General features: G+C 69.1%; 55 protein-coding genes and 1 rRNA gene (1 of these 56 running past the window's edge). 24 read left to right on the top strand and 32 right to left on the bottom strand.

Translation table 11 applies throughout. The annotated features are described in order from the left end of the window. Window positions 1-207, bottom strand: a 16S ribosomal RNA gene (locus ACE3TA_RS16860); the annotation flags it as partial. Window positions 208-1089: 882 nt separating this feature from the next. Then, window positions 1090-1371 (bottom strand): hypothetical protein, encoded by a 282-nt coding sequence (locus ACE3TA_RS16865; RefSeq protein ID WP_374575472.1) that lies wholly within the window; start codon window positions 1369-1371, stop codon window positions 1090-1092. On the opposite strand from ACE3TA_RS16865, the gene ACE3TA_RS16870 reads away from it, so the two are divergent. Then, window positions 1370-1654 (top strand): hypothetical protein, encoded by a 285-nt coding sequence (locus ACE3TA_RS16870; RefSeq protein ID WP_374575473.1) that lies wholly within the window; start codon window positions 1370-1372, stop codon window positions 1652-1654. The genes ACE3TA_RS16865 and ACE3TA_RS16870 overlap by 2 nt on opposite strands. A gap of 334 nt (window positions 1655-1988) precedes the next feature. On the opposite strand, the gene ACE3TA_RS16875 is transcribed toward ACE3TA_RS16870, so the two are convergent. Both ACE3TA_RS16875 and ACE3TA_RS16880 read right to left on the bottom strand, forming a co-directional pair. Further along, window positions 1989-2417, bottom strand: a complete 429-nt coding sequence (locus tag ACE3TA_RS16875) for a CBS domain-containing protein (protein ID WP_374575474.1) — start codon at window positions 2415-2417, stop codon at window positions 1989-1991. Between the two features lie 73 nt (window positions 2418-2490). Further along, entirely contained in the window at window positions 2491-3120 is a 630-nt protein-coding gene (locus ACE3TA_RS16880; protein ID WP_374575475.1) for a rhomboid family intramembrane serine protease, read from the bottom strand. Between the two features lie 167 nt (window positions 3121-3287). On the opposite strand from ACE3TA_RS16880, the gene hfaA reads away from it, so the two are divergent. The 4 genes from hfaA to ACE3TA_RS16900 all read left to right on the top strand — a co-directional run bounded on the left by hfaA (window position 3288) and on the right by ACE3TA_RS16900 (window position 8880). Continuing rightward, entirely contained in the window at window positions 3288-3719 is a 432-nt protein-coding gene (gene hfaA / locus ACE3TA_RS16885) for a holdfast anchoring protein HfaA (RefSeq protein WP_374575476.1), read from the top strand. Beyond that, window positions 3709-4713, top strand: a complete 1005-nt coding sequence (gene hfaB, locus ACE3TA_RS16890) for a holdfast anchoring protein HfaB (protein WP_374575477.1) — start codon at window positions 3709-3711, stop codon at window positions 4711-4713. Before hfaA ends, hfaB begins: the two co-directional genes overlap by 11 nt. Continuing rightward, a complete protein-coding gene (gene hfaD / locus ACE3TA_RS16895) occupies window positions 4643-5878 on the top strand; it encodes a holdfast anchor protein HfaD (protein ID WP_374575478.1) in 1236 nt (411 codons plus the stop codon). Before hfaB ends, hfaD begins: the two co-directional genes overlap by 71 nt. Window positions 5879-5982: 104 nt before the next feature. Beyond that, a complete protein-coding gene (locus ACE3TA_RS16900; protein WP_374575479.1) occupies window positions 5983-8880 on the top strand; it encodes a M16 family metallopeptidase in 2898 nt (965 codons plus the stop codon). Between the two features lie 28 nt (window positions 8881-8908). Here ACE3TA_RS16900 and ACE3TA_RS16905 read toward each other — a convergent pair whose 3' ends face one another. Next, window positions 8909-9754: a hypothetical protein gene (locus ACE3TA_RS16905; protein ID WP_374575480.1), complete on the bottom strand. Its 846-nt coding sequence runs from the start codon at window positions 9752-9754 to the stop codon at window positions 8909-8911. A gap of 181 nt (window positions 9755-9935) precedes the next feature. Here ACE3TA_RS16905 and ACE3TA_RS16910 point away from each other — a divergent pair, with 181 nt between their 5' ends. After that, entirely contained in the window at window positions 9936-10481 is a 546-nt protein-coding gene (locus ACE3TA_RS16910) for a PAS domain-containing protein (RefSeq protein WP_374575481.1), read from the top strand. A 6-nt stretch (window positions 10482-10487) separates the two neighbouring features. Here the strand turns inward: ACE3TA_RS16910 and ACE3TA_RS16915 are convergent, their stop codons facing one another. From ACE3TA_RS16915 to ACE3TA_RS16925, 3 genes are all read right to left on the bottom strand, one after another. After that, complete coding sequence (locus tag ACE3TA_RS16915; protein ID WP_374575482.1) at window positions 10488-11450, bottom strand: aldo/keto reductase; 963 nt, start codon at window positions 11448-11450, stop codon at window positions 10488-10490. Between the two features lie 128 nt (window positions 11451-11578). Next, a complete protein-coding gene (locus tag ACE3TA_RS16920) occupies window positions 11579-13234 on the bottom strand; it encodes a choline dehydrogenase (protein ID WP_374575483.1) in 1656 nt (551 codons plus the stop codon). A gap of 108 nt (window positions 13235-13342) precedes the next feature. Beyond that, window positions 13343-14125 (bottom strand): enoyl-CoA hydratase-related protein, encoded by a 783-nt coding sequence (locus ACE3TA_RS16925; RefSeq protein ID WP_374575484.1) that lies wholly within the window; start codon window positions 14123-14125, stop codon window positions 13343-13345. A gap of 147 nt (window positions 14126-14272) precedes the next feature. Between ACE3TA_RS16925 and ACE3TA_RS16930 the strand changes: the two genes are divergently transcribed. Continuing rightward, window positions 14273-14623 (top strand): hypothetical protein, encoded by a 351-nt coding sequence (locus ACE3TA_RS16930; protein WP_374575485.1) that lies wholly within the window; start codon window positions 14273-14275, stop codon window positions 14621-14623. A 2-nt stretch (window positions 14624-14625) separates the two neighbouring features. Here the strand turns inward: ACE3TA_RS16930 and ACE3TA_RS16935 are convergent, their stop codons facing one another. Further along, on the bottom strand, window positions 14626-15153 hold the full coding sequence (locus ACE3TA_RS16935; RefSeq protein ID WP_374575486.1) for a gamma carbonic anhydrase family protein: 528 nt from the start codon (window positions 15151-15153) through the stop codon (window positions 14626-14628). 302 nt (window positions 15154-15455) lie between these two features. On the opposite strand from ACE3TA_RS16935, the gene ACE3TA_RS16940 reads away from it, so the two are divergent. After that, on the top strand, window positions 15456-16235 hold the full coding sequence (locus ACE3TA_RS16940; protein ID WP_374575487.1) for a PhoH family protein: 780 nt from the start codon (window positions 15456-15458) through the stop codon (window positions 16233-16235). 39 nt (window positions 16236-16274) lie between these two features. On the opposite strand, the gene ACE3TA_RS16945 is transcribed toward ACE3TA_RS16940, so the two are convergent. The 6 genes from ACE3TA_RS16945 to ACE3TA_RS16970 form a co-directional block, all read right to left on the bottom strand. Continuing rightward, the gene (locus ACE3TA_RS16945) at window positions 16275-16589 is read right to left on the bottom strand and encodes a hypothetical protein (RefSeq protein WP_374575488.1); all 315 of its coding nucleotides are present in this window, start codon (window positions 16587-16589) and stop codon (window positions 16275-16277) included. A gap of 3 nt (window positions 16590-16592) precedes the next feature. After that, window positions 16593-17468, bottom strand: coding sequence for a phytanoyl-CoA dioxygenase family protein (locus ACE3TA_RS16950; protein ID WP_374575489.1), 876 nt, complete (start codon window positions 17466-17468; stop codon window positions 16593-16595). Further along, window positions 17468-18088 (bottom strand): acyl-homoserine-lactone synthase, encoded by a 621-nt coding sequence (locus ACE3TA_RS16955; protein WP_374575490.1) that lies wholly within the window; start codon window positions 18086-18088, stop codon window positions 17468-17470. Before ACE3TA_RS16955 ends, ACE3TA_RS16950 begins: the two co-directional genes overlap by 1 nt. 66 nt (window positions 18089-18154) lie before the next feature. Continuing rightward, a complete protein-coding gene (locus tag ACE3TA_RS16960; protein ID WP_374575491.1) occupies window positions 18155-18922 on the bottom strand; it encodes a LuxR family transcriptional regulator in 768 nt (255 codons plus the stop codon). Next, a complete protein-coding gene (locus ACE3TA_RS16965) occupies window positions 18906-19349 on the bottom strand; it encodes a helix-turn-helix domain-containing protein (protein WP_374575944.1) in 444 nt (147 codons plus the stop codon). The genes ACE3TA_RS16960 and ACE3TA_RS16965 overlap by 17 nt, the downstream gene beginning before the upstream one ends. 91 nt (window positions 19350-19440) lie before the next feature. After that, window positions 19441-19647 carry a DUF3126 family protein gene (locus tag ACE3TA_RS16970; RefSeq protein ID WP_374575492.1) on the bottom strand — a complete coding sequence of 69 codons (207 nt, stop codon included), beginning with the start codon at window positions 19645-19647 and terminating at the stop codon, window positions 19441-19443. Between the two features lie 162 nt (window positions 19648-19809). Between ACE3TA_RS16970 and ACE3TA_RS16975 the strand changes: the two genes are divergently transcribed. Genes ACE3TA_RS16975 through ACE3TA_RS16995 form a run of 5 tightly spaced genes read left to right on the top strand, consistent with a single transcriptional unit; the run spans window position 19810 to window position 24811 of the window. Then, a complete protein-coding gene (locus ACE3TA_RS16975; protein WP_374575493.1) occupies window positions 19810-20268 on the top strand; it encodes a MarR family winged helix-turn-helix transcriptional regulator in 459 nt (152 codons plus the stop codon). Between the two features lie 23 nt (window positions 20269-20291). After that, window positions 20292-22289, top strand: coding sequence for an FUSC family protein (locus ACE3TA_RS16980; RefSeq protein WP_374575494.1), 1998 nt, complete (start codon window positions 20292-20294; stop codon window positions 22287-22289). Further along, complete coding sequence (locus ACE3TA_RS16985; protein ID WP_374575495.1) at window positions 22286-22510, top strand: DUF1656 domain-containing protein; 225 nt, start codon at window positions 22286-22288, stop codon at window positions 22508-22510. Before ACE3TA_RS16980 ends, ACE3TA_RS16985 begins: the two co-directional genes overlap by 4 nt. After that, window positions 22503-23402, top strand: coding sequence for an efflux RND transporter periplasmic adaptor subunit (locus ACE3TA_RS16990; protein WP_374575496.1), 900 nt, complete (start codon window positions 22503-22505; stop codon window positions 23400-23402). Before ACE3TA_RS16985 ends, ACE3TA_RS16990 begins: the two co-directional genes overlap by 8 nt. Beyond that, window positions 23399-24811: an efflux transporter outer membrane subunit gene (locus tag ACE3TA_RS16995; protein WP_374575497.1), complete on the top strand. Its 1413-nt coding sequence runs from the start codon at window positions 23399-23401 to the stop codon at window positions 24809-24811. Before ACE3TA_RS16990 ends, ACE3TA_RS16995 begins: the two co-directional genes overlap by 4 nt. 10 nt (window positions 24812-24821) lie before the next feature. Here ACE3TA_RS16995 and cysE read toward each other — a convergent pair whose 3' ends face one another. After that, entirely contained in the window at window positions 24822-25652 is an 831-nt protein-coding gene (gene cysE, locus ACE3TA_RS17000) for a serine O-acetyltransferase (protein ID WP_374575498.1), read from the bottom strand. A 27-nt stretch (window positions 25653-25679) separates the two neighbouring features. Next, a complete protein-coding gene (locus ACE3TA_RS17005; protein WP_374575499.1) occupies window positions 25680-26288 on the bottom strand; it encodes an NUDIX domain-containing protein in 609 nt (202 codons plus the stop codon). A gap of 79 nt (window positions 26289-26367) precedes the next feature. Between ACE3TA_RS17005 and ACE3TA_RS17010 the strand changes: the two genes are divergently transcribed. Beyond that, on the top strand, window positions 26368-26979 hold the full coding sequence (locus tag ACE3TA_RS17010; RefSeq protein WP_374575500.1) for a nitroreductase: 612 nt from the start codon (window positions 26368-26370) through the stop codon (window positions 26977-26979). A 364-nt stretch (window positions 26980-27343) separates the two neighbouring features. Here the strand turns inward: ACE3TA_RS17010 and queF are convergent, their stop codons facing one another. After that, window positions 27344-27799, bottom strand: coding sequence for a preQ(1) synthase (gene queF / locus ACE3TA_RS17015; protein ID WP_374575501.1), 456 nt, complete (start codon window positions 27797-27799; stop codon window positions 27344-27346). A gap of 98 nt (window positions 27800-27897) precedes the next feature. On the opposite strand from queF, the gene ACE3TA_RS17020 reads away from it, so the two are divergent. From ACE3TA_RS17020 to ACE3TA_RS17035, 4 genes are all read left to right on the top strand, one after another. Beyond that, window positions 27898-28701 carry an SDR family NAD(P)-dependent oxidoreductase gene (locus tag ACE3TA_RS17020; protein ID WP_374575502.1) on the top strand — a complete coding sequence of 268 codons (804 nt, stop codon included), beginning with the start codon at window positions 27898-27900 and terminating at the stop codon, window positions 28699-28701. A gap of 191 nt (window positions 28702-28892) precedes the next feature. Next, window positions 28893-29585 (top strand): TorF family putative porin, encoded by a 693-nt coding sequence (locus ACE3TA_RS17025; protein ID WP_374575503.1) that lies wholly within the window; start codon window positions 28893-28895, stop codon window positions 29583-29585. 230 nt (window positions 29586-29815) lie between these two features. Beyond that, window positions 29816-31747 (top strand): polysaccharide biosynthesis protein, encoded by a 1932-nt coding sequence (locus tag ACE3TA_RS17030; protein WP_374575504.1) that lies wholly within the window; start codon window positions 29816-29818, stop codon window positions 31745-31747. A 237-nt stretch (window positions 31748-31984) separates the two neighbouring features. Next, window positions 31985-32146, top strand: a complete 162-nt coding sequence (locus ACE3TA_RS17035) for a hypothetical protein (protein WP_374575505.1) — start codon at window positions 31985-31987, stop codon at window positions 32144-32146. Between the two features lie 16 nt (window positions 32147-32162). On the opposite strand, the gene ACE3TA_RS17040 is transcribed toward ACE3TA_RS17035, so the two are convergent. From ACE3TA_RS17040 to ACE3TA_RS17055, 4 genes are all read right to left on the bottom strand, one after another. Continuing rightward, a complete protein-coding gene (locus ACE3TA_RS17040; protein WP_374575506.1) occupies window positions 32163-34010 on the bottom strand; it encodes a phosphoenolpyruvate carboxykinase (GTP) in 1848 nt (615 codons plus the stop codon). A gap of 226 nt (window positions 34011-34236) precedes the next feature. Next, window positions 34237-35229: a UDP-glucose 4-epimerase GalE gene (galE, locus tag ACE3TA_RS17045; RefSeq protein ID WP_374575507.1), complete on the bottom strand. Its 993-nt coding sequence runs from the start codon at window positions 35227-35229 to the stop codon at window positions 34237-34239. A gap of 106 nt (window positions 35230-35335) precedes the next feature. After that, window positions 35336-35500: a hypothetical protein gene (locus ACE3TA_RS17050; protein WP_374575508.1), complete on the bottom strand. Its 165-nt coding sequence runs from the start codon at window positions 35498-35500 to the stop codon at window positions 35336-35338. Between the two features lie 199 nt (window positions 35501-35699). Then, window positions 35700-37709: a methyl-accepting chemotaxis protein gene (locus ACE3TA_RS17055; protein WP_374575945.1), complete on the bottom strand. Its 2010-nt coding sequence runs from the start codon at window positions 37707-37709 to the stop codon at window positions 35700-35702. 333 nt (window positions 37710-38042) lie between these two features. Between ACE3TA_RS17055 and ACE3TA_RS17060 the strand changes: the two genes are divergently transcribed. Beyond that, entirely contained in the window at window positions 38043-38264 is a 222-nt protein-coding gene (locus ACE3TA_RS17060) for a hypothetical protein (protein ID WP_374575509.1), read from the top strand. Between the two features lie 87 nt (window positions 38265-38351). Here the strand turns inward: ACE3TA_RS17060 and ACE3TA_RS17065 are convergent, their stop codons facing one another. Next, window positions 38352-39485, bottom strand: a complete 1134-nt coding sequence (locus ACE3TA_RS17065) for a hypothetical protein (RefSeq protein ID WP_374575510.1) — start codon at window positions 39483-39485, stop codon at window positions 38352-38354. Window positions 39486-39942: 457 nt separating this feature from the next. Further along, complete coding sequence (locus ACE3TA_RS17070) at window positions 39943-41040, bottom strand: acyltransferase family protein (protein ID WP_374575511.1); 1098 nt, start codon at window positions 41038-41040, stop codon at window positions 39943-39945. 315 nt (window positions 41041-41355) lie between these two features. Between ACE3TA_RS17070 and ACE3TA_RS17075 the strand changes: the two genes are divergently transcribed. Genes ACE3TA_RS17075 through ACE3TA_RS17085 form a run of 3 tightly spaced genes read left to right on the top strand, consistent with a single transcriptional unit; the run spans window position 41356 to window position 44104 of the window. Then, window positions 41356-42162, top strand: a complete 807-nt coding sequence (locus ACE3TA_RS17075) for a polysaccharide deacetylase family protein (protein ID WP_374575512.1) — start codon at window positions 41356-41358, stop codon at window positions 42160-42162. Then, window positions 42159-43151 (top strand): glycosyltransferase family 2 protein, encoded by a 993-nt coding sequence (locus ACE3TA_RS17080; RefSeq protein WP_374575513.1) that lies wholly within the window; start codon window positions 42159-42161, stop codon window positions 43149-43151. Before ACE3TA_RS17075 ends, ACE3TA_RS17080 begins: the two co-directional genes overlap by 4 nt. Continuing rightward, window positions 43148-44104: a glycosyltransferase family 8 protein gene (locus ACE3TA_RS17085; RefSeq protein WP_374575514.1), complete on the top strand. Its 957-nt coding sequence runs from the start codon at window positions 43148-43150 to the stop codon at window positions 44102-44104. Before ACE3TA_RS17080 ends, ACE3TA_RS17085 begins: the two co-directional genes overlap by 4 nt. A gap of 19 nt (window positions 44105-44123) precedes the next feature. Here ACE3TA_RS17085 and ACE3TA_RS17090 read toward each other — a convergent pair whose 3' ends face one another. From ACE3TA_RS17090 to ACE3TA_RS17125, 8 genes are all read right to left on the bottom strand, one after another. Then, window positions 44124-45800 carry a hypothetical protein gene (locus ACE3TA_RS17090; RefSeq protein WP_374575515.1) on the bottom strand — a complete coding sequence of 559 codons (1677 nt, stop codon included), beginning with the start codon at window positions 45798-45800 and terminating at the stop codon, window positions 44124-44126. 102 nt (window positions 45801-45902) lie between these two features. Further along, on the bottom strand, window positions 45903-47150 hold the full coding sequence (locus tag ACE3TA_RS17095; RefSeq protein WP_374575516.1) for an ABC transporter ATP-binding protein: 1248 nt from the start codon (window positions 47148-47150) through the stop codon (window positions 45903-45905). Further along, window positions 47147-48022 (bottom strand): ABC transporter permease, encoded by an 876-nt coding sequence (locus ACE3TA_RS17100; protein ID WP_374575517.1) that lies wholly within the window; start codon window positions 48020-48022, stop codon window positions 47147-47149. The genes ACE3TA_RS17095 and ACE3TA_RS17100 overlap by 4 nt, the downstream gene beginning before the upstream one ends. After that, window positions 48019-49158: a DegT/DnrJ/EryC1/StrS family aminotransferase gene (locus ACE3TA_RS17105; RefSeq protein ID WP_374575518.1), complete on the bottom strand. Its 1140-nt coding sequence runs from the start codon at window positions 49156-49158 to the stop codon at window positions 48019-48021. Before ACE3TA_RS17105 ends, ACE3TA_RS17100 begins: the two co-directional genes overlap by 4 nt. Beyond that, window positions 49155-50126, bottom strand: a complete 972-nt coding sequence (locus tag ACE3TA_RS17110; protein ID WP_374575519.1) for an NAD-dependent epimerase/dehydratase family protein — start codon at window positions 50124-50126, stop codon at window positions 49155-49157. Before ACE3TA_RS17110 ends, ACE3TA_RS17105 begins: the two co-directional genes overlap by 4 nt. A 72-nt stretch (window positions 50127-50198) precedes the next feature. Further along, complete coding sequence (locus ACE3TA_RS17115; RefSeq protein ID WP_374575520.1) at window positions 50199-51308, bottom strand: DegT/DnrJ/EryC1/StrS family aminotransferase; 1110 nt, start codon at window positions 51306-51308, stop codon at window positions 50199-50201. After that, window positions 51308-52333, bottom strand: a complete 1026-nt coding sequence (locus ACE3TA_RS17120; RefSeq protein WP_374575521.1) for a Gfo/Idh/MocA family protein — start codon at window positions 52331-52333, stop codon at window positions 51308-51310. The genes ACE3TA_RS17115 and ACE3TA_RS17120 overlap by 1 nt, the downstream gene beginning before the upstream one ends. Before the next feature lie 108 nt (window positions 52334-52441). Further along, the gene (locus ACE3TA_RS17125) at window positions 52442-52927 is read right to left on the bottom strand and encodes an acyltransferase (protein WP_374575522.1); all 486 of its coding nucleotides are present in this window, start codon (window positions 52925-52927) and stop codon (window positions 52442-52444) included. Between the two features lie 807 nt (window positions 52928-53734). Between ACE3TA_RS17125 and ACE3TA_RS17130 the strand changes: the two genes are divergently transcribed. Beyond that, entirely contained in the window at window positions 53735-54160 is a 426-nt protein-coding gene (locus tag ACE3TA_RS17130) for a curli assembly protein CsgF (protein ID WP_374575523.1), read from the top strand. 10 nt (window positions 54161-54170) lie between these two features. Beyond that, window positions 54171-54752, top strand: partial view of a CsgG/HfaB family protein gene (locus ACE3TA_RS17135; RefSeq protein WP_374575524.1) — the 5' portion only. The gene runs 492 nt beyond the window's last position; 582 of the gene's 1074 nt are visible here — the first part of the coding sequence; it begins with the start codon at window positions 54171-54173; the stop codon falls past the right edge of the window.

The raw sequence follows: 54752 nt of genomic DNA on the forward strand, positions 1-54752 counted from the left end.
CAACGCGGGCCGCTCCAATGGCGATAAATCTTTCCCCCGAAGGGCACATACGGTATTAGCTGAAGTTTCCCTCAGTTGTTCCGTACCAAAGGGCACGTTCCCACGCGTTACTCACCCGTCCGCCACTCACCCGAAGGTGCGTTCGACTTGCATGTATTAGGCCTGCCGCCAGCGTTCGCTCTGAGCCAGGATCAAACTCTCAGGTTGAGTTGACATTCTGACCCAACGTTTCGCGGTCCCGAAGGACCACTTGGCATTGGTCTACGTAGTTCTTGACGAGTTCCCATTCACATCGGCCTTCGGGCGAACCCGAAGACCCATATTCATGGTGTCTTTCAAGAGACCGCAGATTAGTCAGCGTCGAGATGGTCTGGTTAGGACCATCGCCAGGACGCCGCCGCCTGCGTTTCTCTTTCCAAATCAACGATGTCAAAGACCGTGACCGGCTTCCGCCGACCCCGCCGATAACGCCCGGCGGCGGCGAGGAGCGGCTATCTAGTCGCCGGCTCCCGGGGTGTCAATCGGCCCTTTCGGACTTTTTTGCACCCCCCATTTCTGGGATTTGGGCGCAAAAATCGCTGTGGGCCGCCGAGGGGCTTCCCTCATTCAGTCCGTAGCGATTCGATTGAGGCTCGGGAATTTAGCGTCAGTGGCGAGAAAATCAAGGAATTTTTCAACTCCGTGACTTCCTCCCCTCTGGGCTTCCGCCCCGAGCGAGGAGCGGCGTATCTAGTCGCCTCACCTCTGGGAGTCAATCGCCTGTTTCCAGCTTTTTCGCCGCGCCCCGGAAACCGGGGCCTGGCGGAAAAGGATCTCCGTGAACGCCAGTTCCAGGCCGAGGCCCGAACCGCGCCGCGAAGATGCGACCGCCCGCCTTCCCGGTTCGGCTTTCTGAAGGATTTTCAAGGCCTTATGGCCAGGTGCTTCGCTTCAGTGGCCGCCCGTTCCGGCGAGGGGCGCTATTTCGTTCAGGCGGCCCGCCGAGTCAACAGCCGTTTTTCGACGACCTGCGCGAGGCTGTGGATGAAATGGGGGCGACGCCGCCAGGCGCCTGACCGAATGATCGCGCGCCCTATGAGCGCGGCTTGCCTATGAACGCGACCTGGAGGTCGGCGTGATCGTGAGCGTTCCGCCCCGTTCAACCCGGCCGGCGGCGGCGATCCCCATGTCCTCGTCGGGCAGCTCAAGCTGGATGGAGAATTCCGGACTGATCGTCGCCGTTCGCGGCGGCGCATTGAGGCCGCGCCGCTCGAAATTGGTCTTCCACAGGCCCCACAACGATCCGCACTCGTAGTCGCAACCGCCTGACGTGAGTTGAAGCACGTCATCCGGACGACTTGCGAAAAGAGCCTTGGGACGGCGCGCTCCCATGGAGACGCCCCGGTCACGTCACTCGCCAGCCGGCCTTCCCCTCACGAAAACCTCGGCGTCCGTTGTGTTCGTCACACGGATCCTTGGAAACGAGTCGCACCCCGCCAATCCCGAGGCGATCGCCGCCGACATCGACGCCGCCCCCAGCCGCCGGCGCATCATCGCCCCCGCCCCGCCCAGGGGATTGTTGATGAACCGGATCGCGTCGTCGCCGACCCCGATCGCGGGCCTGGCCGCCTCCCGCTTGTCCTCGCCAATTTGCATCGGCATTCCAAGTCTATAGCTGGCCAGGCCATAGCCGAGCCCCAGGGCCGTGTTCGGCGCGTTCCAGATCTTGCCCGCGATGTTTGCAGGCGATCTTCCAAGGTCTTCTGGGGCTCCTGAAGGGAGGACGCAGCCCCGCCGTCGGCTCCAGCTCCGCCTCCGGACCTGGCGTCAGGACGGCCGCTTCGCCGTGAGACCTCGAAGACCATTGCATGCTCCCGGGGAACGCGACCGCGACACGCCGCCGCCAGGCGGCGCGCGTTCAACCCTGAGCCAGGGCCGCTCGAACGTCAAGAACAAATAAAGAACATTGGCCCAGCGACGCGCCTTCGCCGGCGACGGACGCCCCGCCCTCACCCGGTGGCGATATAGGCCTTCAGGTTGTCCGCCTCGGCCTCGACCTCGGAGATCTTCCACTTCACCAGGTCGCCGATGGAGACGATGCCCAGGAGCCGTTCGTCCTTGCAGACCGGCAGGTGGCGGATGCGCCGGTCGGTCATGCGCGTCAGCAAGGAATCGAGGGTCTCGCCCGGCTCGGCGTAGAACACCTCGCGCGTCATGCAGGCCGACACCGGCCGCGTCAGGCTCTCGGCGCCGCCCTCGGCGATGATCCGCACGATGTCGCGCTCGGAGACGATTCCGGCCACGCGGTCGCCCTCGAGCACGATCAACGCGCCCACGCGCCTGGAATGGAGCAGGGCCGCGACAGCCGCGACCGTATCGCCAGGGGCGGCCGTGAACACGAGGTCGCCTTTGGTCTTAAGGATCTGGGACACCAGCATATTTCGTTTCCTCCCTTATCCCCGCCGAGCAGCGTTACGCGGAATTGGAGGGAAATCAATGCAACAGCTCGTGTCAGCTCCGGCGCAGCGCCCAGGCGAACGGGCCGACAAGCAGCAGGCCGGCGGCGTAGCCCGTCAGGTGCGCCTCCCAGGCCACCGGCGTCTGGCCCATCCCCGGCGTGAGGCCGAGCACGGCCACCAGCAGGTTGATGATCACCCAGGCCGCGGCCATGCCGATCACCGGCGCGCTCAGGAACGGCCCCAGCCGGCCGCGCCCGGCCAGCAGCCGCGAGACCGCCCCCATCAGGCCGGACACCGCCCCCGAGGCGCCCACCAGGATGATCTGCGCGCCCGGGTGGATCAGGGCGTAGCTCCAGATCGAGATCACCCCGCATATTAGATAGAAGGCGAAGAAGGCCGCGACGCCCGCCACGCGCAGGCCGAACAGGCGCGCCACCGGCGCGCCGAACGCCAGCGCGCCGGCCGCATTCATCAGCGCATGCGCCCAGCCCCCATGTATGAAGAGCGCGGTGACCACGCTCGCCCGCTCGCCGGCGGCGAATCCGGCGGGCGAGAAACCATATCGGGCGATGATCGGGTCCTGGGGAAACAGGCTCTGCAGGGCGTAGCCGCCGACGATCGCGGCCACGATCGCCAAGGCGGGCCAAGGGGCGTTGAAGATCGGTTCGCGCTGTGCGCTCAAAGCGGGCTCCTGGATCGGGGTCGGTGAAGAATGGTCGCAGGCGGCGCGGCCTTAACCAAATCGCGAGGGTTGCAAGCGCCTAATTAGGCGTTGTCCGGCCTTGGCGCGACGCCGCCAAGCGTCAGGCGGCGGCATTTCGTCCGTCCATCGCGGAGTACTCAAGTCCGATGATCCCCGTCAGCTCCGATATGGCGCGCCGCATTTGTCTGGGCGCGGGCGCCGCTCTCCTGCTGGCGACCCAAGCGGCCGCCCAGACCATGTCAGCCAACTCGGCGTCCTACAACGCCGGCTACGGCCGCACCGCCGGACAAGAGAACCAGCCGGTGGACGTGTCCACCCGCGACGCCAACGGCAACCGGGTGATCGTCGACGGCCTGATCCTGACCGGCAAGGACCAGTCGAGCTTCACCAGCGCGTGGGGGGCGGGCGACGCCTATGCCGGCGTCGGCGCCGTGGGCGGCGCCAGCGCCATCGGCAACAACCTGGTGGTCGTGACCCAGGGCAGCAACAACACCGTCATCGTCAACTCGACGCAGACCAACAACGGGAACGTGACGGCGACCTCAAACCTGAATTCGGGGGTTGGCAATGGTCAGTAATCGCTTGGGCCGGACGGCCGCGCTGGTCAGCGCCGCCGCCATGGCGCTGGCCGGGTGCGCATCGCCCTCAGCCGGCCCCAACGGCAACTACGCGCGCCCGGCCGGCAACGCGCCGGTCACGGCCAATCCCACCCCCTACTCCGCCGCCCTGGTGTGCGAGGCGACCTACGCGCGGGCCAACCACATCTCGGCCCCGCGCATCGCGGTCGGGCGGATAGCCGACTACACCGGCAAGTACGAATCCGACGGCAGCGGCCGCAAGATCACCCAGGGCGCCTCGCTGATGGCCATGTCGGCCTTCGCCAAGGCCGGGGTGCCGCTGGTGGAGCGCTACGACACCAGCGTCTCGGAGCTGGAGCTGAAGTACGCCAACAACAAGCTGATCTCCGACCATCCCAATCCGGCGCCGAACATGCCGGCCGAGTACCGCCGCATCCTGGCCGGCCAGGTGCCGGGCTCCGACTTCTACGTGGCCGGGGGCATCACCGAGCTGAACTTCAACATCCGCTCGTCCGGCTTCGACCTGGCCGGGGGCGATCCCGACGCCACCGACTTCAAGGGCACGGCCACCGGCCGCCTCTTCGTGATGAACGTGGGCCTGGACCTGCGGCTGGTGAACACCCGCACGCTCGAGGTGGTCGACGTCATCTCCTACCAGAAGCAGATCGTCGGCCATGAAGTCGGGCTGGGGATGTTCGACTTCCTGAACGGCAACGTCTTCGACCTGTCCGCCGGCGAAGGCGCGCTGGAGCCCATCCAGTTGGCCGTGCGCTCGCTGGTGGAGCGCGCGATCGTGGAGATGACCGCCAACCTCTACGGCATGCCCGGACCGCAGGCCTGCCTGAAGACCGACCCGCTGGAGACGAGCACCGTGGGCCTCACCGGCGCCTACGTGCCCGCCTACAACAACGTGGACACCAACAATGCGCACACCCGCGAAGATCCTTCTCGCTGGAACGCTCGTCGCGATCCTGCCGTCCGGGGTCGCTATTAGTCAGGAAGACCCTGACTTCGTCCTGAACGACCAGGTCCAGGTCGGCTCCGTCACGGCCAACCAGACGCTCGACGTGGTCGAGGTCGAGCAATCGACCACGGCCACGACGACGGCGACCGCCAACAGCTACACCGGCTCGTCCGACGGCCGGAACGTCGACATCCGCTCGAACCAGACGACGATGGGCGACGTGAACGCCGACACCCGGCTGAACGTGGCCTCCTACGGCGGGCCGTCCACAACCCTGAGCACCGCGGCGACGGGCAACACCGGCGATTCCTCCATCGCCGGCGGCGCGACCATGACCGGCGTCTTCACCCAGAACACCGATCCCGTCTCGATCTACGGCCACAGCCATATCGAGGCGCCCGACGCGGAGATGGGCGACGTGAGCGCCTCGGTCCAGGCGGTGGGCAACAGCCAGGGCCTGGGGCAGAGCTACGCCGCCTCCGGCGTGCGCGTGAACCAGACCAACAACGCCCAGGTGGAGTCCGACGGCGGCGGCGTGATCGGCCACACCACCGGCACCTCGGTGTTCGCGGCCACCACCACGGCCAACAACGTCACCAGCACCGGCAGCTACAGCGCCGCCGAGCGGATGATCATCACCCAGCGCAACTACGCCGGCGTGACCCAGGCGGCCCAGTTCACCGCCTTCGGCAACTCCTACCTGGCCACCACCGCGGCCACGGCCAGCGGCAACAACGTGACCGCCACCAACGACGGCCCGCTGCTGGACGTGACCAACGACCAATACAACCAGTCCTACATGCGGGCCCAGGCCGAGAACTCCAGCTACCTGTTCAGCGACACCAACGTCAGCGCGCTCAGCGTCGGCAACTCGATGCTGGCCGGCGACCTGAACGGCCAGCTCGTGCTGGACAACGCCCAGGTGAACGACGGCGGCGGCGTGGAGGCGGTGGCCAGCTTCACCGGCTACCAGGGCTACGACGCCACCTCCTCGGCCACCGCCATGGGCAACTCGGCCACCGGCTACGCCTGCAGCACCTGCTACGGCATGAGCGTGGAAAGCCGCCAGACCAACAACGTGGACGTGGGCGCCACCAACACCGTGACCGTCAACGGCTACGCCCGCTCGGTGAACGGCGTGGCCACCGCCGTGGGCAACAGCGCCACCTACTATATGAGCAAGTCCGGCTCCTAAGGCCCGTGCTTCCGGCCTGAAACCTTCGCCACCATGCGGCCTTGCGATAGCCACGCCGCGCGGCGATGGTGCGCGACCTTGTCGGAAACACCCAGGACTCCTCGATGAATCGTTCCCTGCGCGCGGCGGCCGGTCTCGCCGCCGCCGCGCTCATGGCCGCGTGCGCCGCGGCCGGCGCCGCCGAGGGCGCGCCGCGCCTGCCCAAGCTGTCCCTGCCGACGTTCGGCGCAGAACAGCACGAGCGGATCAAGCTCAAGCCCGGCCAGTGGCCGCAGGCGGTTTCCGACCTCGCCGCCGATCCCGACATCCGCTTCGGCGCCCTGCCCAACGGCATGCGCTACGCCATCCGCCGCCAGACCACGCCGCCGGGGCAGGCGGCGATCCGCCTGCGCATCGACGCCGGCTCGCTGATGGAGACCGACGACCAGCAGGGCCTGGCCCACTTCCTGGAGCACATGGCGTTCAACGGCTCCAAGGCCGTCCCCGAGGGCGACATGGTGAAGATCCTGGAGCGGCTGGGGCTGGCCTTCGGGGCGGACACCAACGCCTCCACCGACTTCGACGAGACGGTCTACAAGCTCGACCTGCCGCGCACCGACGACGAGACGGTGGACACCAGCCTGATGCTGATGCGCGAGGTGGCCGGCAACCTCACGATCGCGCCGGACGCGGTGGACCGCGAGCGCGGCGTCGTGCTGTCGGAGGAACGCGCCCGCGATACGCCGTCCTACCGGGTCTACAAGGCGCGGCAGGCCTTCTTCCTGAAGGGCCAGCGCCCGCCCACGCGGCTGCCGATCGGCCAGGTGGACGTGCTGGAGCATGCGCCGGCCTCGCGCATCGCCAGCTTCTACCACGCCTACTACCGTCCCGACCGAGCCGTGCTGGTGGCGGTCGGCGACTTCGACGTCGACGCGATGGAGGCCAAGATCCGCGCGCGCTTCGGCGACTGGACGGGCGTCGGCCCCGCCGGCGGCGATCCGGACATGGGGCCGGTGGCCAAGCGCGACACCGAGGCCATGCTGGACGTGGAGCCCGGCGCGCCGCCCTCCCTGCAGCTCGCCTGGATGGGTCCGCCGGACCTGAACCCGGACACCAAGGCCGAACGGCGGCGCGACCTGATCGAAAAGCTGGGCTTCGCCGTGCTGAACCGGCGCTTCTCGGCGCTGTCGCGTTCGGCCGATCCGCCGTTCATCGGGGCCGCGGCCTTCAAGGGCGATGAATACGACGCCGCGCGCGTGACCATGATCACGGCCAACGTGCAGCAGGACCACTGGCGCGAGGCGCTGGCGGCGGTGGACCGCGAGGAACGCCGCGCCGTGCAGTACGGCGTGCGCCAGGACGAGCTGGACCGCGAGATCGAGGAAGTCCGGGCGAGCCTGAAGGCCGACGCCGCCGGCGCGGCCACCCGTCCGCCCGCCGCGATCGCCGCCGACATCGTCGGCTCGCTGGACGACGACGAGGTGGTGACCGATCCCGCGCAGGACCTGGCCTTCTTCGAGGACACGGTCAAAGGCCTGAAGGCCGACGAGGTCTCCGCCGCCCTGAAGGCCGCCTTCCAGGGCGGCGGGCCGCTGTTGTTCGTCACCTCGCCGACGGCGATCGAAGGCGGGGAGGCCACCCTGCTCTCGGCGCTGGCGGATTCGCAGAAGGTGGCCGTGACGCCGCCGACCGCGCCCTCGGTGGTGACCTGGCCGTACGAGAGCTTCGGCGCGCCCGGCAAGGTGGCCGAGCGCAAGGACGTGGTCGACCTGGACACGGTGTTCGTGCGCTTCGAGAACGGCGTGCGGCTGACGATCAAGCCGACCAAGTTCGCCGACGACCAGATCCTGGTGCGGGTGAACGTGGGCGACGGGCTGCAGGACCTGCCGAAGGACAAGCAGAACGCGGCCTGGGCCGCCGGCGCCTATGTGGAAGGCGGCCTCGGCAAGATCAGCGCCGAGGACATGGAGCGCGTGCTGGCCTCGAAATACTACGGGGCCAGCTTCTCGGTCACGGACGACGCCTTCGTGCTTTCCGGCGGCACGCGGCCCGAGAGCCTGGACACCCAGCTCGAAGTGCTGGCCGCCTATCTGACCGATCCGGGCTGGCGGCCGCAGGCCTTCGAGCGGATCAAGACCGCCGGCGCCACGATCAACGAGCAGTACACGGCCACGGACGGCGGGGTGCTGAAACGCGACCTGCCCGGGCTGATGCACACCGGCGACCGGCGCTGGACCTTCCCCAGCAAGTCGGAGATCGAGCACAGCAGCCTGGACGAACTGAAGCGCCAGGTGGCCGGGCCGATGGCCAGCGGTCCGGTGGAGGTGGTGATCGTCGGCGACACGACCGTGGACAAGGCGATCGAGGCGGCGGCGCGCACCTTCGGCGCCCTGCCCCCGCGGCCCGCCGCGGCCCCGCCGTCGCCGAGCCAGCTCCAGGTCGCCTTCCCCGCCCCGGTGAGCTCGCCGGTGGAGCTGACGCACAAGGGGCGCAAGGACCAGGCGATCGGCTACATCGCCTGGCCGACCAAGGACTTCTTCGCCGACCCGCAGGGCGCGCGCGACACCGCGGTGATGGCCGAGGTGATGCGCCTGCGCCTGATCGACGAGCTGCGCGAGGCGCAGGGGGCGACCTACTCGCCCTCGGTGACCTACAACCACAGCCTGGTCTGGCCGGGCTGGGGCTATGTGGCCGCCAGCGTGGAGGTGCCGCCGGCCAAGCTGGCGTCGTTCTTCACCGACGCCAGGCAGATCGCCGCCGAACTGGCCGCCAAGGACGCGAGCCCAGACGAACTGGAGCGGGCCAAGAAGCCGCGCATCGACCAGATCGAAAAGGCCCGCGAGACCAACGGCTACTGGCTGCACGAACTCTCGGGCGCGCAGGCCGATCCGCGCCGGCTCGACGAGATCCGGGCCGCCGTCGCGGGGACCGAGCGGGTGAGCGCCGACGACGTGCGCCGCGCGGCGCAGACCTATCTGCGCGACGACAAGGCCTGGACGCTGGAGGTGAGGCCGCAGCCTTGAGGCGCGGCGGCGGCTCGCGCGCGGAGCGCTAGTAGGCGATGCCGCCGACGCCGCCGTCCAGGCTCATGCTCGAGGAGTAGGACGAGGCCTCCTCCTCTTCGCGATAGGCCGTGTAGGTCTCGGTCGAGATGAAGGTCAGGACCTTGATGCCGGCGCCGAAGCGACGCAGCAGCGAGCGCTCGTTGCAGTCGCGGGCGGGCTTCTGGCGGCGGCATTCCACCTTGCCGCCCGGCGCGTGGTAGAGGGCCTGGTTCTTGTCGCAGGCCATGGTCTTGCCGCCGGAGAAGTCGATCTTGCCGTCGAAGTCGGCGACGGTCCATTGCAGCCAGGTGCCGGCGATGCAGCGGTACATCTCGCCGTCGTAGTCGTCGGCCACGTCGCGCTCCGGGCGCACCTGGGAGGCCGGGTGCGGCACCTGGCGGTCGTCGATGCAGACGGCCTGGATGATCACGCGGCGGGTGCGGGTGCGGCTGGCCTCGTAGGCCGTGCGCTTCCTGCCGCCCTCGACGTTGAGCTGGACAAGGCCGGTCGTGACCGGCGGCGAATAGTAGCCGTAGCCGCCGCCCCCGCCGTAGTAGACGACCGAACCGGCCGAGGACGAGGCGCCCGCGCGCGCGCCGGCCACGGCCGAAGCCCCGGCGTTGACCACCACGGTGGAGGCCACGTTCACCGTCACCCCCGGCACGTTGATCGTGTGGCAGCAGGTCGGCGGCGTGGTGTTGGTGCAGCAGGTGGGCGGCGTCGGCGTGGTGCAGCAGGTCGGCGGGGTGGGCGTGGTGCAGCACTGCGCCAGCGCCTCGGCCGGCGCGCCAGCGGCGAAGAGCAGAAGGCCGAAGCCCAGGAACAAGCCCAACAGGGTCGAACGCGCCTTCATGGACAGCCCTTCCATACGGTCGGCCTCAACAGCTCAAACTGAGGGCTGCGGAACGCGCCCCTGACAAAATCCCCTTCCAGCCCCTGTCCCGCCCGAGGACGCGCCAAGGCTGGCCCGCTTCTCGCTGCAAGCCCCGTGCGGCCGTTTCCAGGGCCGCGATCCAAGCCGCGCAGCGATGTCGATGTTTCATTTGAGCACACACAAGTTGATAGACTATTGGCGCGCGCACTCGCTCGACGGGCGTTCACCATCACGCCAGGACATCGATCCGGGGGATTTCGCGCCCCTGGCGCCGCAGGTGCTGATGGCCGGCCGCGAAGCCTCGGGCGTCTATCCGATCCGGCTGGTCGGCGGCTTCGTGCGCGAGCTGCACCAGCGCGACCTGCGCGGGCGCAACCTTCTGTCGCTCTTCCGCCCGGCGGACCGGCTGGGCCTGCAGGCGGCGCTGGAGATGGCGCGGCGCAAGCCCGAGCCGATCGTCGCCACCGTCGAGGCGCGCGCCGAGGACGCGGCCATCGACATGGAGATCCTGTTCGCGCCGCTGACGGGTTCGGACGGCGGCCCCGACCGCTTCCTAGGGCTCTATCAGCCCCTGACCCTGGTCTCGCGGCTGCAAGACCGGCCGGTCGGCGAATTCGAGGTGCGCGTCATCCGCAGCGCCGGGGCGTCGAACGAATCGCTGCCGCGCGTGCGCCTGGCCGCGCTGGACGGCCGGCGCATCGCCTAGGCCTCGCTAGGCGCCCGCCGGTTCCGGCGCGCTGGCCTTGTCGAGATCAGCGAGCTCGGCCGGCGAGAGCTTGAGCCTGGCCGACCCCATCAGATCTTCAAGCTGGGCGACGCTGGTGGCGCTGGCGATCGGCCCGGTGAGCCCGGGCTGGGCCATCACCCAGGCCAGGGCGACCTGCGCCTGCGTCGCGCCATGCGCCTCGCAGACCCGGTCGAGCGCCGCCAGGATCCGCTTGCCGCGATCGTTGAGGTAGGAGCCCATGCGCCCGCCGCGCGGGCTCTTGGAGAAGTCCGCCTCGGAGCGGTACTTGCCGGTCAGGAAGCCCGAGGCGAGCCCGTAGAACGGGATCACGCCGACCTCCTCGTCGATGCAGACCTTCTGCAGCCCGGCCTCGAAGCCGGCGCGGTCATAGAGATTGTAGAGCGGCTGGAGGCTCTCGTAGCGCGCCCAGCCGTTCGCCGTGCTGACGTCGAGCGCCGACTTCAGGCGGGCGGGCTCGAAGTTGGACGCGCCGATGACGCGCACCTTGCCGGCCTTCACCAGCTTGTCGAAGGCCTCGGCGGTCTCCTCCTGGGGCGTGTCGGCGTCGTCGCGGTGCGACTGGTAGAGGTCGATGTAGTCGGTCTGCAGCCGCTTCAGCGAGGCCTCCACCGCCTCGGCCATGTACCTGGCCGACAGGCCCTTCATGCCCTCGCCCATCTCCATGCCGAACTTGGTGGCCAGGACGACCTTGTCGCGCTTGCCGCCCTCCTTGAACCACTTGCCGATCACGGTCTCGGAGGCCCCGCCCCCGGCCGGCGCCCAGCGCGAATAGACGTCGGCGGTGTCCACGCAGTTGAAGCCGGCGTCGACGAAGGCGTCGAGGATGGCGAACGAGGTCTTCTCGTCGGCGGTCCAGCCGAAAACGTTGCCGCCCAACACCAAGGGCGCGATCTTGAGGTCCGAACGCCCGAGCCTGCGCAATTCCATGACGGCCTCCCTGAAATGTCCTGATTCAAAATGGTTCGTCGCGGGCGGGCGCGATCAGGGGCCCGCCTGCGCTATCGATTGAATCGGACTACGGCGGCCGGCCAGCGTCAAGCGCGGCCGGCCGCTTTTCAGGCGGCCTGGACCTCGCCGTCGTAGACGGGGGCCTCGTCCGCCGGCAGGGCGGCCCTGCCGCGGATCATGTCCGAGGCCTTTTCGGCGATCATGATCGTCGGGGCGTTGGTGTTGCCGCCGACCAGGGTGGGCATGACCGAGGCGTCCACCACGCGAAGGCCTGCGACGCCCCGGACCTTCAGCTCGGCGTCGACCACGGCCATGGCGTCGCCGTCCACGCCCATCTTGCAGGTACCGACGGGGTGATAGATCGTCTCGCCCGTGCGGCGGATCCAGGCGTCGATCTCGTCGTCGGTCTGCACGCCCGCGCCCGGCGAGAACTCCACGGAGCGGTAGGGCGCCAGCGCCGGCTGCTCGGCCACCTTGCGCATCATCTTCACGCCCTCGCGCATGGCGCGCTTGTCTTCCTCGGCCGACAGGTAGTTGGCGAAGATCGCCGGATCGTCGAACGGATCGGCCGAGCGCAGGCCGATGTGGCCGCGGCTTTCGGGGCGGAGCTGGCAGACGTGGAAGGTGAAGCCGTCCTTCTCCACCTGCACCTTGCCGTGCTCCTGCATGATGGCGAGCACGGTGTGGATCTGCAGGTCCGGCCGGTCGAGATCGGGGCGCGACTTCAGGAAGGCGCCGGATTCCAGGAAGTTCTGGCGGCCGATCCCCTGCTTGAAGAGGAGGTAGTTGAGCCCCACCAGCAGGGTCTTGAAGCCCTTGCGCTGGGAATAGAGCGTGATCGGCTGGGGGCATTCCCAGGAGAGCGTGCAGTCCAGGTGGTCCTGCAGGTTCTGGCCGACGCCCTTGAGGGCGTGCACCACGGGCACGCCGTGCTTGGAAAGCTCAGCCGGGTCGCCGATGCCGGAGAGCTGAAGGATCTGCGGCGACTGCACGGCGCCGGCGCAGAGCAGCACCTCCTTGTCCGCGTGGACGACGACGGCCTGGCGAGACTTGTCGTCGATGTACTCCACGCCGATGGCGCGGCCGTTCTCCACCAGGATGCGGCTGGTGCGCGCGCCGGTGAGGCAGGTCAGGTTCGGACGGTTCAGCGCCGGATGCAGATAACCCTTGGCCGCGCTCCAGCGCTCGCCGTCGTGGATGGTCATCTGATAGGGGCCCCAGCCTTCCTGCTGGAAGCCGTTGAAGTCCTTGGTCACCGGGAAGCCGGCCTGGGCGCCGGCCTCGATCGCGGCCTTGTAGATCGGGTTGGGGGTGGAGGCCTTGGAGACCTTCAGCGGCCCGTCGCCGCCGTGCCAGGCGTCGCCGCCGCCCTCCAGGGATTCGGAGCGCTTGAAGTAGGGCAGCACGTCCTTGTAGGCCCAGCCGGACAGGCCCATCTGGCGCCACTGGTCGTAGTCGCGGGCATGGCCGCGGATGTAGATCATCCCGTTGATGGAGGACGAGCCGCCCCAGCCCTTGCCGCGCGGCCACCAGAGCTTGCGGTTCTCCAGGTTGGGCTCCGGCTCGGTCCAGAAGCCCCAGTTGTAGACGCCCTTCTCCGGCAGGATCTGGCCGACGCCGGCGGGCATGCGCACCATCAGCGCGTTGTCTTTGACGCCGGCCTCCAGCAGCAGGACCTTGGACTTGCCGTCCTCGGTGAGGCGGTTGGCCAGCACGCAGCCGGCCGAGCCCGCGCCGATGATGATGTAGTCGAAGCGATCCATGCGCCCCCTGCCCTGAACAATGTTTAGTTGCCGCGGACCTTACAGGCCTTGGCAGGCCAGGCAAGGCCGGGCGCGGCAGAAAGTGACGCCAGCGTCATTTCGGGGCGGCTAGCGCCCCTTCCACTGCGGCGCGCGCTTCTGGGCGAAGGCCATCGGTCCTTCCTTGAAGTCCTCGGAGGTGAACAGGGCGCGGATCGCCGGATACTTCATCTGGCCGGTGATGGCCGCCTCCAGGGTGGGCTCGTCCAGGCCCTTGTAGACCGCCTCCTTGGAGGCGCGGATCGACATGGGCGACAGCTCGCAGATCTGCGCGGCCCAGCGCTGGGCCGCGGCCATCAGACCGGCGGCGGGAACCACCTCGTTGACGAAGCCCAGTTGCAGCCCCTCGGCGGCCGAGACGCGCCGGCCGGTGAGGATCATGCCCATGGCCTGCTTCTGGCCGATCATGCGCGGCAGACGGTGCAGCCCGCCGGCCAGGGCGGCCAGGCCCACGCGCGGCTCCGGCAGGGCGAAGGTGGCCGTCTCGGCCGCGACGATCAGGTCGCAGGCGAGCGCGATCTCGAAGCCGCCGCCCATGGCCACGCCGTTCACCGCCGCGATCAGCGGCTTGTTCAGGTCGAACCGCGAGGTCAGGCCCGCGAAGCCCGACGGCGGCGAGCCCATCTTGCCGCCGCTCGCCTGGTGCTTCAGGTCGTTGCCCGCCGAAAAGGCGCGCTCGCCCGCGCCGGTGACGATCCCGACCCACTGGTCCGGATCGGCGGCGAAGGCGTTGAACGCCTCGTCCAGCTCGAAGTGCGCCGGCGAATGCAGGGCGTTCATCACCTCGGGCCGGTTCAGGATGATGGTGGTGACGGGTCCGTCGCGCTCGACCTTGATGAACTCGTAGGCCATGGGTTCCTCCCTGGGTTTGGACGCCAGGGTCCAAAGGCGCCGCAGCGTCCGTCAAGCGGCCCCGTCGGCCGCCCCATCGGCCGCACGGCCGACCTTGACCGCGCCGGCGCGAGGCGGCGTGCTGGGGCGGAAATCGGGAGCCCTCGCATGGACCTGCAGCGCCGCATCGCCCGCATCCTGGGGCCCGTCATCGTCGCCGTCGCCCTGAGCGAGGCGGCCAACATGGACATCTTCGCCGAGCAGACCGCGCCGGTCGTCTATCTCAACGGGGCCGTCCTCTTCACCGCGGGCGTCGCCATCCTGCAGGCGCACGCCGCCTGGCGGCGCGACTGGACCGTGCTGATCACGCTCGCCGGCTGGGTGCTGGCCGCGGCCGGCCTCTACAGGCTGATCTGGCCGCGAGCCGTCCAGGCGACGGAGGGGCCGGCGACGACGGCCGCCCTGCTGCTTCTGGCCGCGGCCGGCGCCTATCTCTGCTGGCGGGGCTACCGGCGCTGAGGTCAGCCGACCGTCAGCCCGGCGCGATAGCGCTTCCAGTTCTCGACGTAGTGAAGCGCCGAGCCGGTCAGCACCATGACCTGCTGGTCGCTCACCTCGCGCACCACCTTGCCCGGCGCGCCCATGACCAGGGAGTTGTCGGGAATCTCCTTGCCCTCGGTGATCAGGCAGTTGGCCCCGATCAGGCAGTTCTTGCCGATCCTGGCCCCGTTCAGGATGATCGAGCCGATGCCCACCAGCGAATTGTCGCCGATCGTGCATCCGTGCAGCATCACCATGTGACCGACTGTCACATTCGCCCCGATGGTCAGCGGCGAGCCGGTATCGGTGTGAAGAACAGATCCGTCCTGGATATTCGAATTCTCGCCGACGACGATGGGATCATTGTCGCCACGCAAGGTGGCGCCAAACCAGACCGACGCATTCTTCTTTAGAATCACCCGGCCGATCACCGAAGCGCTTGGCGCGATCCAGTATTCGTCTTCGTTGGGCAATTCAGGAGCGACGCCGCCCAAGTTGTAGACACTCATCCGTATACCCCGTTTCTTGAAACCTGGCCCGTAGTTAACCGTTCATAAAGGCGGCTAGGATCATTCTAGTCGGGCGATTCGACGGGGCGAAAGCCCTCTCGCGTCTCGCCGCGGGCCGGCCTTTCGGTTCGCGGTCTCCCGGTTGAACGGAGACCTAAGTGCCGCGTGTCACGCTTCGGCGGGGATGCCCGCCAGGAACAGGAACCGCAAGCGAGCCGCCAGGCCGCGCAGGCCGGCGTCAGTCGAATCCCAATTCTCCCCAAGGGCGGTCCGAACCGGACTCGCCCTTTTTTCATGCCCCCATGGAGGCTTTGAGCATGAGCAAGCGAGCCCTGAAGCGACAGCTGCGCGAAGGCGCGTTCGACGCTGGTCAGTTCGAGGAGGACGCTAAAGTCCGCCGCCTGCCCATCGACCGCGGCTGGTCGCCGCTGGCGCATTCCAACGACGATCGCGACCAAGGCTACCTCAAGACCATCAAGGCCAAATCCACCGGCCAGCAGCAGCTCATGGACGCGATCGACCAGAAGAACCTGGTGCTGGCGCTCGGACCGGCCGGCACCGGCAAGACCTACATCGCCATCGCCAAGGCGGTGGAGGCGCTGGAGGCGGGCCGCGTGGGCCGCATCGTCTTGTCGCGCCCGGCGGTGGAGGCCGGCGAATCCATCGGCTTCCTGCCCGGCGAGATGGAGGACAAGCTCGCCCCCTACCTGCGGCCGCTGTACGACGCCCTGTCCGACCGGCTGTCGATGAAGCGGGTGCGCGCCCTGATGGCCGAGGGCGCCATCGAGATCGCGCCGGTGGGCTTCATGCGCGGGCGCACGCTGAACAACGCCTTCGTGGTGATCGACGAGGCGCAGAACTGCACTTACGTGCAGCTCAAGATGCTGCTCACCCGCCTGGGCTGGCACTCGACGATGGTGGTCACGGGCGACCCGGCCCAGTCGGACCTGTTGCCCGAGCTCTCGGGCCTGGGGCCGGTGGGCGCCAAGCTGGAGGCCGTCGACAACGTGTCGGTCGTGCGCCTGGCCGACCGCGACATCGTGCGCCACCCGCTGGTCGCCGAGATGCTGGGCGTGCTCTAGCCCGAACGCCTGCGCCGGCGGCCCCGAAGGCCGCCGGCGTCAGAGCTTGGCGATCCGCGAGCGCACGACCTTGGCCTCGGCCTCGAGCTGGCTGAACGAGCACAGTTCGTCATGGGCGCGCACCTCGGCGAGCAGCCGCGACAGATCACGCGCGAGCGTCGACAGCAGCGCCAGCCCCGCCTGGTGGCGCCTGCGGTCGCCCGGCCCGTCCGGCAGGCCGGCGAAGAGCTCGCCCTGGTCGATCGCCTCCAGCAGCCCCAAGGCGTCCTGCAGACGCCCGGCCACCTCCGGCTTGGGAACGAAGAGCTGTTCGGCCGCGGGATGGGCGGGCCTTGGACCGTCGTCGTCAGTCATGGTTCACGCGCCCCCTTTGAATCGCGCGATGGCTTGAAGCTGGTCGGGACGCAGGGCGTCCACGGCCGCCAGGTAGTCGGCCGGCTCGTCCGTCAGCAGGACCGACGGACAGCGGCCTTCGTAGTTGCCGAGATTGGGACGGTGCTGGCGGTAGCCGGCCAGGGCGGCGACCTCCGGCGCGAAGCCGCGCGCCACCTCCGGCGGATAGGCCAGCCACGGGTTCTCGTAGGGCTTGAGCCAGCCCAGCGAATAGCCGGTGATGAGGCCGGTGCGCGGCGCCGAGGACACGTTGGCGCCGCCGCAATGCAGGACCGAACCCAGGAACAGCAGCACCGAGCCCGGCTCCATCTCGGCCGCGACCGGCGCGCCCGGGACGCCGGGCCGGAGCGCCTCGGCGCCATGGCTGCCTGGCCATAGGCGCGTCGCGCCGTTGTCGGCCGTATAGGGCGTGAACGGCCACATCACGTTGATCAGGTACTCGAACTGGCCCTTGGGCCCGCCCCACATGTCCTGATCGCGGTGCGGCGGCTGCATCGCCTCGCCGGGGTGGATCTCCACGGCCTGGGCCAGGTTAAGCTGGATGCAGTCGCAATGCGCGCCCAGCACCCGCTCGGCGATCTGAAGGATCAGCGGATGGGCGATGAGGGCGGCCGCCCTGGGCGAACGCTTCAGCGCCGCGCCGAAGCGCTTGGTGCGTTCGCCGTAGAAGTCGCCGACGCAGAACGGCGTGCGCTCGAAGCGCTCGCGCAGGTCGTCGTGCAGGGCGGCCACGTGGCCGGCGTCGACCAGACCGGGAATGACGCAGTAGCCGTCGGCCAGCAGGGCGGACGCCCAACCCTCGGCGGGCGATGCGTCCAGTGAGCGCGCAGCTTCGCCCATCACGCGGCCTCCGGCACGGTCCAGTGCAGGATCGGGCGCTTCAGGCCCGAGCGCTGGCGGAACATCTGCAAGGTGGCCGGGGTGATGTTGATGGCCAGGGCGCCCACCATCTCGCCGCCGACCTCGCGCGGCTCGCCGAGGGGCTCGGTGTCCCAGCCGATGGCGATGAGCTGGGAGAGCCATTGCAGGTGGGCCATGCAGACGTACTGGCGGACGCCGTAGAGCAGGGCGAACTCCACCAGGGCGGTCTTCAGCCGCCCGAGCACCTTGCGCGCGGGCTCCCGCTCCAGGCGCGGCGCGCTGAGCAGGCGAGTGATCTCCCAGATGTCGGGGCCCGTCGGCGGGCCGTCCTCGCACAGCTCGGGGAACACCTCGCCCAGCAGGTGCGGCTCGGTCGTCGGCAGCAGCCGCACCGACCCCAGGTGCTCGCGCAAGACCGGATCCAGCGCGAGCAGATAGACCGCGTCGACGGTGTCGAACTGGTCGATCTCATACTGGCCGTCGACCACCGGCACGTCCCAGCCCAGGCGGTCGACGAACACGGTCTTTCGATCGCGGTGCATGGCCTTGAGGGCCTCGCGGTACAAATCCCGCGTCTCGGGAAGGACGGCGTGCACCATGTCTGATCTCCCTGGCTGATCGCCAAGGCAGGGTCACAGCGCCCCGTCCCGGGCGCCATCCGCTGATCAGTGGAGGGTGCGAAAAATATCCGCGAAGGTGATCTGGCCGTCGAACAGCGCACGGACCACCAGGAGCGTGCGGGTGGACACGCCGTAGCGGCGCTTGGCCTCCTCCACGTGCTGGTGGACGGTCTTTTCGCTGATCCCCAGCCGGCCGGCGATCTGGGCGTCGGTGCCCCCGCCCGCGGCCAGCACCATGCAGTCGAGCTGCCGGTCCGTCAGCCTGGGCGGGCCCGACGCCGCCCGGGCCCGGCCGCGGTCGGCCTTCATGATGCGCCGCGCCGCCTCGAAGGCGAAGCAGCCGACATACTGCATCATCGGCAGGGATTCGGCGGACGCCTCACGGCCCAGGCGCAGGCCGAACGAGCAGGAGCCGCCGAGCTCCCCCGGCAGGTGGATCGGCACGGCGAATCCGTCGCCCAGCCCCTCGGCGGCGGCGGCGCGCAGGATTTCGTGCTGGCGCGGCGTCAGGTCGATGATCTGGCCGGCGGACGACCACAGAAAGCCGCGGGCGGTCTTCTGGCAGGCCACATGCACCGGATCGTCGGCGAAATAGCCGCGGGCCATCACCATCTCGCGCCAGGCCTTGGGAAAGCTGACGAGGTGGACGAAGTCCTGCGGCGGCGTCGACGCCACGTCGGCGTGCTGCACCAGCGAGAAGTAGTCGAAATCCAGTTCCCGCACGACGCCGTCCACGAGGCCATAGAGCTCTTCGCGCCGGGTGACCCTGTTGGCCTCGCGCACGAAGGTCTGGACGTCATGAAATCGGCTCATGCCTTTCATCCTCGTAGGGCGGGGTCTGATCGTCGCGCAAAGGGCCGCCGCGGGCGAGTTCGCGCACCAGCTCGACCAGGCATTTGCGCACCGCGTCGGTGCGGATGGCGGCATAGGCTTCCACCAGCTCGGTCGCGCCCGGCACGTGCAGGTTGGTCGCAGCGTCCTGCGCGACCTCCGAGGCCGCGCCGAGGCCGGCGATGAGCTCGGGCAGCGGCGTCTCCAGGGCGTCGGCGATCAGGGCGAGCCGGGAGAAGCTGACGCGATTGGCGCCGCGCTCGTACTTCTGGATCTGCTGGAACGTCACGCCGACGGCTTCAGCCAGCCGCTCCTGGGACATGTTCCTTGCCTTGCGGCATCGACGAATGCGTGCGCCGAGAGCCACGTCCAAGCGGTGGGCGCCGGCCTCCCCGCTTAATGTCGCCATGACGAGGTCCACCTTTCCGGTGGATTGTGCACGCGAAACGGCCCGGCGTGGAGTCCCTGCGCGCCCGGATTGAGCGCGGCCGGCCCGTCCGTCAGGGCAGGTCCTCGCCGAGGATCGCCATTTCGAACATGAAGGAGCCGTCCTCGTCCTCGTCCTCGAAGACGACGCCGACGAATTCCTCGCCGATGTAGACCTCGGCCGAGTCCTTCTGCTTGGGGCGCGGCACAAGGGTGATGCGCGCATTGGCGAAGGTTCCCCGCAGGTGGCCCTCGAGCTTGCGTATCATCTTTTCGTCCACGGCCGAGCTCCCTGATTCAACGGCGCGAACCTAGAGGGCATTGGCCGGCAGTGGAAGCGTGCAGCTACGTCCAAACGGCGCCGATCGCACATTCGCGCAGACGGCCCTTGCGGATATTTCGATAGGAAGCTATCTAAAAACGATAGCAAGCTACCTATCAAGATGACCTCCGCCGCCCGCAGCCCCGACCTCGAACGCGCCTTCACCGGCCTGCTGCTTCGCCTGAGCCGCATCTACCGGCGCGAAGTGAACCACGCCCTCGCCGAGCACGGCCTGTCGGATGCGCGCGCCCTGCCCGTGCTGCACATCGCCCGCGCCGGCGGCGGCATGCGCCAGGGCGTGCTGGCCGAAGAACTTGGTGTGGAAGGGCCTTCCCTGGTGCGCATCCTCGACCAGATCTGCGCGGCCGGCTTGGTCGAGCGGCGCGACGATCCGACCGACAGGCGCGCCAAGACCCTGCACCTGACTGCGATCGGCCAGGAGCTGGCGGACGTCGTCGAAGACGCCGTGCAGGACGTGCGCACGGAGCTTCTGGCCGGCGTCGAGCCGCAGGACCTCGCGGCAGCGCTGCGCGTGCTGACCGCCTTCGAGACGGCCCTGGAAGCGCGTGGCCGCGGCTGAGCATGCCCAGGTTCGACCGAGCCATGGCGATCTTCTCGGCGAAGGCCTTCGCGGCCTCGATGGCCGCGCTCTACGTCGCGCTCGCCATGGGCCTGCCCAAGCCATACTGGGCGATGACCACCGCCTACATCGTCAGCCAGCCCCTGGCGGGAGCCGTGCGTTCCAAGGCGCTGTTCCGGCTGGTGGGCACGAGCCTCGGCGCGGCCGCGGCGGTGATTCTGACGCCTGCCCTCGCCCAGGCGCCGCCGCTCCTGTGCCTGGCGCTCGCCCTTTGGGTCGGCGGCTGTCTCGCCCTGTCCCTGCTGGATCGCACTCCCCGCAGCTATGTGCTGATGCTGGCCGGCTACACGGCCGCCATCATCGGCTTTCCGAGCGTCGACCAACCGCAGGCGATCTTCGACGTGGCCGTGGCGCGGGTCGTCGAGATCGGGCTCGGCATCATCTGCGCCACCGCAGTCCACAGTCTCGTCTTCCCGGAGCCGATCGGCCCGGCCATTCGCGCGCGCCTGGCCTCCTGGCTGGCGGAGGCGGACCGCTGGGCCCTGGACGTCCTGGCCCCTGGCGAACGCGGCGATTTCGAGCGCGACCGCCGCCACCTGGCCGCCGCGGCGAGCGAAATCGGCATCCTCTCCACCCACCTGTCCTTCGACACCTCGCGCCTGCGCGAGACGACCGGCGTGGTTCGGGCGTTGCACGAGCGGATGCTGCTGCTGATCCCGCTGCTTTCGGGGCTCGCCGATCGCATGAAGGCCCTGGCGCAAACCTCCGACCACGAGGCGCGCCGCCTGATCGACGAAACCACCGCCTGGATCGCCGCCGGATCACCGCGGCAGGACGGCCTGGACCTGCTCGACCGCCTGAACGCGCTGATCGCCGCGCGCGACGCGACGACGTGGGACGAAATGCTGGCGGAAAGCCTCCTGGTGCGCCTGGGCGACGCCATCGTGGTGCTGGGCGAGAGCCACGCCCTGATGCAGCGTCTGAACGATCCGGACGCGCCGCTCTCGCCGCCCCTGGAGGCGGCGGCCAGCAACCGGCCGCGGCCGCGGCTCCACACCGACCTGCCGATGGCGATGCTGTCGGGCTTGGCGGCCGCCATCTCGATCCTGCTCGCCTGCACCTTCTGGATCGCCACGGGATGGCCGGCCGGCGCCTCCGCCGCCGTGCTCGCCGCGGTGATCTGCTGCCTGTTCGCCGCCCAGGACGACCCGACCGCCAGCATCGGCAGCTTCGGAATCGGCACCGTCCTTTCGGTGCCGCTGATCGTCGTCTACGCCGTCGCCGTGCTGCCGGCGGCGAACGGCTTTCCGATGCTGGTCGCCGCTCTGGCGCCGGCGCTGCTGATCCTGGGCGCGTTGATGGCCCATCCGCGCTTCGGCGCCGCGGCCACGGCCATGCTCCTGGGAATGTGCAACGGCATGGCCCTGCAGGAGACCTACAACCCCGACTTCGCGACGGTGGTCAACGTCAACCTCGGCCAGTTCGTCGGGATGTTCTCCGCCGTGTTCGTCATCGGCGCCATTCGCGCCGTCGGCGCGGACGTGGCCGCCCGGCGGCTGATGACCCGGACCTGGCGCGGCCTGGCGCGTATCGCGCGGGCGCGGGCGGCGCCCACGCCCGTGGAGTTCGCCGCCCTCATGGTCGACCGGGTGGGGCAGTTGGCCCAGCGCCTGGCCGGCGTGGAACGCGACAACGACCTGACCGCCGTCGACACGCTGCGCGACCTGCGCGTGGGCATGAACCTGGTCGCCGTGCAGAGCCTGCGCCCGCAGACCTCCGGCGCGATCCGCGCGTCGGTCGAGTCGCTGCTGAGCGGCGTGGCCGACCATTTCGACGGCCTGGCCCAGCAAGGCGCGGCCCGGCAGGCGCCGGCCGCCGTTCTCGCCCACCTGGACGCGGCGCTGAACGGCGTGCGCGCCGCCGGCTCCTCGGCCTTGGCGGTCGGCGCCAGCGGGCTGGTCGGCCTGCGCCGCAACCTCTTCCCGGACGCGCCGGCCTTTGTCTCGGAGACGACCCGATGATCGGAGAGATCAACATCGCGGGGGTCTACGTCTCCTCCGCGCTCGTGGCGGCGGTCATCGCCCTGGCCGGCGCGTTCGCCGTGCAGCGGGCGATGACCTGGCTGCGGCTCTACCGCTTCGTCTGGCACCCGGCGCTGTTCGACGCAGCGGTGTTCGTCATCGCCTGGGCGCTGATCGCCCACGCGCCCCTTCCCCCTGAATTGCTTGGCTCCAATGTCTGACCTTCGTTCGCGCCTGGCCCTGGCGGGCCGCTTCACCGTCACGGCCGTCGTCGTGGCCATCGCTGTCGTCGCCGGCCTCAGCCTTTGGAAGCACTACAAGGTCGATCCGTGGACGCGGGACGGGCGCGTGCGCGCCGACATCATCCAGATCGCGCCCGACGTCTCCGGGCTCGTCACCCGTGTCGAGGTGAGCGAGGACCAGGCCGTGAAGGCCGGCCAGACGCTGTTCTATGTCGACAGGGACCGCTACGCCCTGGCGCTGCGGCAGGCCGACGCGGCGGTGGCCGCCGAGCGGGCCGTCCTGGCCCAGGCCCGCCGCACCCTCGCCCGCGACCGCGCCCTCGGCGACCTGGTCGCTCGAGAGGCCCTCGAAACCGAGCAGTCGAACGCCGAAGCCGCCGAGGCCCGCCTCGCCCAGGCGCAGGCCCGCCGCGACCTGGCCGCTCTGGACCTGAAGCGCACGGAGATCCGCGCGCCCTCGGACGGCTACCTTTCGGAAATCACCCTGCGGGCCGGCGACTACGTCAGCGCCGGCAAGCCGGTGCTGGCGCTGATCGACGCCCGCTCCTTCCGGGTGGACGGCTACTTCGAGGAGACCAAGCTCAAGGCGCTGCGCGTGGGCGATCCGGTGCGCGTGCAGGTGATGGGCGAGCCCGACGCATTGCGGGGCCATATCCAGTCGATCGCCGCGGGCATCGAGGACCGGGAGCGTTCGACAAGCGGCAGCCTCCTGCCCAACGTCAACCCGACATTCAACTGGGTGCGCCTGGCCCAGCGCGTGCCGGTGCGCATCGCCCTGGACGAACGGCCCAAGGACCTGCGGCTGATCGCCGGGCGCACGGCGACCGTCTCGGTCGTGACCGCACGGCCCGCCGAGGGCCGACGCTCGTGAGACCGCTGCGCGCCCTCGCCCTGGCCGCGATCATCCCGGCCCTCGCCGCCTGCGCGAGCGCGGGCGACGACTACGCCGTGCCGAAGTCGGCCGCGGTCAACGCGCCCGCCGCCCGGGCGCCCTTCCTGGCGAGCAGGGACAGGGGCGTGGCCCAGGAGCCGCTTCCGGACCGCTGGTGGCGGCTCTACGACGACGAGACGCTGAACGGGCTGGTCGAGGAGGCGCTGGCGGCCAACGCGGACCTGAGGGTCGCCGCCGCCAACTTGGAGCGCGCCCAGGCCCGCGCCGAGGAGGCCGACCGCGCCGGCGGCGTCGACGTGACGCTTTCGGCCGCCGCCGAACGGGCGCGCATGTCCGGTGAAGCGTTCCTGCTCGACTCGCCGATCCCGGTGGAGAACCTGGCCGACGCCGGCGTCGGCGTCTCCTACGAGGTCGACGTGGTGGGCCGCATCAGGCGCGCCGCCGAGGCGGCCCACGCCGACGCCGAGGCCAGCCAGGCCGGAGCGGACCTGGCGCGCGTGACCGTCGCCGCCGGCGTGGCTCGGGCCTATGTGGACGCCTGCTCGGCCAACGAGGCGCTGGCCGTCGCCCAACGATCCGTCGATCTCGCCGAACGCCGGCAATCGGCAGCCGAACGGCTGGCGGCGGGGGGACGCGGGACGCCCGCCGAGGTGGCCAAGGCGCGCGCCGCCACGGCGCTGGCGCACGCCGCCGCCCCGCAGCTCGAGGCGCGCAAGGCCGCGGCCCTGTACGAACTGGCCATGCTCACCGGCAAGCCGCCGGCCGATTTTCCCAAGGCGGTGGAAAGCTGCGCCCGACCTCCGAGCCTGCGCGAACCCATCCCGATCGGCGACGGCGCCGCCCTGCTTCGCCGCCGGCCGGACGTGCGCCAGGCCGAACGCGCCCTCGCCGGCGCCGTCGCGCGGGTCGGCGTAGCCAAGGCCTCGCTCTATCCCACCGTGCGGCTGGGATTGAGCGCGGGCTCCACCGGCCTGTTGGCCGACCTTGGGCAGCCGGCGGCCAACCGCTGGAGCGTGGGCCCGCTGATCTCCTGGACCCTTCCCGGCGCGGGGGAGCACGCGCGCGTGCGCCAAGCCGAGGCCGGCTCGGACGCAGCGCTCGCCCGCTTCGATTCCACCGTGCTCAACGCCCTGAGGGAATCCGAGACGAGCCTGTCGGACTACGCGCGAGAACTCGACCAGAGAGACGACCTGCGGCGCGCCGTGCAGCAGGCTCAGATCGCCGACGACCTCGCCCAGCGCCTGCATGCGGCGGGAAAGAGCCCCTACCTGGACAGCCTGGACAGCCAGCGCGTCGTGACCGACGCCCAGGCGCGCCTGGCCGCGGCCGACGGGAAGGTGGCGGCCGACCAGGTCGCGGTGTTCCTCGCGCTGGGCGGCGGCTGGTAGGGCCGAAAGCCTAGATCGCGTAGTCCTCGACGCCGTCGGACAGGGTCTGGTCCATGGTCCGAGCGGGTTCTTCGCAGGTGGGGCAGTTGACGATGCGCGCCGGCACGCCGGCGGCCGTGCAGCCGGCGGGAACCGGCTTCAGCACCACCGAGCCGGAGGCGACCTTGGCGTGGTCGCCGATGGTGATGTTGCCCAGGATCTTGGCGCCGGCCCCCAGCAGCACGCCGTTGCCGACCTTGGGGTGGCGGTCGCCACGCTCGGCGCCGGTGCCGCCCAGGGTGACGCCCTGCAGCAGGGAGACGTCGTCGCCGATCACCGCGGTCTCGCCGACGACGATGCCGGTGCCGTGGTCGACGAACACGCCGGAGCCGATCTTGGTGGCCGGGTGGATGTCCACCTGGAACATCTCCGAGGCGCGGCTCTGCAGATAGAAGGCCATGGTCTCGCGCCCCTGGCCCCAGAGCCAGTGGGCCACGCGCTGGGTCTGCAGCGACAGGAAGCCCTTGAAGAACAGGAACGGCTGGACGTAGCCCTTGCAGGCGGGGTCGCGCTCGAACACGGCCCTGAGGTCGGCCTCGGCGATCTCCACCAGGCGCGGCTGGTCCTCGTAGGCTTCCTCGGCGATCTCGCGCAGGCTCATGGCCCGCAGTTCCTGGTCGCCCAGTTTGCGCGCGAGCTGATAGGACAGCGCGTCGCCCAGCGTCTGGTGGCTCAGCACCACGGCGTTCAGCAGGGACGCCAGGCTCGGCTCGCCCTTGGCCGCCCGCTCGGCTTCGTTGCGCAGCGCCGCCCACACCGGCGGCGGCGCATGTGGATCGATGACCTCAAGGCGCTGGCTCACAGGTTCCTCCCGCCCCATGGCGATCTCCTAGCTTAGCATGGCGCGCGCGAGCGCGCCCGGCAACGACCCTTCCCGAGCCATATGGTAGCCCCGAAGCAGCATCGCCACTGTCAGCATGTCTTTCATGTGACCGGCCATCGCCGCGTCGAGCGCCTCGCGGAACGGCACGCGGGCCAGGGCCAGCAGCTCGGTCTCGTCCGGGTCGGCCTCCACCTCGGTCAGGCCGGTGGCCAGATAGCCGATGGCGCGTTCGTCGGTCACCGAGTTGGAGAGCTGGGCCTCCAGGATCGGCAGCCACTGCGCCGCCTCCAGGCCGGTCTCCTCGCGCAGCTCGCGCCTGGCGCTCTCCAGGGGATCCACCCCCAGCGGACCGCCGCCCTCGGGCAGCTCCCAGCTATAGTCCTGCGCCGGAAAGCGGGCCTGGCCCACCAGCATGATCGTGCCGTCGTCGAACACCGGCAGGATCGCCAGGGCCAGGTTCTTGAACTCCACCAGCCCGTAGACCGCCGCGGCCCCGGTGGGCGCGACGGCGTCATGCTCGGTGACTCGTATCCACGGATTGTCGTAGACCAGCCGGGCTCGCCCCCTGCCCCAAGGCGCGCCATCGGTGGTCAGCCAGGCGGGTTTTTGCGACATATTCTCAACTAGCCTTGCGGATCGCTCGCGCGCCCCCATAAAGGAAACACCTTAACCGCTCTTGCAGATGGGCCCTTCCTTGACGCTCACCCTTCCGCCGCCGCCGGCCTTCGGCGCCGCCCTGCCCCAGAAAGCCCGCCCCGAGGTGCTCGAGTTCCTGGCCTTGCGCCGGTCGACCTCGGCGCTGGCCCTCGCCGAGCCCCCGCCCAGCGCCGACGAGCTGGCCGCGATCCTGCGCCTGGCCGCGCGCGCGCCGGACCACGGCAAGCTGACGCCCTGGCGCTTCATCGTGCTGGAGCCGGCCACCAAGGCCGTGTTCGCCGAGCGCCTGGAGGCGCTGGCTCGTTCGCGCGGCGACGACAAGGCCGTCGCCAAGCTGGGCAAGCTGAAGGCTCCGCCGCTGGGCGTGGCCGTGGTCTCGCGCCCGCGCCAGGCCGAGATTCCCGAGTGGGAGCAACTGCTGTCGGCTGGCGCGGTGTGCACCAACCTGCTCTACGCCGCCCAGGCCCTGGGCTACGGCGCCAACTGGATCACCGACTGGTACGCCTACGATCCCGAGGCCAAGGCCGTTCTCGGCCTGGAGCCGGGGGAAAACGTCGCCGGCTTCATCTTCCTGGGCACGTCGAAGGAGCCGCCGCTGGAGCGTGAACGTCCCGACGTCGAGGCGCTCACCACCGCCTGGCGGCCGTGACCTCCACGTAGACTGATTACTTTGCTTTAGAAACACGACGGCCGGACGGCGCTTCCCGCGCCGCCCGGCCTGAGGTGACACGCCCGAGGAGAGTTGGGCGGCTAAGGATATAGGCCATTTCTGGCCGTTTCGCTAGCGCGCGAACAGCAGCGCCCGCATCGGCGCGGCGTCGGATCGACGGAGACGGCGACGGCCTCTACAGCTTTCACGCCGCCATTGCCGCGCTTATTGACGGATATACTGCTTAGCGACGGTTCGTCACAAAGCCGACAAGTATTCGGCGGCTCACCGAAATGTGCGCTCCAGCGGCGAGGCGCACAACCTGCAGGGGCATCTCGCCCGCGCTCAATCCCTCAGGACGCGATCAGCCTCGGCCCCGGTAGGGCGGCACGCCCTGGTCCGGAACCCAAAGTCCCTCCGGCGCCGGCCCGGTTTGCCAGAACACGTCGATGGGAATCCCGCCTCGGGGGTACCAATAGCCGCCGATGCGGAGCCAGCGGGGGGCGGCGACCTCGACGATTCGCCGGCCGATGGCCACGGTGCAGTCCTCGTGGAACGCGCCATGGTTGCGGAACGAGCCGAGGTAGAGCTTGAGCGACTTCGATTCGATCAGCCAGGCGGCCGGCGCGTAGTCGATCACCAGGTGGGCGAAGTCCGGCTGGCCCGTGACCGGGCACAGCGAGGTGAACTCCGGCGCGGTGAAGCGCGCCAGGTACAGCGTGTCGGCCTGCGGGTTGGGCACGCGCTCCAGCACAGCCTCTTCTGGGCTGGCGAAGCCGCGGACGTCCCGGCCGAGCTGGGTGAGGCGGGTTTCTTCCATGCGCGCGCTTTAGACGGCGCCGATGACGCCCGCAACCGAGACAGCGGCCGGCCATGCGGCTATCACGCCGAACGAACCCAAAGGGAGGATCAAGGGACATGACCGGCAAGGACATGCAGGATTTCATCGTGGTGGTGACCGGCGCCTCGACGGGGCTGGGCCGCGCGATCGCCGTCGAGGCCGCCGGCCGCGGCGCCAAGGCGGTGGTGGTCAACTACGCGCACAGCGCCGAGGAAGCCCAGGAGACCGCGCGGCTGGTGGAGGCGCAGGGCGCCCAGGCGGTGCTGGCGCAGGGCGACGTGTCGGTGGACGCCGACTGCCAGGCGATCGCCCAGGCCGCCGCGCCGTTCGGGCGCATCGACGCCCTGTTCAACAACGCCGGGACGACCGTCTTCGCGCCGCGGCACGCGGACCTGGACGCCGTGTCCGCCGAGGACTTCCAGAAGCTCTACAGCGTCAACGTGATCGGCGCCTTTCAGATGCTGCGCGCCGCCCGCGCGCTGCTGGAAGCCGCGCCCCAGCCCGGCGCGGTGGTGAACACCTCCTCGATCGCAGGGGTCACCGGAATCGGCTCGTCGGTGCCCTACGCCGCCTCGAAGGGCGCGCTGACCACCATGACCCTGTCGCTGGCGCGCGCCCTGGCGCCGAAGATCCGGGTGAACGCCATCTGTCCGGGCTTCATCGACACGCCCTGGTTCGGCAAGGGCTTGCCGGCCGAGCGGGTCGACCAGATGCGCAAGGCCACTGCCGCGAGCACGCCGCTGCAGGTCGCCTCCACGGCCGAGGACGTGGCCGGGGCCGCGGTGTTCCTGGGCTGCCTCGCTTCGCGGCATATCACCGGCGAAACCCTGCTCGTGGACGCCGGCAGCCACCTAAACATGGCGCCCCTGAAGGCTCGGTGACACAGCTGTGGCGCAAAAGCCACAGCAATTCGCACAAATCTTCACCAGGACCGTTTGTTAACGCCCAATAACCAATCAGCGCTTACCTAGGCTGCACGACCTGACCTGCCCGCGTTGATCTAGCCGTCCACACCGTGGCGTTGTCGATCGACGGCTGGGCTCGCCCTGGTCGGACAACAAGGGGATAAACGATGAAATCAATTAAGATTGGGCTCCTGGCTGCGGCGGCGACTTTCGCCATGGGAGGCGTTGCACTGGCCCAAGACGAAGGTCCGAGCGTGTCCTTCAACGTCGGCGTCAATTCGGACTATGTGTTCCGCGGCGTGAGCCAAACGGACGAAAATCCGGAAATCTACGGCGGCGCGGACCTGACGTCCGGCATCTTCTACGCCGGCGTCTGGGCTTCGAACGTGGACTTCGGCGATTCCACCGACGCTGAAATCGACGGTTACTTCGGCGTCACGCCGACGGCCGGCCCGGTGTCGCTCGATTTCGGCGCGATCTACTACGGCTACGTCAACGCGCCGAGCCACTCGGACTACGGCTACTGGGAATTCAAGGCCGCCGGCTCCGTGCCCGCCGGCCCGGCCTCGGTGGGCGCCGCGGTGTACTATTCGCCGGACTTCTTCGGCGGCACCGGCGAAGCCCTGTACTATGAAATCAACGGCTCGGTTCCGCTGGCCGACAAGTTCAGCCTGAGCGCCGCCCTCGGCCACCAGGACATCAAGGGTCCGGGCGACTACAACACCTGGAACATCGGCGTGGGCTACGACCTGAACGACCACATCGGCTTCGACCTGCGCTATCACGACACCGACGATCACGGCGGTCTCGGCAACATCGGCAAGGCCCGCGTCGTCGTGGGCGTGAAGGCCTCGTTCTAAGGCTTTCGAGCTCGACTATCGGAGCCGCCGCCTTCGGGCGGCGGCTCTTTTCATTTGCGCCCCCGATCAGGTCATCGGAGGTCTCCAGATACAATCCGGGCGCAAAAATGTCGCTTTTATTGGGATAGATGCGGAGCCAATCGTCGGGTTTCCGAGTTTAGTTGGACGGTCGCATTCGCACGTCTATGTTGGCGACTCGACGGAACAGCGGAGCGCGGCCCATGGAGCGAATGGCTTTCCGAGCCCAGACCATTGTCGCCGACGTGGTCGTCGCAGCCATTGCTTTCCTCGTCGCCTATTTCTTTTCACCGACGCGAATCCCCGACCAGGTGATCACCGACGGCGCGTCGCTGAACCTGGTGCAGCTCACCCTGCTCTACAGCGCCCTGGCCGGGACGTTCACCGCCGTGTTCCGGCGCGAGCTGTCGCCGTGGCGCTACGCCTCCGTGCCCGACGCCATGGTGCTGGCGCGCATCGCGGTGCTGACCGCCGGCGCCTTCCTCTTGGCCGACTGGGCGCTGGAGCGGGCGAGCGCCCTGCCCCGCTTCGTGCTGGTGATGGCGCCGGTGTTCCAGGCGGTGGGCTCGATGGGCCTGCGCGTGGCCCGCCGCGCGCTGCATGAACATGCGATCGACAGCTTCGCCCCGCTCAAGACCATCAGCGACCGGGTGGCCCAGGCTCCCTCGCTGTTGCTGATCGGCGCGCCGTCGCTGGCGGACACCTATCTGCGAGACGCCGCGCGCAACCACGACCGCAACTACACGCCCGTCGGCATCGTCGGCACCGACCCGCGCGACGTGGGCCAGCAGGTGCGCGGCGTGTGCATCATCGAGAGCCTGGAGAACCTGGACCAGGCGCTGGCCGACCTGCGCCGGTGGAACCGCTACCCGCGGGCCGTGCTGTTCCTGGAGGAGCCGGCCCGGCTGCAGGGGCTGACGGCCGACCAGCTCGGGCGGCTGAAGAGCGACGGGATCCGCCTCCTGCGCCTGCCCAGCATCGTCGACCTGAAGCAGCACGACAGCGTCACGCTCGTGCCCATGCGCGAGATCAGCGTCGAGGAGCTTCTGGCGCGCGACCCGATCGAGCTGGACCGCTCGGCGGTGGGCGCGCTGATCCGTGGCCGGCGCGTGCTGATCACCGGCGCCGGCGGCAGCATCGGCGGAGAGCTGTGCCGCCAGGTCGCCAAGTTCCACTGCGCGCACGTCACGCTGCTGGACTATTCCGAGACCGCCCTCTTCGAGATCGACCGGGAGCTGGGCGAGACCTTCCCGCACCTGTCGCGCCGCGCGGTGCTCTGCGACGTGCGCAACGCCTCGCGGCTGGCCAACAGCTTCATGGACGAGCGGCCCGACCTGGTGTTCCACGCCGCGGCGCTGAAGCACGTCTCCATGGTCGAGCGCCATCCCTGCGAAGGGGTGCTGACCAACGTCATCGGCACCTGGAACGTGGCCGAGGCCGCGCGCGTGTGCGGGGCCGCGCAGATGGTGCTGATCTCCACCGACAAGGCGGTCGATCCCAGCAACGTCATGGGCGCCACCAAGCGCTTGGCCGAGGCGGTGATCTCCGCCCAGCAGACCGGCGACGGCATCCGCTTCTCCGCCGTCCGATTCGGCAACGTCCTGGCCTCCGCCGGCTCGGTGGTGCCGATCTTCAAGTCGCAGATCGAGCGCGGCGGCCCGGTGACGGTGACGCACCAGGACATGGAACGCTTCTTCATGACCATCCCCGAGGCCGCGCAGCTCGTGCTGCACGCCACGGCGGCGTCGGCCGAGGGCAAGGCGACCCATTCGCGCCTGTTCCTGCTGGAGATGGGCAAGCCGGTGCGGATCATGGACCTGGCGCGCCAGATGATCGCCCTGTCCGGCCGCGTGCCCGGCCGGGACATCGAGATCGAGATCACCGGCCTGCGCCCTGGCGAGAAGCTGACCGAATCCCTGCTGGACGAGACCGAGCGGTCGATCCCCTGCGCGTCGAAGGTGATGGAGGTGATCTCCAACTCGGCGCTGCGCATCACGCCGAGCCACCTCCTGGAGCTGGAGACCCTGGCCGAGAAGGGCGACACCTCCGGCGTGCGCCGCACGCTGTTCGATCTGGTGGCGCAGATCCGCGGCGAACGGGCCAGCGCCGCCCCGGCGCTGCGCGTGGTCGCCAACCGGCCCTGATCACGCCCTGATCACGCGGGCCTTTCCCTTCGCCTGACGCACGAATTTCCGCGCCCGAAACGGACCGCCCGCATCGCCGGGCCGCGTCGCTGGGCCGCGCCCAGACTGGGAACCCACCCCTTTGCGCGACTAATCGCGCGCCGCCATGTTGCTGGCGCGGTTCGCCTGCAAGGCGAACCCGGCGACGGGAAAGCGGCCCGCGATCGGCGGGACGCGCAAAGGACGGAACACGCGGCCTTGAGTCTTCAACCGGACCATCTGGAGTCCCGGCGCCGCCGAAGGCGCCCGCCGCGGCCGCCCTGGTGGCGGCGGATCGCCTACGTCCGGATCGCGGCGATCCTGTTCTGCCTGCTGGTCTGGATCCTGGTGGCGCGCGCCTGCATGGCCTACTTCCGATAGGCCGCGCGCGCTGGGCCTATTCGGCCGCGACGGCCTCGCGCAGGGCGGCCAGGCGCTTGACCAGGGCTTCCTGCTGGCGGCGCAGCTCGGGCGGCAGCCGGTCGCCGAACTTGGCGTAGGCCTCGGCGATCAGCGCCGCCTCCTCACGCCAGACCTCGACGTCGACGTTGAGCAGCAGTTCCAGGGCCGCGGCGTCCAGCTCCAGGCCGGTGACGTCCAGCGATTCCTGCGCCGGCAGGCGGCCGATGGGCGTGTCCACCGCCTCGGCGCGGCCCTCGAGCCGGTCGACGATCCATTTCAGCACGCGGCTGTTGTCGCCGTAGCCCGGCCAGACGAAGCGGCCGCGGGCGTCCTTGCGGAACCAGTTGACGAAGTAGATGCGGGGCAGCTTGGCCGCCTCGGTCTTGCCCGACATGGACAGCCAGTGGCCGAAGTAGTCGCCCATGTTGTAGCCGCAGAAGGGCAGCATGGCGAACGGGTCGCGGCGCAGCTCGCCGATCTTGTTCTCGGCCGCGGCGGTGCCCTCGGAGGCCACGTTGGAGGCCATGAACACGCCGTGGGCCCAGTCGAACGCCTCGGTCACCAGCGGCACGGCGCTGGCGCGGCGGCCGCCGAACAGGATGGCCGAGATCGGCACGCCGCGGGGATCCTCCCACTCGTCGGCGATGACCGGGCACTGCGCGGCCGGCACGGTGAAGCGCGCGTTGGGGTGGGCGGCCGGCTTGTCGCTTTCCGGCGTCCAGGTCTCGCCGCGCCAGTCGATGAGGCGCTCGGGCGGGCTGTCGGTGAGGCCCTCCCACCATACGTCTCCGTCCTCGGTCATCGCGACGTTGGTGTAGACGGTGTTGGCGTGCAGGGCGGCGATGGCGTTGCGGTTGGTCGTCTCGCCGGTGCCGGGCGCGACGCCGAAGAAGCCGGCCTCGGGATTGACCGCGTAGAGCCGGCCGTCGTCGCCGAAGCGCATCCAGCAGATGTCGTCGCCGATGGTCTCGGCCTTCCAGCCGGGCAGGGTCGGCTGCAGCATCGCCATGTTGGTCTTGCCGCAGGCGCTGGGGAAGGCGGCGGCCACATAGTGCACTTCGCCCGCCGGGGAGGTGAGCTTGAGGATCAGCATGTGCTCGGCCAGCCAGCCCTCGTCGCGGGCCATCACCGAGGCGATCCTGAGGGCGAAGCACTTCTTGCCCAGCAGCGCGTTGCCGCCGTAGCCCGAACCGTAGGACCAGATCTCCCGGGTTTCCGGGAAGTGGACGATGTACTTGTCGTCGTTGCAGGGCCAGGCGACGTCGGCCTCGCCCTGCGCCAGCGGCGCGCCGACCGAGTGCACGGCCGGAACGAAGAAGCCGTCGTCGCCGAGCTGGTCGAGCGCGTCCTTGCCCATGCGGGTCATCACCCGCATGGAGATCGCCACATAGGCGCTGTCGGTGATCTCCACGCCGATGGCGCTGATCTTCGAGCCGAGCGGGCCCATGCAGAAGGGCACGACGTACATGGTGCGCCCGCGCATGCAGCCGTCGAACAGGCCGCGCAGGGTGGCCCGCATCTCGGCCGGATCGGTCCAGTTGTTGGTGGGGCCGGCGTCGGCCTCGTTCTCGGAGCAGATGAAGGTGCGGCTCTCCACCCGGGCGACGTCGCGCGGATCGGAGGCGGCGAAGAAGGAGTTCGGACGCTTTTCCGGATTGAGCGGCTTGAGCGTGCCCGAGGCGACCAGCTCGGCGGTCAGGGCCTCCCACTCGGCGTCGGACCCGTCGCACCAGCGGACCCGATCCGGCTTGGTCAGGGCGGCGATCTCCGCGACCCACGCCTTCAGCGCCTGGTGGTTTGTCGGGGCCGGTTCGAGGCCAGGCGTCGAAGTCTTGTCGCTCATTCTCTGCTCCCTGTCTGCGACAACGCTGTAAGCCGCTTGCCCGCGGTCTCGTCGATCAGATTGTCTCAGATGGACAATTGTCCCGTTTTCTATGGCCTGGGTGCAAGCCCCACGCCAGATTCCCGTAACGGAATGACGTTGCGTCCGCGCCCGGTTTGCGCGGAACCGGGGCGAGAGTCCAGAGGCGATTCTGGGGCGTCTTCGCCGCAGACGCGACGCGATTCGGCTACTCGGCCGCCTCCACGACGCGGGCGGCCTCGGCCCGATGCCAGCGCCAAGCGGTCTCGATGATCTCGTTCAGGCCGTACTTCGGCGTCCAGCCCAACAGGTCGCGGGCCTTGCTGTTGTCGGCGACCAGCACCGGCGAGTCGCCCTCGCGGCGGGCCCCCCGTTCGACGTCGAAGGGCGCGTTGCTGGTCCGGCGGATGGCCTCGACGAGCTGGGCCACGCTGGTGCCCGCGCCGGTGCCGAGATTGAAGGCGTCGGTCCCGCCGCCCGCCAGCAGGCGCTTGAGCGCCAGGACGTGGGCGTCGGCCAGGTCGAGCACGTGGATGTAGTCGCGCACGGCGGTGCCGTCGGCGGTGGCGTAGTCCTCGCCCATGATGCGGAACGTCCCCTCGCCCATCGCCGCGCGGATCGCCAGGGGAATGGCGTGCGTCTCGGGCTCGTGGCGCTCGCCGACGCGGCCGGCCGGATCGGCGCCGGCGGCGTTGAAGTAGCGCAGGCTGATCGAGCGGAAGCCCGAATAGCGGTCCAGGTCTCGCAGGATCTCCTCGACCATCAGCTTGGTGCGGCCATAGGGATTGAGCGGCCGCTGCGGGTGGGTCTCGTCCAGGGGCACGCGCTCGGGCGCGCCATAGGTGGCGCAGGTGGAGGAGAACACCATGGCGTTCACGCCGGCGCGGCGCGCCGCCTCGATCAGGCAGATCGCCCCGGCGACGTTGTTGTCATAGAAGCGCGCCGGCTCCTTGACCGATTCCCCCACCTCGATCAGGGCGGCGAAGTGCAGAACCGCCACCGGCTTGTAGCGGGCGAAGACCGCGTCCAGGCGCTCGGGCTGGCGAATGTCGCCCACCTCCAGCGGCCCCCATTTCACGAACTCGGCGTGACCGTTCGACAGATTGTCGAAGACGACCGGCTGGAAGCCGGCCTCGGCGAGCCTCAGGCACGTGTGGGAACCCACGTAGCCCGCGCCGCCGGTCACTAGAACTGTCTGCATCTGTTCGTGTCCGCTGCCGTCGCCATTCTCCGCGGGTCGTCCCGCAAGAGCCATGCCGCCCCCCCTAAGGCGCCCAGCCCCAGCCTAAGCCGCCGATCGCGACAGGTCAGCCCTTCAGAATGCTCAAGATCAGGATGAAGGCGGTCCACAGGCCGACGTTGGCCGCCAGCACCAGGATCAGCCGCCAGTTGAGGCGAACGGACGGCCCCGCCGCCCGGGACCTCCGGGAGACGCGGCTCAAGCGCGCAGCTTGTCGCGCGACCTGTTCCATTCGGCTCTTCCAGCAGCGTCCGCACGGGGACAGCGCAGAGCATCGGGCCTTGCGGCTAAGAAACCATTGACGGCGTCCCATTTCGGCACGGCCGCCGGGAACGCCGGCGCCGCGCGCGAAACCGCGGGCGCAAAGCAAAGAGGCCGCCGCGTCGCCGCGACGGCCTCGGACGTTTCCTCCCGCCTGTCGGCGGCTTTGCTTAGAACTCTTCCCAGCCGTCTTCCTGCGGCTCGGCTCGCGAGGCCAGGGCCGTGGCGCCCACGCTCTGCGGCGCTTGGGCGGCGGGCCTGGCGGCCGGACGCGGCTGGGCGGCCTTGGCCGGCTGCTGACGCGGCGCAGGCGCCTGGACCGCGGCGGCGCCGGCGACGTTGAAGCGCGCCACCAGGCGGGCCAGCTCGACGGCCTCGTCGGCCAGGGCGCGGCTGGCGGCGGTGGATTCCTCCACCATGGCCGCGTTCTGCTGGGTGACGTGGTCCATCTGGTTGACGGCGGTGTTGACCTGCTGCAGGCCCAGCGCCTCCTCCTTGGCCGAGGCGGCGATCTCGCCGACGACGTTGGAGATCTCGGCCACCTGGACCACGATCCGCTCCAGCGCCTTGCCGGTCTCGCCGACCAGGTCCACGCCCTGGGCCACCTGCTCGGACGACGCCGAGATCAGGCCCTTGATCTCCTTGGCCGCTTCGGCCGAACGCTGGGCGAGCGCGCGGACTTCGGAGGCGACCACGGCGAAGCCGCGGCCGGATTCCCCGGCCCGCGCCGCCTCGACCCCGGCGTTCAGGGCCAGCAGGTTGGTCTGGAAAGCGATCTCGTCGACCACGCCGATGATCTGGCTGATCTGGCGCGAGGACTGGTCGATCTCGGTCATCGCCTTGACGGCGCGCGAGACGATCTCGCCGGAGCGCTCGGCGTCGGCCTTGGCCGCGCTGACGGCCTCACGGCCGTGGCTGGAGCCTTCGGCGGTCTTCTGCACGGTGGCGGTGATCTGGTCGAGCGCGGCGGCCGTTTCCTCGAGGGTGGCGGCCTGATGCTCGGTGCGGCGCGACAGGTCGTCGGCGGCGTGGCTGATCTCGCCGGTGCCCGACTGGATCGTGGCGGTCGACGTGGAGATGGCGCGCATCACGTCTTCCAGCTTGTGCATGGCGCCGTTGAAGTCGTCGCGCAGCTTCAGATAGTCGCCGGGGAAAGCCATCTCGAGGCGATAGGTCAGGTCCCCGGAAGCCAGGCGATCCAGGCCCTCGGCCAGGGAGTTCACCACCAGGGCCTGTTCCTCGGCCACGGCGGCGGCGGCCTCGGCGGCCTTGCGGCGGGTGTCCTCGGCGGCGGCGGCGGTGGCGTCCTGCTCCTTCTTCAGCCGCTCCAGGTTCAACTGGTTGTCGCGGAAGACGGTGAGCGAGCTGACGATCGCGCCAAGCTCGTCGCCGCGGGCGAGCGGGGCGAGATCGACGCTGTTGTCGCCTCGGGCCAGGCGCTCGGTGGCGGTGGCGATGCGCTGCACGGCCCGGCGCATGGTGAAGACGGTGGCGACGGCCAGGGCGCCGGCGGCCAGGAGGGTGATGAGCGCGCCGACGATGGTCATCGTCTGGCCCATCTTGGCGCGGGCGGCGCTTTCAGCGGCGCGCCTGTCGGTTTCCTTCTGGGCGGTCTGGACGATGGTGTGGAGGTTGTTCGCCATCTTCACGTACTGCTCTTCGAACGGCGCGGCGAAGCCCGCTGCAGTGCCGAAGTCGGTGGTGATCATGGCCACGATCACGTCGAGCGCGTCGCGGGTCTCCTTCAGGTCCTTAACCAGCTTGTCGAAGGCGGGCCGCTGCTCGGCCGGCGCGGCCTTGCGCGCCACTTCGACTTCCTTGCGGATGGCGTCGACCTCGGCGAGCATCTTCTGGCTTTCGCCTTCGATCTTCTCGGGCTCGATGGACGCGCCCTGGTGGGTCAGCAGGAAATAGAGCTCGCCGTGAACGGCGGTGATTCGCTCGGAAATCCGCTGCATGCGCAGGCTGTTCGGCATGTCCACTTGGACCACCTGGCGCAGTTCGCGCGCCTGCCCTTGCTGCAGCACGATCGCCCCTACAGCAAGAAAAGCCAGCATGATCAAAGCGAAAGCCGGCGCAAAGCCGATCTTCACGATCAGCGGCAAGTCCACGAGCCTGAACCGCTTCACTCCCAACCCCCCATTAGAGTCCCGCCACCCGCACGGTGAGCGCTCGTACATCATGAATGGCGGTTACTAACGGTTTCTGACCGAGAGCGCGGGAAGTCATCTCCTTGGCCTGCCGAGCCGCATGAAGAGTTCTCCGCTCGCAGAAGACTCTAATGTAGGCGAACGCCAAAGGGTGCGGCATTCTGTCGGGCCAAGCTCGACAATCTAGATCAAGCGAAATCTATTGCACCGCATCACGAACTTTTAACCTGCGGGCGCGCATCTTCACCACACTTCGGTTCCAGAAGGAGTGGGGAGATGAAAAAGTTCATCGCAGTTTTCGGGGGGGCCGCTCTCAGCCTCTCGCTGGCGGGCGCGTCGTCCGCTGGCAGCTTTGAAGAGAGCATGAGCAAGTGCCTGACCAAGCATGCCAATACGCATGACTCGGCCACGGTGATGCTGGAATGCACGGCCGCGGACGGCAAGCTGTCCAACTGCACCGTGCTGAGCGACAGCTCGAACGGCAAGGGCTTCGACAAGGCCGCCCTGTGCGTGGCCGACGCCCTGCCGATGGGCTCCAAGACCGGCCAGGTCAAGGTGCCGATGCGCTTCCCCGGCGGCAGCTGATCGCCGCCAGGACGCTGACGTTTCTGATTTGAGACGACCCAAACGCCCCCGCGCCTACGGCCGGGGGCGTTTCTTTGCGCGCCGGCTCTAGAAGAGCCAGCCCATGCCGAGATGCAGGATCGGCAGCCCATATTGCGCGCCGCCGAAGCCGAACGAGGCGTCGGCGATGGTGAGGTGGAACGGATCGGCCGCCTGCGTGCTGTTGCCCGCCGCGTCGGTCGCCACCAGGGTGAAGACGTAGGAGCCGGCCGCCAGATCGCCGCTCGAGATCAGATGGTCGAGGCCGGCCCCCGATCCGGAGACATCGCTCTCGCCGACAAGGACGCCATTGGCGAAGAGCTGCACCTGCACGGCGTCGGCCACGCCCGAGTAGATGTCGTGGCCCGGGCTTTCGCCGGCCGCGGCGCCGCCGCGATGGTCGTCCACCGCGAAATGGAACACCAGCGAGGACTCCGTGGTCAGCGCGCCGTCGGCCAGGGCCTGGGCGCCGTCGGCGCCGGAGGCTGCCGTGAACGAGACGTCGGGGGCGGTGTCGTCCACGCGCACGGGCAGGCTCATGGCCGTCGGCCCGGCGTGGCCCGCCGTATCGACGACCTGGGCCGAGATCAGATGCACGCCTTCGCCGAGTTCGCCGCTGGCCACGTCGACGTAGCCGCGGGCGAGGTCGTCGGCGTTCAGGACGAGGCCGGCGTTCGCATCGCCGTCCACGTTCAGCACGAGATGGTCGCCGGCATGGGCGCCGGTGTCGAACAGGCTCACGCGCACGAGCGGCGTGGTGTCGGCCGTGCCGAACCCTTGGACCAGATGCGGATCGGCCGGATCGGCGTCGTCGACCAGCCCGAGCACGGCGGGCCGGCCGGGACCGACCGCGGGGCGGGTTTCGAAGAAGGCGTCGACCGAGGCGCTGGCGGCGTCCTGGCCGCCGATCACGCCGCTGACCCAGATCTCGTGGGCGCCAGGCTCGACCGCGCCGGCCGACAGATCCAGATAGCCCCGCGCCAGGTCGACCGCGGTGACCAGATGCGCCACGCCGGTCTCCACGCCGTTGACCACGGCGCGCAGCGTGTCGCCGACGCTCAGCACGTCCTCGCCGAACTGCACCCGGACGGTCGGCGACAGGTCGTCGCTCACCGCGCCGTCGGGGATCACGCCCCGGCTGGGACCAACGTCGTCCACGAGCTGGACCGTAAGCCCGTTGATCACATCGATTGCGCCGCTCATGGCCGCAGCTCCGCTCTATGCGCCCGGCGGCCTGTCCCGATTTGGAATGAGGCGGCCGTCTCGGCTTGGGCGGGTGCAGATGCGGCGCCAGTTTCGCGCCTCAGGGGAAGCGCCGCCGACGCTCGGCGGGGTGGACGCGGCCGGCCGGCGTCAGTCCGGACTGGCCGGGCCTCGGTCCGGCTTTTCCGGTCCCTCGGGCTCGAAACGCGGCGGTGCGGGGACGACCTTGGCGCCGGTCTGGACGACGGACCTCTTCCGACGCGTCCAGCGCCCCTTCAGCGGCGACAGGGCCGCGAGCAACGACTTGATCCTACTGTGGCGACCTAGACCCGACTTCCAGGGCACAATCGCTTCCTCAAACGCCGACGCTGAACTCACGCCGCGGCGCCGGAGCGCCGACGGTCTCCAAATGCAAATCTAGACCATGCGTTCCGCGGCCTGAACCCCCGGCGCCGGACTAGGACGCGCGCAGGCGGCCCGTCGCCCGCTCGGTTCCCGCCACGCGCGAGGCCCAGGCGATCGCCGGCCTTTCCAGCACCGCCCATGAGACCGCCGCCAGCGCCAGCGTGATCGCCAGCTCGCCAAGCGGGTCCAGCCAGGGCGGAACCAGCGGGTCGAGGCCGTGGGCGAGCAGCGCGCCGCGCAGGTCGCTCATATGTATGAAGTGATGGAACAGATAGGCGCCGTAGCTGACCCGGCCGACGCGGCGCAGCGGGGCGCTATCGAGGAAGCGCACGAAGCCGGTCTGCGGCCGGTTGTAGACTTGAAAGAGGATCAGCCCGGCGAGCAGGACGGTGATCTTCGCATAGCGCATCCACTGGGTCTCATAGGCGCCGAAGACGACGGCCAGCCCCACGAAGCAGACGCCCGCGGCGACCTGGGCCGGCCCGCTCGACACCCAGGCCGGCGCCTTGCGATCGACATTGAGCCCGACCAGGCCGCCGAAGCCGAGCAGCGCGAAGTTGGTCAGGGAATTGACGTCGGTGGAGGTCGGCGGCGCGCCCAGGAGCTCCATCACGACCTTGGTCAGGACGCCGACGGCGATGAAGGCCAAGCAAAGCGCCTGGGTGCGCGAGCGCGGAAGCCAGAGCACCAGCGGCGCGAACAGCAGGTAGAACTGCTCCTCCACCGCCAGGGTCCAGAGGTGCCCGAAATCCCCGACCCAGGCGTTCCGCAGGCCGATGAACAGGTTGGTCAGGAACAGGAAATAGGACGCCCGGGCGTTGAACCAGAAATTGTCGACGCTCGTGAACCAGGACAGCACGACGAAGAACAGCAGAACGAGATAGTATATTGGGAATATCCTGGCCGTGCGCTTGATGTAGAACTTGCGCAGAGACGCGACGAACGTCGAGCCGCCCGCCTCGATGTCGGCGCGGGCGTTGACGAGGATGCGCGTGATCAGGAATCCGCTCAGGGCGAAGAACATCCACACGCCGATGTCGCCGTAGACGCCGGCATGATCGATCGACAGCTTGTGGCTGGCGAAAACCAGAAGGAAGGCGATGGCGCGCAGGCCGTCGAAACCTGCGATCCTGTCACGCTGCTGGGCCATCGGCGCCTCCAATACCGCCGGCCGCGTCCGCGCGGCGCGCCCTGTGCATGGCGCGCCCGCCTGGCCGGCTTGCCCGCCCGCCATGCCAGATTTGCGCCACACCCATCTTGCCCCATTCGAATTGACCGATACCAAATTGTGGATGGGCGCTCGCCCGCGGCACGGAGATTGCTGCGTATCGTTCTGAACTGTCGCACTGTGATGCGATCGGACACCGCGCCCGCGGCCCGGTCGCATCGGCTCGGGGCGACGGCTTTGGTTTCTCTAGCGGACACGCGCCCCGGCCGGTTCGCAGCAACGATGTGAGGCTCATACGTGCCGATAGTGCGGGTCTTGAAGGCGGCGGCGAGGGTCGCGGGACTGCGGCGTCAGGACGTGGCGGCCGCCCGCATGCGCATCGAGCGCCACGGGCTTGCGACCGTCGGGCGCCGGCGCCGGCGCCCGGGCGGGCGCATCCTCGCCTACCACACCGTCGGCCAGCCGGAATGGGGCGTGAACGACGTCTCGCCGGAGATGTTCCGCCGCCACATCGAACTGGCGACGTCGCTGGGCTACCGCTTCGTCAGCCCGCAGGAACTGGCCCTGACCGGCGGCTCGCCGCAGGACCTGGCCATCACCTTCGACGACGGCATGAAGAGCGTGTTCACGCACGCCGCCCCGATCCTGCGGGAATACGCCCTGCCCTACGCCTTCTTCCCCGTCACCGAATGGACCGACCAGAAAGTCGACTGGATCGCCGACAAGGTGATGACCTGGGACGAGGTCGGCGAGCTCCTGGAAGAGGGCGCCGAGGTGGGCAGCCATTCGGCCACCCATCCCGACTTCGGCAAGATCGGCCGCGCCCAGATGACCGACGAACTGCAGGCCTCCCGGCAGATGATGCAGGCGCGCCTGGGCTTTTCCCCCAAGACCTTCGCCATCCCGCTAGGCCAGTCGATGAACTGGACGCCCGTGGCCGACGCCGAGGCCAGGACCGCTGGCTACGAGGTCGTCTACGCCCAGGCCGAGGAAACCCGGCCGCCCGAAACGATCGCGCGCACCTTCGTCACCCGCTTCGACGAGGACCGCATCTTCAAGGCCCTGCTGAAGGGCAAGTTCGATAGCTGGGAGGAATGGTATTGAGCGCTCCGCTTCCGCGCCGCGTGTCGGTCGTCGTCCCGACCTGCGACCGCCCGGCGATGCTGCGACAGGCCCTGGCGAGCATTCGCGCGCTGGAGGGCCCCGACCTGTCCTTCGAGATCCTCGTCGGCGACAACGGCAAGGCGCCGGAGACCCGCGAGGTGGCCGACGAATTCGGCGCGGTCCACATTCCCGTCGCGCAGAAGGGCGCCAGCGCCGCCCGCAACGCCGGCCTGCGCGCGGCGAACGGCGAGTTCATCGCCTTCCTGGACGACGACGACGTCTGGCTGGCCGACCACATCCGCCCCCATCTGGCGCGCCTCGACGCCGAGCCGGCGCTGGAAGGGCTGATCGGCCAGGTGATCTACACCGACCACCAGCTCGTCCCGACCGGCAATCCCTTTCCCGAGATCGAGCCCGGCGAGGGCGACGAACTCCTGCGGCGCATGCTGAGCGGCTACTTCCCGCAGATCGGCACGCTGGTGGTGCGCCGGGGCGTGCGCGAGTTGGTCGGCGAGTTCGATCTGGTGCTGCTGGGCGGGCAGGACCTGGACTGGATGCTGCGGATCGCCCGCCGGCGGGTGCTGGGCTTCCAGAAGACGGCCTGCATCCTGTTCCGCGGCCGGCCTCCCGGCTCCTACGACGCGCTTCAGCACCGCCGGATCGCCTTCGACCGCAAGGTGTTCCTGCGCCACGCGACGCCGGAATGGCGGATCTGGCCCTCGGCGATCGGCTTCTTCCGCGCCTATTCCGGCACGATGCGCCACTTCTACATCTACTTCTCCGAGGCCGCCGAGGTCCGGGCCAAGCGCGGCCTGCGCCGCGAGGCGTTCAAGGCGATGCGCATCGCCGCCGGGGTCCTGCCGGTGCGCGCGCTCGTCCACGTCTTCACGCCCAGCCCGATGCAGCGGGCGCTCAAGGCCGTGTTCTCCAAGTCCGTTTCGCCGCCGTCGAGGATGCAAGCCGTCCCGCGCGACTCCGAAAGGTCATGACCGTGCTCCATTTCAATCTCGAAGCCGAACAGGGCCGCGCGGCCCAGTCAGACCGGATCGACATCGGCATGGGCTTCGACCGCAACTACGCCGCCCACGCCGGCGTGGTGATCCATTCGGTCGCGCGCTACACCGACGCCTCCAAGCTGCGCTTCGTGCTGGTGCACGACGGCGTGGAGCCGGCCCTGCAGGCGCGCGTGGAGTCCGTCGCGCCCGAGGCCGAATACATCTGGATCCAGATCCGCGACGAGGACGTGCCGGACTACGCCACCCGCGGCCATCTCAACCGCTCGGTGCTGTTCCGCCTGCTGCTCGAGAAGCTGGCCCCGGCCGACAGCCGGCGGATCATCTACATCGACGCCGACGTGATCGTGCTGCGCGACATCGCCGAGCTCTGGCGCAGCGATCTGGCCGGCCAGCCGATCGGCGCGGTGACCGACGCCTATTGCGAGGCCGCCGAGTTCGCCGAGCTGTGGAACCTGCCCGCCGAGGGCGGCTGCTACTTCAACGCCGGCATGCTGGTGATCGACCTGGACCAGGTGCGCGCCGAGCAATCGTTCTCCAAGGCCCTGGCGTTCGTCGTCGAGCACGACAAGAAGCTGCTCCTGGGAGACCAGGACGCCCTGAACGCGGTGTTCTGGCGCCGCTGGACGCACGTGGGCGCCGACTGGAACGTCCAAAGGTTCGTCAAGCCCGGCCAGACCTCGCCGGAAGGCGCGCCGCAGCACCAGATCAGCCCGGCCGGCCCGGCGCTGGTGCATTTCATCACCCAGGACAAGCCCTGGACGCCCAACGCCTGGCACCCCTGGTCCTGGATGTACTGGCGCAACCTGGCGCGCACGCCGTTCTTCAAGGACGTGACCCGCCAGTACAAGGTCACGCTCCTGCACCGCCTGCGCCTGCGCCTGAAATGGATGCGCGACCGCCCGCGTTTCCCGGGCCTCGAGGTCTGAGAGGCGGCGAGCGCCGCCGCTAGCCGAAGCCGCTGCCCAGGCGCCGGTCCTTCAGGATCTGGATCAGCCATTCGGGCAGAAGGTGGCGCGCGGACTCCGAAGCGCTCTTGAACGCCCCCTGCCCGGCCAGGCGCGACCACAGCCGCATGCGCTGGCCGAACGGCAGGATGCGGACGTACTGCTTCACGAACTCGACCGGCTCGTCCTCCAGGCCGAAGACCTCGTAGAGCCGCCGATCCGGCTCGCCGTAGGAGAACACCTCCTCCTCGGCCGAGGCGAGCCAGGCCTCGGTGTCGATGGGCGGCAGGCGCTCGGCCAGTTCATAGGCCTGGGCGACGAAGCGCAGCCAGCCGGGCGGAGTGTGCATGTCGCGCACGGTCGCCTGAGCGGCGGCGCCCAGCGCCTCGCGCCGGGCCGGATCGTCGATCAGCTCGTCCAGGATCTTGACGTACTCGGCCTCGGTGGACGGGTTCTGCACCGTGCCGACCAGACCCGGGTGGTTGATGGCGAAGATCTCCGCCTCCTTGGGCCCGTAGAAGCGCGAGACGAGCGGCGAGCCGAAGCCGGCCGCCTCCATCAGCGAGGTGGAGGACACGAAGGGATAGGAATCCACGTAGATGTCGGCGGCCTCGAAGTAGGGCCGCGTGTTCGGCGACTCCGCCAGGCCGCGCATGCGCCCGCCGACCGCGTCGCACGCCTCGCGCCAGTCGTCGGGCTCGCCGGGGCCCAGCACCCAGAAGACGGCGTTGGGGTGGCGCTTGAGCAGCTCCACGTGCGTGTCGGCGAAGGAGACGCCGTCGACGCTGCGATATTTCATCGGGCGCGCCGCCGAGAAGAGGAACACCCCGTCCGGATCGAGGCCCAGCGCCTGCTTGGCGGCCTGCCGCGTCTGCTTGCGCTCCTGCGGCGCGACGATGGTGGGCACCATGACGTTGCGGCGCGGCTCGACCCCGCGGCGGTTGATGGACAGGGCCTGGGCGGCGTCGCGCAGGTTGATCACCACGTCGCTGACCGACACGCCCAGCCACATCAGGTGGTCGCCGTGGTTGAGCAGCATCACCGGCGGCCGCTTGCGCGGATCGGCGAAGGCCAGGATCGGCGTCACGTCCTGGCTGTAAACGTGCAGCACGACCGCGTCGTAGGATTCGGAGATGCGGCGCAGCTCCTGGGCCCATTCGACGTAGCCGCCGACGACGCGGTTGATCTTGTGCAGGCGCCCGCCGCTGGCGGCCACCGCCGAGGTCAGGGTCTCGACCACCGGGCCGCTGTGGTTGATCAGGGCGATCGAATGCTGGTGGGCGGTGTCCAGGCGGATCCAGTGGCCCAGCATGTTCCGCAGGCCGCCCACCGGCGCCACGGTGGTGCAGACGTGCAGCACCTTGCGGATGGGATGGGCCAGCGGATAGGCGCGGCGGTACGAGGTGTCCGCCGTCGTCGCCAGGCCGATCTTCGCCAGCAGGCGCTCCAGCCGCGTGGCGCGGAAGAAACCGGCGTGGGGCCGCACCGCCGACTGGGCGGCGATCGCGGCGTAGACCGCGGCCGAGCGGAGGTCGCCCGCGGCCGCCAGGCGCTCGGCCTCGTCGCAATAGGACTGGTAGGTCCTGAACGCCCCGCGGGCGCGCGCCTCGGTCTCGGAGACGCCGGCGTCGGCGGGCTGAAGCGCGGCCGCTTCGTCTCGGCTCAAGGTCTCACTCATGGGGCTCCCCAAGACGGTAGGCGACGACGGCCGACCTTGCCCAAGGCGGATGAAGACTCGGTTGCGCGGACGCGCCCGCCCGGCGCGATCCGCGGGCCGGGGTCAGCCGGCCGCGCGGATCTTGGCGACGTTGTCCCCGACGATCCAGTCGGCGGCCTCGTGGTAGACGCCGAAGGCGTTGGAGGCGAAGACCGGATGGCGCAGGTGGAAGTGTCCGCCGATCTGGGCGCAGACGACCCGGCCGTAGCCCTTCTCCCGCACCGAGACGTTGGCCGTGTAGAGCTCCGAGACCAGGGTCATCGGCGGCGTGCGCAGCTCGACGACGCCCTCCCCGTCGATCATCGGGATGTTCACGTTGTCGGAGAAGGAGCTGTAGGTCGAGCAGTGCACCTCGTCCGAGCGGTTGATGCCGACGCGGAAGTCGGGCCGCTCGATCGGCCGGAAGGTCTTGTAGTGGATGCGCACCGTCAGCGACTTGCCGTAGTCGATGACGTTCGCCTCCGCGCCCGTCTCGTCCATCAGCTCCACGTCGGTGATCCGCATGGCCGGCTGGGTGGAGTCGTCATCGAACCAGGCGGCGGTGGAGAGCCGGCTGTCGGCCTCGTAGAGCTTGAGCCCCTCGTCGGTCGGCCCGTCGTAGACGATCTGGCCACGGCGCAGGTAGATCACCCGCTCGCACATCGACTTGATGCTGAACATGTTGTGCGAGACGAACAGGATGGTGGAGCCCTTCTGTTCCAGGCTCGCGGCGAAATCCATGCACTTGCGCTGGAAGGTGAAGTCGCCGACCGCGAGCACCTCGTCCAGGAGCAGGATGTCCGGGTCCAGGTGAGCGGCCACGGCGAACGCCAGGCGCACGTACATGCCGCTGGAGTAGCGCTTGACCGGCATGTCGATGAACTCGCCGATCTCGGCGAACTCGACGATCGCGTCGAACTTGCGGGCCACCTCGGCGCGGGACATCCCCAGGATCGAGCCGTAGAGGAAGGTGTTCTCCCGCCCGGTCAGCTCGCCGTGGAAGCCGGTGCCGACCTCGAGCAGCGCGCCCATCCGGCCGGTGATGCGCGCCGAGCCCGTGGTCGGGGTGGTGATGCGCGACAGCAGCTTCAGGAGCGTGCTCTTGCCGGCGCCGTTCAGCCCGATGATCCCCACGTTCTCGCCGCGGGCGATCTCGAAGGAGGCGTCGCGCAAGGCCCAGAAGGTCTCGTGCGTGCGCGCCGCGCCGCCGCTCATGATGGTCTTGGCGCCGTTGCGGATGGCGTCACGCAGCGAGTCCGAGCGCGAACCGGCGATCTGGCGCTTGTAGCGCTTGCCCAGGCCCTGGGCGCTGATGGCGATTTCGTTGCTCATATCATGTCCGCGAAGGAGCGCTCCATGCGCTTGAAGAACACCAGGCCGCCGAACAGCAGCAGGGCGATGGCGACGGCGCTGACAGCCGTGACGCTGAAGTCGGGCGCGCCGCGATTGAACACGGCCCAGCGGAACCCTTCGATCACGCCGACCATCGGGTTCAGGCTGTAGAGCAGCTTCCACTGATCGGGCACCATGCTGATCGAATAGACGATCGGCGAGCCGTACATCCAGATCTGCAGGATGAAGGGCAGCGTGTGCTTGATGTCGCGGAACCGCACGTTGATCGGGCCGAGCCACAGGCTGACCGCCAGCGCCAGCATCATCGCCACCATCATCAGCGGCGGGATCACCAGCAGCCGCCAGGTGATCGGCATGTGGAACCACAGCATCATGCAGATCAGGATGACGAACGCGATGGCGAAGTCGACCAGCGGCGTGATGACGTTGGACAGCGGCACCAGAAGGCGCGGGAAGTAGACCTTGCGCACCAGCTCGCTGTCGTTGACCAGGCCGGTGGCGGCGCGGCGGACGGCCTCTGAGAAGTAGGTCCAGGGCAGCACGCCGGCGAAGGCGAACACCGGATACGGGATGCCGTCGGTCGGCATCTTGGCGAAGTGGCCGAAGATGATGGTGAAGACGGCCACCGCGAACAGCGGCTGGACGACGGCCCAGGCCGCGCCGAGAGCGGCCTGCTTGTAGAGCACCTGGATGTCCCGGGTGATCAGCACCACGAGCAGTTCGCGGTAGCGCCACACCGAGCCCAGGTCGAGGTCCAGCAGCCCCTTGTTGGGGGTGATGTCCACCACCGGCGGATTGATCAGCGGCGCGAGTTCCGCGCCGTGGTCTTCGCTAGCCGTCGTCACGCTCATGGCCTGGTCGCCTCGATCAAGGCGGAGACGACCTGGACCTGATCATCGTCGGTCATCTGCGGATAGAGCGGCAGGACGATCGCGTGGTCCTGGGCCGCCTCGGAGTGCGGCAGGGGCATGCGCAGCGGCGCCGAGGCGTAGAAGTCCTCGCGGTGGGCGCACATGATCCCGCGCCGGGTGGCGATCGCCTTGTCCAGCATGGCCTGCATCACCGTGCGCTGGTCGGCCTCGTCGGGCAGGCGCACGCAGAAGCTCTGCCAGTTGGTGCGGGCGTAGGCCGGCTCGCGCGGCGCGCCCAGCCACTGGGCCTCGCCGAGAAGTTCGACGTAGCGGGCGGCGATCTCGCGGCGGCGGGCGACGATGCCCGGCAGGCGCTTGAGCTGCTCGCGGCCGACGGCGGCCTGGATGTCGGTCATACGGTAGTTGTAGCCGAGCACCGGGTGGGTCTCGAAAATCACCTGAGGCGAGCCGTGGCGCACGGTGTCGGGCACGCTCATGCCGTGCTGGCGCAGCAGCTTGAACTTGGCGTTCCAGTCGGCGTGCTTGGTGGTCAGCATGCCGCCGTCGCCCGTGCTCATGATCTTGCGCGGGTGGAACGAGAAGCAGGCGACGTCGCCGTGGACCTTGCCCACCTTCTCCCACTGGCCGTCCCACAGGATCTCGCTGCCGCTGGCGCAGGCCGCGTCCTCGATCACCGGCAGGCCCTTGGCCTTGGCGATGGCGACGACGGAGGCCATGTCGCAGGGCATGCCGAGCTGGTGCACCACCAGGATCGCCGAGGTCTTCGGCGACAGGGCCTTTTCGATCAGGCTCGGGTCGATGTTGTAGGTGTCCGGATCGATGTCGACGAACACCGGCGTCGCGCCGCAGTAGACCACCGAATTGGCCGTGGCGATGTAGGAGTGGCTGACCGTCACCACTTCGTCGCCGGGCTTCACGCCGGCGGCCAGGAGGGCCAGGTGCAGGGCCGTCGTGCAGTTGGAGACCGCCGCGGCGTGGGGCGCGCCCACGTAGTCGGCGAACTCCTGCTCGAAGGCGGCCACTTCCGGCCCCTGCGTGACCCAGCCGCTCAGGATGACCCGGCGCGCGGCGTCAGCCTCGCGCTCGTCCATGGTCGGCTTGATGATCGGGATCATTGGATGTGCTCGCGGTTCTCACGCCACCAGGCCACGAGACGGTTCAGGCCCTCGTCGAGGTCGACGCTGGCCTTGAAGCCCAGCATCTCCTCGGCCTTGGAGGTGTCGGCGAGACGCCGGGACACCGGGTTGACCTTGCGCTCGGGGCCGTACTCGGGCTGCAGGTTGGAGCCCATCACGCGCAGCAGGGCGGCGGCCAGGTCGTTCAGGCTGGTCTCGACGCCGCTGGCGACGTTGAACACGTCGTCCTCGACGTCCGACAGGAGCGACAGGATGTTCGCCCGGGCGATGTCCTCGATGTAGACGAAGTCCATCGTCGTGGTGCCGTCGCCCAGGATCAGCGGCGGCTCGCCGGCGGCGATGCGGTCCATCCAGCGGATCAGAACCTCGGTGTACTTGCCGTGCAGATCCATGCGCGGCCCGTAGACGTTGAAGTAGCGCAGGGCCACGTACGGCAGGCCGTACATGTCGTTGAACGAGCGCAGCAGGCCCTCCAGCATCACCTTGCTGGCGCCGTACCAGGTGCGGTTGTTGTAGGGGTGATGGTCTTCCTTGGTCGGGAAGATGTCGGCCAGGCCGTAGACCGAGGCGGACGACGCCGTGCAGACCTTCTTGACGCCCTTGGCCTGGGCGGCCTCGAGCACGTTGAAGCTGCCGTCGCACATCACGCCCAGGGCCTCGCGAGGCTCGGCCGCGCAGGCGGTGATGCGCAGGGTGGCCATGTGGATCACCGCGTCCATGCCGTCGGTGACCTTGTGCACCGCCTCGACGTCGCGGATGTCGCCCTCGACCAGCTCCACGCGCGGGTCCTTGAGGGCCTCGGTCACGTTGTGCAGGGTGCCGCGCACCAGGTTGTCGAAGATAACGATCTTCTCCGGCGCGTGGTCTTTCAGCAGCAGGTCGATGGTGGTCGAACCCACCAGACCGCAACCGCCCGTCACCAGGATTCTCGAGCCCTCAAGTTTCATCGCCTTGTCACCGTCCAAGATGTGTAATCGGGCCCAGGCCGCGGGCCTCGTGCCAATGTGGAGCGAGCCTGCCTAGGCTGAGACCAGGGCCTGCAAGTCTTTGACCGCAGCGACCACTTCCTGCTGCTGTTCGGCCGTCAGTTCGGCGAACATCGGCAGGGACAGCGTCTCGGCCGCGGCCTTCTCGGCGTGGGGGAAGTCGCCCTCCCGGTAGCCCAGGTCGGCGTAGGCCGGCTGCATGTGCACCGGGATCGGATAGTGGATGCCGGTCTGCACGCCGCGGGCGTTCAGCGCCGTCTGCCAGGCCGCCCGGTCGGGCGTGCGGATGGCGTAGATGTGGTAGACGTGGCGCACGTCGCGGCGCACGACGGGCGTGGCCACGCCGCTGCCGGCGAACATCTCGTCGTAGCGGGCCGCCGCGGCGCGGCGCGCCTCGGTCCAGGCTTCCAGGTGGCGCAGCTTCACCCGCAGGATTGCGCCCTGCATGCCTTCCAGGCGGTAGTTATAGCCCTTCAGGACGTGGTGGTACTTCTTCTCGGCGCCCCAGTCGCGCAGCATGCGCGTGGTGCGGGCGTACTCGTCGTTGCTGGTGACGAGCATGCCGCCTTCGCCGTAGGCGCCCAGATTCTTGCCCGGATAGAAGCTGTAGGCGGCCATGTCGCCGATCGAGCCGACGCGGCGGCCCTTGTATTCGGCGCCGTGCGCCTGGCAGGCGTCTTCCAGCACGACCAGGCCGTGCTTCCTGGCGATCTCAATGATCGGATCCATGTCGGCCGGCTGGCCGTACAGGTGGACCGGCAGGATCGCCTTGGTGCGCGGGGTGATCGCCGCCTCGATGGCGGCCGGATCGATCGTGTAGGTCGCCGGGTCGATGTCGACGAACACCGTCTTGGCGCCGGTGTAGTAGATCGCCGCCACGCTGGCGACGAAGGTGAAGGGCGTGGTGATCACCTCGTCGCCCGGGCCCACGCCCGCGGCGAGCAGGCCCAGGTGAAGCGCGCTGGTGCCGGTGTTGACGCCAATGCCTTGCCCGGCCTGGCAGTAGGCGGCGAATTCCTTCTCGAATTCGGCCACCTCGGCGCCGAGGGTGAACTGGCAGGTCTCCAGCACGTGCTGGATGGCCGCGTCCACCTCGGACTTGATCGAGGCGTACTGGGCTTTCAGGTCGACGAACGGGATCATTAGGCGGCGCCCTTGCGATGCAGGTGAACGGTTTCGCCGCGGCCACGCATGGAGCTGGTCGCAGCCTCGATGATTTCGACCACCCGCAGGCCCAGTCGGCCGTCAGCGATCGGCGTCTTCTTATTCAGGATGCAGTCAACGAACTCTTGTCCCTCGACGCGAAGGGCTTCGGAGGAGTCCAGTTTCGGCGCCCACATGTCGCCGGTGCGGTAGCCGACGCGCATCTCGTGGATCTTCGCCGGGTCGTCGGTGAAGCTGACGCCCTTGTCGTAGATCTTCACCTTCTCGCTCGGCTCCAGGTCGTCGTAGGTGATCATCTTGTTGGAGCCGCCGATCAGGATCTGCCGCACCTTCACCGGCGCGAGCCAGCTGACGTTGACGTGGGCGATCATGCCGGAGTCGTAAAACAGGGTGATGTACGCCAGGTTTTCAGGCGTGCCGGGGAAGTGGTTGATGCCCCCCGCCGAGACGGCCACCGGATGCTCGCCGAACAGGAAGTCCAGGATCGAGAAATCGTGGACCGCCAGGTCGGAGATCACGTTCACGTCGCGCTGGAACAGCCCCAGGTTCACCCGGGTGGAGTCGTAGTAGTAGGTCTCGCCCAGCTCGCCGGCGGCGATGACCTCGGCCATCTTGCGGACCGCGCCGGTGTAGATGAACGTGTGGTCCACCAGGAGCACCAGGCCGCGCTTCTGGGCTTCGTCGACCAGCATGCGCGCCTGCAGCGAGGTCTCGGCCATCGGCTTTTCGAGCCACAGGTGCTTGCCGGCCTTCAGGGCGGCCATGCCGAGCTCGAAGTGGGTGTTCACCGGCGTGGCCACGGCGATCGCGTCGATCTCCGGATCGCGCAGCAGGGCCTGGAAGTCGGTGGTGGTGATCACGCCGGGGAAGCGGCGCTCGACCAGCTCGAGCTTCTTGGGATCAAGGTCCGCGACGGCCCGCACACGGGCGTCGGGAAGCTCCGCGAAATTGCGGACCAGGTTCGGCCCCCAATAGCCGTAACCGATGACGCCGATATTGATCATGCTCGCACTATCCTCATTCGCCGCTTCGAGCGCGTTGTGCGCCTTGCGTGGTGTCTTGGCCTTGACCATGCAAATCTCGTGAAAGCTTGGTTGTCCCGATACGGGCTGTCAGACGGGTTGCTTCTGGCGCACGTCGCCGACGACGCGGGCCGGAACGCCGGCCACGATCGCGTAGTCCGGCACGTCCCTGGTCACCACCGCGCCGGCGCCGACGAGGGCGCCCTCGCCGATGGTGACGCCCGAGACGATCGTGGCGTTGGAGCCGATGGAGGCGCGCCGCTTCACCAGGGTCAGCTCGAGGGTCCAGTCGGCTTCGGACTGGGCGCTGCCGTCCTCGTTGGTCGCGCGGGGCTTGCGGTCGTTGGTGAACATCACGCCGTGGCCGACGAACACCTCGTCCTCGATCGTCACGCCCTCGCAGACGAAGGTGTGCGAGGAGATCTTGCAGCGCGCGCCCACGCTCGCGTTCTTCTGGATCTCGACGAAGGCGCCGATGCGCGAGCCGTCGCCCACCTTGCAGCCATAGAGGTTGACGAGGTTCGGGTGATGGATGGTCACCTCGCCGTCCAGCACCACACTGTCCGAAATTGGCATCGATATCCCCAGCTAGAAACTCGACCGGACGGTCTGCAAGCGAGGCGCCAGCCCTTGCGCCTTGATCTGGAAGACAAAGCAGCCCTCGACACCGCCGCCGCGGCTGCGCGGCAAGCGCCATGAGAGGCGCATCGACGGGAAGGCTCGCCCTCCCGCCGCCCCCGATCGCCGCGCAGGGTCGATAAGCAGGTACTGGGCCCTTGAAGACCCACATGCGGTCCCGATGCAAGCGGCCATCGCACGCTCGCCCGAGCAATTTCATACAGCTTTCATGCAGCGCGGCCCGCCCCGTCCCGCCGAGCGGCGGCGCGGGGCCGCCCAGGCCTTCAGGTCCGGCCGCCGGCGAACGTCACGACCAACCAGGGATAGTAATGCGGCGCCGGCCGTCCGGCGCGCGAGCGATGCGGTGATTTGCGCACTTGCGCGGCGCGGCGCCGACTTCGCGGGCGCCGCGCCGGACGCCCCGCGGAGTGATTCGGCTGTGCCAGAGCGAGACGCCTCCCAAATGGCGAATTCGCCATAGAAGCGTCATCGCTCCGCAAAATTGAGGCATGCGTAAGCGCCTTGAAACAGTGGGTTTTCCCCCGATGGTTGAAATCAGTGGTTAACTCGGGCTGCTCGCTTGACTGTGCGCCATAAAACAATCCAAGGGCTTAGATGGTTAAGGCGATCAGCCGGGGCGAGGGCGCTCAGCCGCCGCGGGCGCGACCGATGATCGGGCGCCATGATGCGGCCTGAAGTTTGCTTCCCGCCCCCAACAACAATGGCGTGGGCTGTTACGCGCCGGCAACAGTTTGGGTGTGGGCTATGAGAATTCGTCTTCTCGTTTCGCTGTGCGCGATATCCACCGCGGCCCTCGCGGCCTCGGCGCACGCGCAGGATCTGAGCTACACGCCGACCGACCCGACGTTCGGGGGCAACCCGTTCAACTCGTCGCACCTCCTGGGTGTGGCGGCCGCGCAGAACAAATACAAGGCGCCGACGACCACGACCTCCCAGGCCGAGCTGTTCTCCAAGCAGCTTCAATCGCGCCTGCTGTCGGCCCTCGCCTCGCAGGTGACGGACGCGATCTTCGGGGACAACCCGCAGGACAGCGGCACGATCACCTTCGGCGACCAGACCATCACGTTCAACCGCACTCTGGACTCGGTGCAGCTCTCCATCACCGACAACCAGAGCGGCACCGTGACCGACATCTCGATCCCGACCTTCGTCAATGTGACGGGGGGCTGAGGACCAGGTCATGCGTAGTTTGTTTGTCATTCCGGCGATCTGCGTCGCGCTCGCGGGTTGCGCCTCGACGGCGGCCACGGGGCTCAACCCCGCCCCCGCCACGCTCGAGGCGACCACCGCCACGCAGCGGGACCTCGAGGACCTGCCGGCGCCGGCGCGCAAGGTCGTGGTCGCCGTCTACGGCTTCAACGACCTGACCGGCCAGTTCAAGCCGACCGACACCGGCCAGACGCTGTCGCGCGCGGTCAGCCAGGGCGGCGGCTCCATCCTGGTCAAGGCGCTGCAGGACGCCGGCGAGCGCTCCTGGTTCACGGTGGTCGAACGCGAGCACCTGGATAACCTGCTCAAGGAACGCCAGATCATCAACGAGATGCGGGCGCGCTACCTGGGCGAACGCTCAGCGAGCTCCGACGCCCTGCCGGCCATGCTGTTCGCCGGGGTGATCCTGGAAGGCGGCATCGTCGGCTTCGATTCCAACACCATGACCGGCGGCGCCGGCGCGGCCTTCCTCGGCGTGGGCGGCGACGTGAAGTACCGCCAGGACACGGTGACCGTGAACCTGCGCGCCGTGTCGGTGCGCAGCGGCGAGGTC

It is taken from the genome of Phenylobacterium sp. (genome assembly GCF_041916435.1).
Taxonomy (GTDB): domain Bacteria; phylum Pseudomonadota; class Alphaproteobacteria; order Caulobacterales; family Caulobacteraceae; genus Phenylobacterium.

Bases quoted from the DNA above. Each gene is read 5' to 3' on its own strand.
- ACE3TA_RS16870 (WP_374575473.1), top strand. From the start codon at position 1,370: ATGGAGACGCCCCGGTCACGTCACTCGCCAGCCGGCCTTCCCCTCACG.
- ACE3TA_RS16865 (WP_374575472.1), bottom strand. From the start codon at position 1,371: ATGGGAGCGCGCCGTCCCAAGGCTCTTTTCGCAAGTCGTCCGGATGAC.
- ACE3TA_RS16875 (WP_374575474.1), bottom strand. From the start codon at position 2,417: ATGCTGGTGTCCCAGATCCTTAAGACCAAAGGCGACCTCGTGTTCACG.
- hfaA (WP_374575476.1), top strand. From the start codon at position 3,288: ATGATCCCCGTCAGCTCCGATATGGCGCGCCGCATTTGTCTGGGCGCG.
- hfaB (WP_374575477.1), top strand. From the start codon at position 3,709: ATGGTCAGTAATCGCTTGGGCCGGACGGCCGCGCTGGTCAGCGCCGCC.
- hfaD (WP_374575478.1), top strand. From the start codon at position 4,643: ATGCGCACACCCGCGAAGATCCTTCTCGCTGGAACGCTCGTCGCGATC.
- ACE3TA_RS16900 (WP_374575479.1), top strand. From the start codon at position 5,983: ATGAATCGTTCCCTGCGCGCGGCGGCCGGTCTCGCCGCCGCCGCGCTC.
- ACE3TA_RS16905 (WP_374575480.1), bottom strand. From the start codon at position 9,754: ATGAAGGCGCGTTCGACCCTGTTGGGCTTGTTCCTGGGCTTCGGCCTT.
- ACE3TA_RS16910 (WP_374575481.1), top strand. From the start codon at position 9,936: ATGTTTCATTTGAGCACACACAAGTTGATAGACTATTGGCGCGCGCAC.
- ACE3TA_RS16915 (WP_374575482.1), bottom strand. From the start codon at position 11,450: ATGGAATTGCGCAGGCTCGGGCGTTCGGACCTCAAGATCGCGCCCTTG.
- ACE3TA_RS16920 (WP_374575483.1), bottom strand. From the start codon at position 13,234: ATGGATCGCTTCGACTACATCATCATCGGCGCGGGCTCGGCCGGCTGC.
- ACE3TA_RS16925 (WP_374575484.1), bottom strand. From the start codon at position 14,125: ATGGCCTACGAGTTCATCAAGGTCGAGCGCGACGGACCCGTCACCACC.
- ACE3TA_RS16930 (WP_374575485.1), top strand. From the start codon at position 14,273: ATGGACCTGCAGCGCCGCATCGCCCGCATCCTGGGGCCCGTCATCGTC.
- ACE3TA_RS16935 (WP_374575486.1), bottom strand. From the start codon at position 15,153: ATGAGTGTCTACAACTTGGGCGGCGTCGCTCCTGAATTGCCCAACGAA.
- ACE3TA_RS16940 (WP_374575487.1), top strand. From the start codon at position 15,456: ATGGAGGCTTTGAGCATGAGCAAGCGAGCCCTGAAGCGACAGCTGCGC.
- ACE3TA_RS16945 (WP_374575488.1), bottom strand. From the start codon at position 16,589: ATGACTGACGACGACGGTCCAAGGCCCGCCCATCCCGCGGCCGAACAG.
- ACE3TA_RS16950 (WP_374575489.1), bottom strand. From the start codon at position 17,468: ATGGGCGAAGCTGCGCGCTCACTGGACGCATCGCCCGCCGAGGGTTGG.
- ACE3TA_RS16955 (WP_374575490.1), bottom strand. From the start codon at position 18,088: ATGGTGCACGCCGTCCTTCCCGAGACGCGGGATTTGTACCGCGAGGCC.
- ACE3TA_RS16960 (WP_374575491.1), bottom strand. From the start codon at position 18,922: ATGAGCCGATTTCATGACGTCCAGACCTTCGTGCGCGAGGCCAACAGG.
- ACE3TA_RS16965 (WP_374575944.1), bottom strand. From the start codon at position 19,349: ATGGCGACATTAAGCGGGGAGGCCGGCGCCCACCGCTTGGACGTGGCT.
- ACE3TA_RS16975 (WP_374575493.1), top strand. From the start codon at position 19,810: ATGACCTCCGCCGCCCGCAGCCCCGACCTCGAACGCGCCTTCACCGGC.
- ACE3TA_RS16980 (WP_374575494.1), top strand. From the start codon at position 20,292: ATGGCGATCTTCTCGGCGAAGGCCTTCGCGGCCTCGATGGCCGCGCTC.
- ACE3TA_RS16985 (WP_374575495.1), top strand. From the start codon at position 22,286: ATGATCGGAGAGATCAACATCGCGGGGGTCTACGTCTCCTCCGCGCTC.
- ACE3TA_RS16990 (WP_374575496.1), top strand. From the start codon at position 22,503: ATGTCTGACCTTCGTTCGCGCCTGGCCCTGGCGGGCCGCTTCACCGTC.
- ACE3TA_RS17005 (WP_374575499.1), bottom strand. From the start codon at position 26,288: ATGTCGCAAAAACCCGCCTGGCTGACCACCGATGGCGCGCCTTGGGGC.
- queF (WP_374575501.1), bottom strand. From the start codon at position 27,799: ATGGAAGAAACCCGCCTCACCCAGCTCGGCCGGGACGTCCGCGGCTTC.
- ACE3TA_RS17020 (WP_374575502.1), top strand. From the start codon at position 27,898: ATGACCGGCAAGGACATGCAGGATTTCATCGTGGTGGTGACCGGCGCC.
- ACE3TA_RS17025 (WP_374575503.1), top strand. From the start codon at position 28,893: ATGAAATCAATTAAGATTGGGCTCCTGGCTGCGGCGGCGACTTTCGCC.
- ACE3TA_RS17030 (WP_374575504.1), top strand. From the start codon at position 29,816: ATGGCTTTCCGAGCCCAGACCATTGTCGCCGACGTGGTCGTCGCAGCC.
- ACE3TA_RS17040 (WP_374575506.1), bottom strand. From the start codon at position 34,010: ATGAGCGACAAGACTTCGACGCCTGGCCTCGAACCGGCCCCGACAAAC.
- galE (WP_374575507.1), bottom strand. From the start codon at position 35,229: ATGCAGACAGTTCTAGTGACCGGCGGCGCGGGCTACGTGGGTTCCCAC.
- ACE3TA_RS17050 (WP_374575508.1), bottom strand. From the start codon at position 35,500: ATGGAACAGGTCGCGCGACAAGCTGCGCGCTTGAGCCGCGTCTCCCGG.
- ACE3TA_RS17055 (WP_374575945.1), bottom strand. From the start codon at position 37,709: ATGTACGAGCGCTCACCGTGCGGGTGGCGGGACTCTAATGGGGGGTTG.
- ACE3TA_RS17060 (WP_374575509.1), top strand. From the start codon at position 38,043: ATGAGCAAGTGCCTGACCAAGCATGCCAATACGCATGACTCGGCCACG.
- ACE3TA_RS17065 (WP_374575510.1), bottom strand. From the start codon at position 39,485: ATGAGCGGCGCAATCGATGTGATCAACGGGCTTACGGTCCAGCTCGTG.
- ACE3TA_RS17070 (WP_374575511.1), bottom strand. From the start codon at position 41,040: ATGGCCCAGCAGCGTGACAGGATCGCAGGTTTCGACGGCCTGCGCGCC.
- ACE3TA_RS17085 (WP_374575514.1), top strand. From the start codon at position 43,148: ATGACCGTGCTCCATTTCAATCTCGAAGCCGAACAGGGCCGCGCGGCC.
- ACE3TA_RS17090 (WP_374575515.1), bottom strand. From the start codon at position 45,800: ATGAGTGAGACCTTGAGCCGAGACGAAGCGGCCGCGCTTCAGCCCGCC.
- ACE3TA_RS17095 (WP_374575516.1), bottom strand. From the start codon at position 47,150: ATGAGCAACGAAATCGCCATCAGCGCCCAGGGCCTGGGCAAGCGCTAC.
- ACE3TA_RS17100 (WP_374575517.1), bottom strand. From the start codon at position 48,022: ATGAGCGTGACGACGGCTAGCGAAGACCACGGCGCGGAACTCGCGCCG.
- ACE3TA_RS17105 (WP_374575518.1), bottom strand. From the start codon at position 49,158: ATGATCCCGATCATCAAGCCGACCATGGACGAGCGCGAGGCTGACGCC.
- ACE3TA_RS17110 (WP_374575519.1), bottom strand. From the start codon at position 50,126: ATGAAACTTGAGGGCTCGAGAATCCTGGTGACGGGCGGTTGCGGTCTG.
- ACE3TA_RS17115 (WP_374575520.1), bottom strand. From the start codon at position 51,308: ATGATCCCGTTCGTCGACCTGAAAGCCCAGTACGCCTCGATCAAGTCC.
- ACE3TA_RS17120 (WP_374575521.1), bottom strand. From the start codon at position 52,333: ATGATCAATATCGGCGTCATCGGTTACGGCTATTGGGGGCCGAACCTG.
- ACE3TA_RS17125 (WP_374575522.1), bottom strand. From the start codon at position 52,927: ATGCCAATTTCGGACAGTGTGGTGCTGGACGGCGAGGTGACCATCCAT.
- ACE3TA_RS17130 (WP_374575523.1), top strand. From the start codon at position 53,735: ATGAGAATTCGTCTTCTCGTTTCGCTGTGCGCGATATCCACCGCGGCC.